General features: G+C 66.5%; 50 protein-coding genes, 5 tRNA genes and 1 pseudogene (2 of these 56 running past the window's edge). 38 read left to right on the forward strand and 18 right to left on the reverse strand.

Annotated elements, in window-relative coordinates; all coding sequences use genetic code 11:
• A protein-coding gene (locus HMPREF0975_RS04190) for a UTP--glucose-1-phosphate uridylyltransferase (protein WP_009232893.1) crosses the window boundary here: on the forward strand, positions 1 to 403 show its 3' portion. The gene continues 974 nt to the left of window position 1, outside the view; 403 of the gene's 1377 nt are visible here — the last part of the coding sequence; its start codon lies off the left edge, out of view; it ends in the stop codon at positions 401 to 403.
• 18 nt (positions 404 to 421) lie between these two features.
• On the opposite strand, the gene HMPREF0975_RS04195 is transcribed toward HMPREF0975_RS04190, so the two are convergent.
• The 3 genes from HMPREF0975_RS04195 to HMPREF0975_RS04205 form a co-directional block, all read right to left on the reverse strand.
• Positions 422 to 1291: a sigma-70 family RNA polymerase sigma factor gene (locus tag HMPREF0975_RS04195; protein WP_232212462.1), complete on the reverse strand. Its 870-nt coding sequence runs from the start codon at positions 1289 to 1291 to the stop codon at positions 422 to 424.
• A 23-nt stretch (positions 1292 to 1314) separates the two neighbouring features.
• Entirely contained in the window at positions 1315 to 2409 is a 1095-nt protein-coding gene (locus HMPREF0975_RS04200; RefSeq protein WP_232212463.1) for an NAD(P)/FAD-dependent oxidoreductase, read from the reverse strand.
• Positions 2410 to 2584: 175 nt separating this feature from the next.
• Positions 2585 to 2657 (reverse strand) — tRNA-Val (locus HMPREF0975_RS04205).
• Positions 2658 to 2807: 150 nt separating this feature from the next.
• On the opposite strand from HMPREF0975_RS04205, the gene HMPREF0975_RS04210 reads away from it, so the two are divergent.
• The 3 genes from HMPREF0975_RS04210 to HMPREF0975_RS04220 all read left to right on the forward strand — a co-directional run bounded on the left by HMPREF0975_RS04210 (position 2808) and on the right by HMPREF0975_RS04220 (position 3064).
• Positions 2808 to 2880: transfer RNA gene (locus HMPREF0975_RS04210), tRNA-Gly, on the forward strand.
• Positions 2881 to 2917: 37 nt separating this feature from the next.
• Positions 2918 to 2988, forward strand: a tRNA-Cys gene (locus HMPREF0975_RS04215).
• Between the two features lies 1 nt (position 2989).
• Positions 2990 to 3064, forward strand: a tRNA-Val gene (locus tag HMPREF0975_RS04220).
• A gap of 54 nt (positions 3065 to 3118) precedes the next feature.
• On the opposite strand, the gene HMPREF0975_RS04225 is transcribed toward HMPREF0975_RS04220, so the two are convergent.
• Positions 3119 to 3973 carry a Cof-type HAD-IIB family hydrolase gene (locus HMPREF0975_RS04225; RefSeq protein ID WP_009232896.1) on the reverse strand — a complete coding sequence of 285 codons (855 nt, stop codon included), beginning with the start codon at positions 3971 to 3973 and terminating at the stop codon, positions 3119 to 3121.
• Positions 3974 to 4081: 108 nt separating this feature from the next.
• Between HMPREF0975_RS04225 and uvrC the strand changes: the two genes are divergently transcribed.
• The 5 genes from uvrC to HMPREF0975_RS04250 all read left to right on the forward strand — a co-directional run bounded on the left by uvrC (position 4082) and on the right by HMPREF0975_RS04250 (position 11053).
• The gene (gene uvrC, locus HMPREF0975_RS04230; protein WP_009232897.1) at positions 4082 to 6238 is read left to right on the forward strand and encodes an excinuclease ABC subunit UvrC; all 2157 of its coding nucleotides are present in this window, start codon (positions 4082 to 4084) and stop codon (positions 6236 to 6238) included.
• A gap of 54 nt (positions 6239 to 6292) precedes the next feature.
• Positions 6293 to 6505: a TOBE domain-containing protein gene (locus tag HMPREF0975_RS04235; protein ID WP_009232898.1), complete on the forward strand. Its 213-nt coding sequence runs from the start codon at positions 6293 to 6295 to the stop codon at positions 6503 to 6505.
• Between the two features lie 122 nt (positions 6506 to 6627).
• Positions 6628 to 7485 (forward strand): PRD domain-containing protein, encoded by an 858-nt coding sequence (locus HMPREF0975_RS04240; RefSeq protein WP_049939434.1) that lies wholly within the window; start codon positions 6628 to 6630, stop codon positions 7483 to 7485.
• 186 nt (positions 7486 to 7671) lie between these two features.
• Positions 7672 to 9525, forward strand: coding sequence for a beta-glucoside-specific PTS transporter subunit IIABC (locus tag HMPREF0975_RS04245; RefSeq protein WP_009232900.1), 1854 nt, complete (start codon positions 7672 to 7674; stop codon positions 9523 to 9525).
• Between the two features lie 79 nt (positions 9526 to 9604).
• The gene (locus tag HMPREF0975_RS04250) at positions 9605 to 11053 is read left to right on the forward strand and encodes a glycoside hydrolase family 1 protein (RefSeq protein WP_009232901.1); all 1449 of its coding nucleotides are present in this window, start codon (positions 9605 to 9607) and stop codon (positions 11051 to 11053) included.
• Between the two features lie 33 nt (positions 11054 to 11086).
• On the opposite strand, the gene purT is transcribed toward HMPREF0975_RS04250, so the two are convergent.
• Positions 11087 to 12346 carry a formate-dependent phosphoribosylglycinamide formyltransferase gene (gene purT, locus HMPREF0975_RS04255; protein WP_009232902.1) on the reverse strand — a complete coding sequence of 420 codons (1260 nt, stop codon included), beginning with the start codon at positions 12344 to 12346 and terminating at the stop codon, positions 11087 to 11089.
• Positions 12347 to 12468: 122 nt separating this feature from the next.
• Here purT and rapZ point away from each other — a divergent pair, with 122 nt between their 5' ends.
• The 13 genes from rapZ (at position 12469) to HMPREF0975_RS04320 (ending at position 25219) form a co-directional block, all read left to right on the forward strand.
• The gene (gene rapZ / locus HMPREF0975_RS04260) at positions 12469 to 13443 is read left to right on the forward strand and encodes an RNase adapter RapZ (protein WP_009232903.1); all 975 of its coding nucleotides are present in this window, start codon (positions 12469 to 12471) and stop codon (positions 13441 to 13443) included.
• Positions 13444 to 13446: 3 nt separating this feature from the next.
• Positions 13447 to 14448 (forward strand): gluconeogenesis factor YvcK family protein, encoded by a 1002-nt coding sequence (locus HMPREF0975_RS04265; RefSeq protein WP_009232904.1) that lies wholly within the window; start codon positions 13447 to 13449, stop codon positions 14446 to 14448.
• A 341-nt stretch (positions 14449 to 14789) separates the two neighbouring features.
• Complete coding sequence (gene whiA / locus HMPREF0975_RS04270; protein WP_009232905.1) at positions 14790 to 15770, forward strand: DNA-binding protein WhiA; 981 nt, start codon at positions 14790 to 14792, stop codon at positions 15768 to 15770.
• Positions 15771 to 16058: 288 nt separating this feature from the next.
• Positions 16059 to 17066, forward strand: a complete 1008-nt coding sequence (gene gap, locus HMPREF0975_RS04275) for a type I glyceraldehyde-3-phosphate dehydrogenase (protein WP_009232907.1) — start codon at positions 16059 to 16061, stop codon at positions 17064 to 17066.
• A gap of 112 nt (positions 17067 to 17178) precedes the next feature.
• A complete protein-coding gene (locus HMPREF0975_RS04280) occupies positions 17179 to 18372 on the forward strand; it encodes a phosphoglycerate kinase (protein WP_009232908.1) in 1194 nt (397 codons plus the stop codon).
• 15 nt (positions 18373 to 18387) lie between these two features.
• Positions 18388 to 19167 (forward strand): triose-phosphate isomerase, encoded by a 780-nt coding sequence (gene tpiA / locus HMPREF0975_RS04285; RefSeq protein WP_009232909.1) that lies wholly within the window; start codon positions 18388 to 18390, stop codon positions 19165 to 19167.
• A 231-nt stretch (positions 19168 to 19398) separates the two neighbouring features.
• Positions 19399 to 19641 carry a preprotein translocase subunit SecG gene (secG, locus tag HMPREF0975_RS04290; protein ID WP_009232910.1) on the forward strand — a complete coding sequence of 81 codons (243 nt, stop codon included), beginning with the start codon at positions 19399 to 19401 and terminating at the stop codon, positions 19639 to 19641.
• A 91-nt stretch (positions 19642 to 19732) separates the two neighbouring features.
• A complete protein-coding gene (gene xerD / locus HMPREF0975_RS04295; RefSeq protein ID WP_009232911.1) occupies positions 19733 to 20656 on the forward strand; it encodes a site-specific tyrosine recombinase XerD in 924 nt (307 codons plus the stop codon).
• Positions 20657 to 20805: 149 nt separating this feature from the next.
• On the forward strand, positions 20806 to 21678 hold the full coding sequence (locus HMPREF0975_RS04300; protein ID WP_009232912.1) for a ParA family protein: 873 nt from the start codon (positions 20806 to 20808) through the stop codon (positions 21676 to 21678).
• Positions 21668 to 22498: a segregation and condensation protein A gene (locus HMPREF0975_RS04305; RefSeq protein ID WP_009232913.1), complete on the forward strand. Its 831-nt coding sequence runs from the start codon at positions 21668 to 21670 to the stop codon at positions 22496 to 22498. Before HMPREF0975_RS04300 ends, HMPREF0975_RS04305 begins: the two co-directional genes overlap by 11 nt.
• On the forward strand, positions 22495 to 23094 hold the full coding sequence (gene scpB / locus HMPREF0975_RS04310) for an SMC-Scp complex subunit ScpB (RefSeq protein ID WP_009232914.1): 600 nt from the start codon (positions 22495 to 22497) through the stop codon (positions 23092 to 23094). Before HMPREF0975_RS04305 ends, scpB begins: the two co-directional genes overlap by 4 nt.
• The gene (locus HMPREF0975_RS04315) at positions 23091 to 24065 is read left to right on the forward strand and encodes a pseudouridine synthase (protein WP_009232915.1); all 975 of its coding nucleotides are present in this window, start codon (positions 23091 to 23093) and stop codon (positions 24063 to 24065) included. The genes scpB and HMPREF0975_RS04315 overlap by 4 nt, the downstream gene beginning before the upstream one ends.
• Positions 24062 to 25219, forward strand: a complete 1158-nt coding sequence (locus tag HMPREF0975_RS04320) for a prephenate dehydrogenase (RefSeq protein WP_009232916.1) — start codon at positions 24062 to 24064, stop codon at positions 25217 to 25219. The genes HMPREF0975_RS04315 and HMPREF0975_RS04320 overlap by 4 nt, the downstream gene beginning before the upstream one ends.
• On the opposite strand, the gene HMPREF0975_RS04325 is transcribed toward HMPREF0975_RS04320, so the two are convergent.
• Positions 25212 to 25733 (reverse strand): polyketide cyclase, encoded by a 522-nt coding sequence (locus HMPREF0975_RS04325; protein WP_009232917.1) that lies wholly within the window; start codon positions 25731 to 25733, stop codon positions 25212 to 25214. The two genes, HMPREF0975_RS04320 and HMPREF0975_RS04325, sit on opposite strands and share 8 nt — an antisense overlap.
• 241 nt (positions 25734 to 25974) lie before the next feature.
• Here HMPREF0975_RS04325 and der point away from each other — a divergent pair.
• Positions 25975 to 28135: pseudogene (der, locus tag HMPREF0975_RS04330) on the forward strand (bifunctional cytidylate kinase/GTPase Der).
• 13 nt (positions 28136 to 28148) lie between these two features.
• Here the strand turns inward: der and HMPREF0975_RS04335 are convergent.
• Positions 28149 to 28670, reverse strand: coding sequence for a VOC family protein (locus HMPREF0975_RS04335; protein ID WP_009232920.1), 522 nt, complete (start codon positions 28668 to 28670; stop codon positions 28149 to 28151).
• Between the two features lie 71 nt (positions 28671 to 28741).
• Here HMPREF0975_RS04335 and HMPREF0975_RS04340 point away from each other — a divergent pair, with 71 nt between their 5' ends.
• Positions 28742 to 29557 (forward strand): helix-turn-helix domain-containing protein, encoded by an 816-nt coding sequence (locus HMPREF0975_RS04340; RefSeq protein WP_009232921.1) that lies wholly within the window; start codon positions 28742 to 28744, stop codon positions 29555 to 29557.
• A 31-nt stretch (positions 29558 to 29588) separates the two neighbouring features.
• Here the strand turns inward: HMPREF0975_RS04340 and HMPREF0975_RS04345 are convergent, their stop codons facing one another.
• Positions 29589 to 29981 carry a hypothetical protein gene (locus HMPREF0975_RS04345; RefSeq protein WP_083840709.1) on the reverse strand — a complete coding sequence of 131 codons (393 nt, stop codon included), beginning with the start codon at positions 29979 to 29981 and terminating at the stop codon, positions 29589 to 29591.
• A gap of 129 nt (positions 29982 to 30110) precedes the next feature.
• Here HMPREF0975_RS04345 and pgi point away from each other — a divergent pair, with 129 nt between their 5' ends.
• From pgi to HMPREF0975_RS04360, 3 genes are read left to right on the forward strand one after another with little or no spacing between them, the layout of a single operon-like run.
• On the forward strand, positions 30111 to 31766 hold the full coding sequence (gene pgi, locus HMPREF0975_RS04350; RefSeq protein WP_009232923.1) for a glucose-6-phosphate isomerase: 1656 nt from the start codon (positions 30111 to 30113) through the stop codon (positions 31764 to 31766).
• 37 nt (positions 31767 to 31803) lie between these two features.
• Positions 31804 to 32319 (forward strand): GNAT family N-acetyltransferase, encoded by a 516-nt coding sequence (locus HMPREF0975_RS04355; RefSeq protein ID WP_049939437.1) that lies wholly within the window; start codon positions 31804 to 31806, stop codon positions 32317 to 32319.
• Positions 32316 to 32615: a rhodanese-like domain-containing protein gene (locus HMPREF0975_RS04360; protein WP_021608933.1), complete on the forward strand. Its 300-nt coding sequence runs from the start codon at positions 32316 to 32318 to the stop codon at positions 32613 to 32615. The genes HMPREF0975_RS04355 and HMPREF0975_RS04360 overlap by 4 nt, the downstream gene beginning before the upstream one ends.
• 79 nt (positions 32616 to 32694) lie before the next feature.
• On the opposite strand, the gene HMPREF0975_RS04365 is transcribed toward HMPREF0975_RS04360, so the two are convergent.
• The 8 genes from HMPREF0975_RS04365 to zwf form a co-directional block, all read right to left on the reverse strand.
• Positions 32695 to 33564, reverse strand: coding sequence for an HAD-IIB family hydrolase (locus HMPREF0975_RS04365; RefSeq protein WP_009232926.1), 870 nt, complete (start codon positions 33562 to 33564; stop codon positions 32695 to 32697).
• A gap of 130 nt (positions 33565 to 33694) precedes the next feature.
• Positions 33695 to 34657: a CAP domain-containing protein gene (locus tag HMPREF0975_RS04370; RefSeq protein WP_009232927.1), complete on the reverse strand. Its 963-nt coding sequence runs from the start codon at positions 34655 to 34657 to the stop codon at positions 33695 to 33697.
• A gap of 498 nt (positions 34658 to 35155) precedes the next feature.
• Positions 35156 to 35232 (reverse strand) — tRNA-Pro (locus HMPREF0975_RS04375).
• A 101-nt stretch (positions 35233 to 35333) separates the two neighbouring features.
• Complete coding sequence (locus HMPREF0975_RS04380; RefSeq protein ID WP_009232928.1) at positions 35334 to 35771, reverse strand: RNA-binding S4 domain-containing protein; 438 nt, start codon at positions 35769 to 35771, stop codon at positions 35334 to 35336.
• A 57-nt stretch (positions 35772 to 35828) separates the two neighbouring features.
• Positions 35829 to 36866, reverse strand: a complete 1038-nt coding sequence (locus HMPREF0975_RS04385) for an HNH endonuclease family protein (RefSeq protein WP_009232929.1) — start codon at positions 36864 to 36866, stop codon at positions 35829 to 35831.
• Between the two features lie 80 nt (positions 36867 to 36946).
• On the reverse strand, positions 36947 to 37741 hold the full coding sequence (pgl, locus tag HMPREF0975_RS04390; RefSeq protein WP_009232930.1) for a 6-phosphogluconolactonase: 795 nt from the start codon (positions 37739 to 37741) through the stop codon (positions 36947 to 36949).
• Positions 37734 to 38702, reverse strand: coding sequence for a glucose-6-phosphate dehydrogenase assembly protein OpcA (locus HMPREF0975_RS04395; RefSeq protein ID WP_009232931.1), 969 nt, complete (start codon positions 38700 to 38702; stop codon positions 37734 to 37736). Before HMPREF0975_RS04395 ends, pgl begins: the two co-directional genes overlap by 8 nt.
• Positions 38699 to 40282, reverse strand: a complete 1584-nt coding sequence (gene zwf, locus HMPREF0975_RS04400) for a glucose-6-phosphate dehydrogenase (RefSeq protein ID WP_009232932.1) — start codon at positions 40280 to 40282, stop codon at positions 38699 to 38701. Before zwf ends, HMPREF0975_RS04395 begins: the two co-directional genes overlap by 4 nt.
• Positions 40283 to 40661: 379 nt before the next feature.
• Between zwf and gndA the strand changes: the two genes are divergently transcribed.
• From gndA to HMPREF0975_RS04435, 7 genes are all read left to right on the forward strand, one after another.
• Entirely contained in the window at positions 40662 to 42137 is a 1476-nt protein-coding gene (gndA, locus tag HMPREF0975_RS04405; RefSeq protein WP_009232933.1) for an NADP-dependent phosphogluconate dehydrogenase, read from the forward strand.
• 48 nt (positions 42138 to 42185) lie between these two features.
• Positions 42186 to 44909, forward strand: coding sequence for an aminopeptidase N (gene pepN, locus HMPREF0975_RS04410; protein WP_009232934.1), 2724 nt, complete (start codon positions 42186 to 42188; stop codon positions 44907 to 44909).
• A gap of 253 nt (positions 44910 to 45162) precedes the next feature.
• Complete coding sequence (locus HMPREF0975_RS04415) at positions 45163 to 45615, forward strand: FHA domain-containing protein (RefSeq protein WP_009232935.1); 453 nt, start codon at positions 45163 to 45165, stop codon at positions 45613 to 45615.
• A complete protein-coding gene (gene ftsR / locus HMPREF0975_RS04420; protein WP_009232936.1) occupies positions 45612 to 46370 on the forward strand; it encodes a transcriptional regulator FtsR in 759 nt (252 codons plus the stop codon). Before HMPREF0975_RS04415 ends, ftsR begins: the two co-directional genes overlap by 4 nt.
• A gap of 131 nt (positions 46371 to 46501) precedes the next feature.
• Complete coding sequence (locus HMPREF0975_RS04425) at positions 46502 to 46975, forward strand: hypothetical protein (RefSeq protein WP_009232937.1); 474 nt, start codon at positions 46502 to 46504, stop codon at positions 46973 to 46975.
• A gap of 318 nt (positions 46976 to 47293) precedes the next feature.
• Positions 47294 to 47821, forward strand: coding sequence for a MerR family transcriptional regulator (locus HMPREF0975_RS04430; protein WP_021605163.1), 528 nt, complete (start codon positions 47294 to 47296; stop codon positions 47819 to 47821).
• A 148-nt stretch (positions 47822 to 47969) separates the two neighbouring features.
• Positions 47970 to 48929: an aldo/keto reductase gene (locus tag HMPREF0975_RS04435; protein ID WP_009232939.1), complete on the forward strand. Its 960-nt coding sequence runs from the start codon at positions 47970 to 47972 to the stop codon at positions 48927 to 48929.
• A gap of 55 nt (positions 48930 to 48984) precedes the next feature.
• Here HMPREF0975_RS04435 and HMPREF0975_RS04440 read toward each other — a convergent pair whose 3' ends face one another.
• Positions 48985 to 50586: an Hsp70 family protein gene (locus HMPREF0975_RS04440; protein WP_009232940.1), complete on the reverse strand. Its 1602-nt coding sequence runs from the start codon at positions 50584 to 50586 to the stop codon at positions 48985 to 48987.
• 306 nt (positions 50587 to 50892) lie between these two features.
• Between HMPREF0975_RS04440 and HMPREF0975_RS04445 the strand changes: the two genes are divergently transcribed.
• The 4 genes from HMPREF0975_RS04445 (at position 50893) to HMPREF0975_RS04460 (ending at position 56292) form a co-directional block, all read left to right on the forward strand.
• Positions 50893 to 52131 carry an inorganic phosphate transporter gene (locus HMPREF0975_RS04445; RefSeq protein WP_009232941.1) on the forward strand — a complete coding sequence of 413 codons (1239 nt, stop codon included), beginning with the start codon at positions 50893 to 50895 and terminating at the stop codon, positions 52129 to 52131.
• On the forward strand, positions 52128 to 52373 hold the full coding sequence (locus HMPREF0975_RS04450) for a hypothetical protein (RefSeq protein ID WP_009232942.1): 246 nt from the start codon (positions 52128 to 52130) through the stop codon (positions 52371 to 52373). Before HMPREF0975_RS04445 ends, HMPREF0975_RS04450 begins: the two co-directional genes overlap by 4 nt.
• A gap of 88 nt (positions 52374 to 52461) precedes the next feature.
• Positions 52462 to 54006, forward strand: a complete 1545-nt coding sequence (locus HMPREF0975_RS04455; RefSeq protein ID WP_009232943.1) for a glycoside hydrolase family 32 protein — start codon at positions 52462 to 52464, stop codon at positions 54004 to 54006.
• 219 nt (positions 54007 to 54225) lie between these two features.
• On the forward strand, positions 54226 to 56292 hold the full coding sequence (locus HMPREF0975_RS04460; protein WP_021605166.1) for a PTS beta-glucoside transporter subunit IIBCA: 2067 nt from the start codon (positions 54226 to 54228) through the stop codon (positions 56290 to 56292).
• Between the two features lie 85 nt (positions 56293 to 56377).
• Here HMPREF0975_RS04460 and HMPREF0975_RS04465 read toward each other — a convergent pair whose 3' ends face one another.
• Positions 56378 to 56777, reverse strand: partial view of a LacI family DNA-binding transcriptional regulator gene (locus HMPREF0975_RS04465; protein WP_009232945.1) — the 3' portion only. Its footprint extends 620 nt past the window's final position; 400 of the gene's 1020 nt are visible here — the last part of the coding sequence; the start codon falls outside the window, past its right edge — the gene reads right to left on this strand; its stop codon occupies positions 56378 to 56380.

Below are 56777 nucleotides of genomic sequence, written 5' to 3' on the forward strand. Positions count from 1 at the left end.
CTCCTCCTCAACGCCGGTCATCCAGCTCGAGACATCCATGGGGGCCGCGGTGGAGGCCTTCGAGGGGGCCACGGCCATCGAGGTGCCCCGTTCCCGGTTCCTGCCGGTCAAAACCACTAACGACCTGCTGCTGGTACGTTCGGACGTCTACGAGGTCGACGACGACGGCCTGCTGCAGATGGTTCCGGAGCGCGCCTGCACCGTGAACCTCGACCCCCGTTTCTACAAGAAGATCCAGGACTTCGAGGCCCGGTTCCCCGATGGCGTCCCCTCGATCAAGGACGCGCAGACGCTGACGGTGGAGGGCGACTGGACCTTCGGTTCCGGCGTCGTCGCCACCGGTGAGGCGCACGTGGAAGCGGGGGGCTCCCCCGGAAGGATTGCCGACGGCGCCCGGATCTGACGACGGATCGTGCCGAGGTCAGCGGGACAGTCTCACTGGCTTGTCGATGCGCATGAGCTTGTCGGGGTTGCGGACGATGAGAACCTGCTGAACACCAGTCTCCGAGGCAACCAGGAAGACCACGAACTCTACGTTCTCGGAACTGCTGACCACGGCTGCGAGCTCCCCGTTGAGCCACGCCGGCGCCATATCGAACTGTGGCGTCTTCGCGGCGATGCCGATAAGGAAGCGAGCTACTGACTCTGCGCCTCGGACGGGACGGCGTGCCGCCGAGGCGCGGCCTCCACCGTCGGACACGAGTACCGCCTCAGGAGCCAGCAGGCGTACGGTGGCTGCCAAGTCTCCTGAGCGAATGGCGCTGGTCAGCTCGGTCCACAGCTCGGGAGAGGGGTTGGCGCGTCGGTGTGTTCGTCCTTCTTGCAGCCGGGTGCGTGCACGGTGCACCAGCTGGCGTACGGCGGTGTCGGATGCATCGATGATGCGACCGGTCTCCGCCGATGACAGGGAGAAGACCTCTACCAGGAGGAATGCTGCGCGTTCGGCGGGGGAGAGGGTCTCCAGTACCATCAGCGTCGCCTCAGAGACCGTCTCCGCCAGGATCAGGTCGTCGGCCAGATCTGCTTCGGTGGCGACCGGCTCGGGAAGCCACGGTCCTAGGTAGGACTCCTTCCGGTTGGTCTCGGAGCGCAGTGCGTTGAGTGCCAGGCGTGTGGCGATACGGCACAGCAGCGCGCGCTCCTGCTGGACCGGTTCCCTGACGCGTTGGCGGCGCAGCCATGTCTCCTGCACGATGTCCTCAGCTTCCGCCGCGCTACCGAGCATGCTGTAGGCGAGGGTAAACAGTACGGCGCGATGTTCCTCGAAATCCTGACCGTACCTGTTGTCCATATCTGCAGGTTGGTCGGAAGCAGTCATTGAGCTGGGCCTCTCACGATGCGGTACGAGCCGGAGCGCTGAGCCTCTTCGATCAACCACTGAGTAGTGCGGTCCATGACCCAGTCCTTGACTCGCCGGGCCGTTCTCCCTGTTAGGACAGGACCGTTGGGAACGTCGTCCGGACTTACGTGCTCGACGAGGCCGCAGTTGCGTCCCAGCGAGACGCAGCGCATGACATAACCGACCCCCGTATTGGACGGCGGTGGGGTCTTCAGTACGTCGGAGATGAGGATATCAGCGGCTACGGCTCCCAGAGACAGGGCTGAGGCGCAGCTGGGGCGCAGGTGCGGGGCCGGGGGCGCAGCGCAATCGCCGATCGCGGTAATCCTGGGATCGGTGGGGGATCGTAGGAACCTGTTGACCACGATGCGCCCGTCGGAAGAGGTCGACACTGGTGGATCGCACGGAACAGTGACCGGTGCAAAACCTGCGGTCCATATGGTGAGCATGCCGGGCTCGGGCTGGCACATATGGTTGTCGGTCACCGTGCAGCCCAGCCGACGCAGTTGGCGAGAGGCCTGCTTGCGGGCTCGCGCACCGAGGTGGGAGCCAACGGTGCCGGAGTCGACGATCTCAACATCGAATCGTTGTTCAGCAAGTTCCGCGGCGGTTTCGATCCCGGTGAGACCACCTCCGACGACGCGAATGCGCGTGTGTGAAGAGCCGACAAGTTCATCTCGAAGCGGCTGCAGATCGGCGATCCCGGAGATCGGCAGGGCTCCAGCAGGTGCCCGGCTGGTGCTGCCGGTCGCCAAGACGACCTGGTCGAAGGGAATGGGGTCGCCGTCGGAAAGATGGACGACACCCCGTTTGCGATCGATGCTCGTCGCGCGGCCGATGACAAGGTCGATGGTTGGGTTGAGCAGCTCGGGCAAGGACCGTACCGGGTCTTCTTCAGTACGAAGAGCCTCATGCAGACGAATACGTTCGACGAGGTGCGCCGAGGCACTGATGAGGCGAACACGTGTGAGGGTGGTGACCATTGGGTGAGAAGCAATCCGGTTGGCTGCCATGATCCCGGCGTACCCGGCCCCGATGATAACGATGGTGGTGCGATGCGTTGGACTCATACCCATCAGACACATCGGCGCATCGAATCGTGACAGTCAAGTAGAGACTGTGACGGTATCCATAGTGAGAGGCTGATTCGGAGCCCGACTCTGCTCGTCTGCTTGCAGAGTGGGGCGATGCGAAAATACCCGCCATTGGGGCGGGTACTGTCAACTTGATGTCAAGATGCTGCGGTGGGCGATACTGGAATCGAACCAGTGACCTCCTCGGTGTGAACGAGGCGCTCTAACCCCTGAGCCAATCGCCCGGTGCGGCGCCAACCATAGCCAGGCCGGCGCCTCCGGAGCAAACGGCTGCCCGGTGAGGTGAATCACCGCGATGCTGTTTGCCTGTCGGTGCGATCGTGATGCTATGGTTTTCCAGCACCGAGCGGTTCGGTCGAACCGTGAGGGATCACGCGGATGTGGCTCAGTTGGTAGAGCATCACCTTGCCAAGGTGAGGGTCGCGGGTTCGAGTCCCGTCATCCGCTCCGAGGAGCCGGGAGCGCCGAGCCCCAGCATTCTCATGGTGGGTTGGCCGAGAGGCTAGGCACCGGCCTGCAAAGCCGTTTACACCGGTTCGAATCCGGTACCCACCTCGGGCGATTGGCGCAGCGGGAGCGCGCTTCCCTGACACGGAAGAGGTCACTGGTTCGATCCCAGTATCGCCCACCACACAACGTTGAAGGCCCGAGCTCACCGGTTCGGGCCTTCAGTGTTGAGTAACCCCTACCCGTTCAGCCCCAGGCGCCTGAACGCCTTGGCCAGGCCGTCGGCCTCGACGTCGTCGGTGACAAGATCCGCCGCATCCTTGACCTCTCTGGACCCGTTGCCCATCGCCACCCCGGTACCGCAGTGCTCCAGCATCTCGATGTCGACGGCCGCGTCGCCAAAGGCAACCGCATCCCGCCGGGCAGCGCCGCGGTGGGCCAGCAGCACATCAACGGCGTGCCGTTTGGACACGCCCGCGCAGCTCACGTCCCCGAAGAGCGGCTCGTGGCCGCTGCCACCCCAGGAGCCGACGACCAGGTCCGGGAACTTGCGGCGGGCCGCCGCCAGATCGGCCTCGGGCGAGTTCAATAGGAAGCTGATCTTGTTGACGTCATCGCGTACCAGCTCGTCAGTGAAGACCATGCCTGGGAAGGCATCGTCGACCTCCATGCTGCTGGCGCCAGTCGTGCCCTTGCCGGTGGCGTAGGCGCGGATCGCAGACCTGGCGGTGTCCCGAAAGATGGAAGAGGCGTACAGGCCCGAGTTCGCTTCCAGATAGGGCTCCAGGCCTCGACGTCTGAGCCACGACACCGCCTGCTCGCACTGAGCGGCCGACAGGTGCTGATGCAGGAGCACCTCGCCGCCATCCTCCACGTAGGCTCCGTTCCCGCCGATCATCCCGTCCAGCCCGATCGCCCACATCGTCTCCGGAATCTCGGCGCGGGACCGCCCTGTGCACACATAGACGCGGTGACCGGCCGTCCTGGCCTCTTTGATCGCCCGAACCGCGGAGTCCGGCAGGACGTTGTCATACGTGACGAGTGTGCCGTCGACGTCGAGGAACACTGTGCGGGGGACGGTTACGGCGTTCATCGAATCCTCCTCCATGAGACAGCCAGCCGCGAGCGCATCGGTCGACTCGATCGGCACGGCGCCGGGGCGTGTCGTGGGCGAGAACGGTCGGCGTCTACCCTAGCGGGCATGGCCGACCCCTCGACGTACCGTCCCGCCCCGGGCGAGATCCCCACGTCCCCGGGCGTCTACCGGTTCCTGGACGGTCAGGGGCGTGTCGTCTACGTCGGCAAGGCCAAGAACCTGCGCCAGCGCCTGTCCAGCTACTTCCAGGACCTCGCCGCCCTGCACCCGCGCACCCAGAAGATGGTGACCACCGCCTGCGCCGTGGAGTGGACCGTTGTGTCCACCGAGGTGGAGTCCCTGGCCCTGGAGTACTCCTGGATCAAGGAGTTCAACCCCCGTTTCAACGTCATGTACAAGGACGACAAGTCCTACCCCTACCTGGCGGTGACGATGGGGGAGACCTACCCCCGGGTCCAGGTGGTCCGCGGGGCCCGCAAGCCCGGCACCCGCTACTTCGGGCCCTTCGTCCAGGCCTGGTCCATCCGCGAGACCGTCGACCAGCTGCTGCGCGTCTTCCCGGTGCGTTCCTGCTCGACCGGAGTCTTCCGCCGCGCCCAGGCCTCGGGACGCCCCTGCTTGCTGGGCTACATCGACAAGTGCTCGGCCCCTTGCGTGGGCCGTATCGGCCCGGAGGATCATCGGGCACTGGCCGAGGACTTCTGCGCCTTCATGGCTGGGCGCACTGGTCCCTACCTGCGTCAGGTCGAGGCGGAGATGAAGGCGGCCGCCGCCGCCCTCGACTTCGAGAAGGCCGCACGCCTGCGCGACGACGCCGCCGCGCTGTGCAAGGTCATCGAGGGCAACGCCGTCGTCCTGCCTGACGCCACCGATGCCGACGTCTTCGGCCTGGTCCGCGACGAGCTCGAGGCCGCCGTCCAGGTCTTCCACGTGCGAGGTGGTCGGGTGCGCGGTCAACGCGGTTGGGTCGTGGACCTCATTGACGACGCAGGGGACGCCGAGCTCATCGAGCGTCTTCTCGAGCAGGTCTACGCCTCCCTCCTCGATCCGGCCGACGACGGGGCCGTCCACCAGGGTGGAGCCCCCACCTCCTCGGGCACCACCACATCCGCCGGGGTAGGGGATCGCGCTCCCTCCAGCCCCCAGCCCCGCAGCGGACCGAGTGGCTCCAGCGGCGCCTCTTCCAGACGCAACGGTGAGTCAGCGGCCACCAGTGTCGACGACGTCGCCCACACGGCCACCACCGCGGTGCCCCGGGAGATCCTCGTGCCCGAGATGCCCACCAACGCCGCCACCGTGCGCGCCTGGCTGGCCGGGCTGCGGGGCGGGAAGGTCGATCTGCGCGTTCCCCAGCGCGGCGACAAGGCCGCCCTCATGGACACGGTGCGCAAGAACGCCGAGGAGGCCCTGCGCCTGCACAAGACCCGCCGTGCCGGCGACCTGACACAGCGCACCCTCGCCCTCGACGAGCTCGCCGAGGCCCTCGATCTGCCCGAGGCGCCCTTGCGCGTCGAGTGCTACGACATCTCCCACACCCAGGGCACCTACCAGGTTGGCTCCATGGTCGTTTTCGAGGACGGTGCGCCGCGCAAGTCCGACTACCGCCGCTTCACCGTGCGCGGCCAGGACGGCAGCGGCGCCACCGACGACACCGCAGCCATGCACGAGGTCCTCACTCGGCGGTTCAAACGGCTCATCGCCGAACAGGGGGAGGGCGAGGCCGCTGCTCGGGCGGCAGAGGAGGTCGAGGACGCCGAGGGAGTCGTCGTCGCCTCCGGGCCCATCGACCCCGAGACCGGGCGGGCCCGGCGTTTCTCCTACGCTCCCGGACTCGTCGTCGTCGACGGCGGCCTGCCGCAGGTCAACGCCGCCCGTGCCGTCCTCGATGAGCTCGGCATCGATGTGCCGCTCATCGGACTGGCCAAGCGCCTCGAGGAGGTGTGGGTACCGGGGGAGGAGTTCCCCGTCGTCCTGCCGCGCACCTCCCCAGCCCTCTACCTGCTCCAGCACCTGCGCGACGAATCCCATCGCTTCGCCATCACCCACCACCGCAAGAAGCGCTCGGCCGGAATGACCCGCTCGATCCTGGACGGGATCCCCGGTCTGGGACCAGCCCGTCAGGCGGCCCTCCTACGACAATTCGGCTCCGTCAAACGCATCCGGCAAGCCGATGTGGACGACATCATCCGCGTCAAGGGCATCGGGCCGGCTCTGGCAGGTAGCATCTTGGCCCACCTCAACAGTCCAAATAATGAACAGTAGTGTGATTTCACAACATGCTGGACTGAGTCGTCGTCAACCCGAAAGGAAACCTATATGAGGATTTCTGCACGCAACCAGCTGCCCGGCACGGTCGTCTCCATTGAGAAGGGCGCCGTCAACGGCGTCGTCAAGATCGAGATTGCTCCCGGCGTCATCATCACCTCCTCCATCACCAACGCGGCCATCGAGGAGCTCGAGCTGGCCGAGGGCAGGAAGGCGGTCGCCGTCGTCAAGGCCTCCTCCGTCATGGTGGGCCTCCAGGACTGAGCAGGAACGAGCCGGTCTCACCGGCCCCGGGACTACCCCCGGGGCAAGTTCTCCCATCTCGTGCCTGTGGCCGTTCGCCCCTCGCCATCCGAGGGGCGAGTGGTGCATGGCACAATCGGTTCGTGGAGATACTGCGGGTGCTCAACAACAACGTCGTGCTGGCGCGCGACGAGATCGGGCGCGAGGCGATCCTGACCGGACGCGGTCTCGGCTTCCAGCGCAAGCGCGGCCAGGACGTCGACCCCTCTCTCATCTCCCGCCGCTACATCCCGGCCGACAACGCCCAGTCGGTGGCAGAGGTTATCGCCGGAATCCCGCTGGAGCGCCTGGCGCTCGCCGAACGCGTTTTCCGCAAGGCGGCCCGCGATCTGGGAACAGATATTCCCTCCTCGACCATCATCGCCGTCGTCGACCACATCAACCAGGCCATGGAGCGCGTCCGCCAAGGGCTGACCATGGACTACCCTCTGCGTGCCGAAGTCGCCCACCTGCATCCCGAGGAGCTGCGGCTGGCCGAGGCCATGGTCGAGGAGATCAACGCGGCGCAGGACATCCAGCTGCCGGATGGCGAAGCCCTCGCTCTGACCCTTCATCTCTTCACCGCGGCCATCGGGGCCCCCTCTGCCAGGGCCGCCGGCGAGCAATCGCGTCTCATCGGCCAGGTCATGACCCTGTTGGAGAAGACCTTCGGCGACGCCTTCGACCCGGACTCCGTCAACGCAGCCCGCTTCGCGGTCCACCTGCGCTACTTCCTGGTGCGCGCACGTACTACGGTGCAGATCGAGGACGGCACTGCCTCCCTGGTGGCCCAGGCGCTGCGCACCTCGGATCCGGATGCCTATCGGGTGGCGTTGCGCATCCGCGACCTGCTGGAGATCCGGCTGGGCGCCGCCGTCACCGAGGACGAGACCGCCTACCTCGCTCTGCACGTGGCCCGGCTCGCCTCGGCCCTCCCTCAAGTCAGATCTCGTGACGCATAACATAGAAGGGTGGCTTGTTCGAAGTCCTGATGATTCATATCATTTTTCGTAACGAATTCCGGTGAAGGAATCGCAGGATTGTGACCCGTCCGGGGCAAGACCTGAGGCATGTCAGCGTTAATGCGCTGCCATTGTCTCGGGTCTTTTTTGTTCCCCGGAAGTGGTCGCCCGCTCAGGAGGACATCAATGGCGAAAGTCGACTACGCGGCGCTGGCGCCGCAGCTGCTGAATGATATCGGAGGCGAGGAGAACATCTCCTCCATGACCCACTGCGCAACCCGCATGCGATTCGTCCTCAAGGACGAGTCCAAGGCCTCGAACGAGGCTGTGACAAAGCTCGATGGCGTCGTCACCGTGGTGCGGGCCGGCGGCCAGTACCAGGTGGTCATCGGCAACGACGTCCCCCTGCTCTACGAGGAACTCATCAGGCTCACCGACCTGACCGACGGCGACAATGCGCCAGTGGACGGCGGCGGCAACCTGTTCGACCGATTCATCAAGATGGTCTCAGCCCTGATCAACCCTGTGGTGTGGACGCTCGCGGGATCGGGCCTGATCAAGGCCTTCCTCACCCTGACAACCACGCTGGGGTGGCTGAAGGAGGAATCCACCACCCACACGATCCTCAACGCCGCAGGTGACTCGGCCCTGTACTTCCTGCCGGTTCTGCTGGCCATCACCTCGGCGCGCTATTTCAAGGCCAATGAGATGACTGCCGTCGCCCTAGCAGGGGCACTGGTGTATCCCGAGATCGTCGCGCTCAACGACGCCGGTAGCCCGGTGACTTTCTTCGGTATTCCGGTGGTCATGGCGTCCTATACGTCCTCTCTCGTCCCGATCATCGTGGCCGTGTGGTTCCAGTCCCATCTCCAGCGCTGGCTGTCCAAGCTCCTGCCCTCGGCCATCCGCAATTTCTCAGTGCCGCTGCTCGTGCTGCTCGTCATGGTCCCCCTGACCCTCATTACGGTCGGTCCGGTGACGACCACGGCGTCGAACGCCATTGCCTCGCTCATGAACATGCTGTTCGAGCATGTGCCCTGGGTGGCGGGAGCCGTCATGGGCGCCTGCTGGCAGGTCTTCGTCATGTTCGGTGTGCACTGGGGACTGGTACCGGTCATGATCGCCCAGTACAGCGACCCGGGTTTCTCCCTCATGGCGGGACCGATCTTCCCCGCCGTGTTGGCCCAGGCCGCCGCGACCTTGGGCGTCATGATCCGCACGCGCAGCAAGAAGATGCGGGAGCTGGCCGGACCGGCTGCGCTCTCAGGGTTCCTTGCGGGCATCACCGAGCCCGGTATCTACGGCGTCAACCTGCCTCTTAAACGGCCCTTCATCTACGGCTGCATCGGCGGTGCCGTGGGCGGCGTCATCGTCGCCGCCGGAAGCGGCGCCACGACATCCTTCGTCTTCCCCTCCCTCATCGGCATTCCCGCTCTGATCAATCACGGGAACCTCGCACTGGTCGTCATCGGAATGGGAGTCGCCGTCGTGGTCTCCCTGGCCCTCACCCTCATCCTCGGGTTCAAGGAGGCCGCTGAGGAGGAGACGGGCTCCGTCGGCGCGTCTGAGGACATCGACATCGATCCCACCACCGCACTCACCTCACCGGTGAACGGAACCGCCATGCCGCTGGAGAACATCTCCGATCCGGTCTTCTCCTCCGGGGCCCTCGGCAACGGCGTCGGCGTCGTTCCCGCCGACGGCCACGTCGTGGCCCCGGCATCGGGCACCATCGTCACCGCCATGGACTCCGGCCACGCTTATGGCATCAAGACCGACGACGGCGTCGAGATCCTCATCCACGTCGGCCTGGACACCGTCAATCTCAAGGGCGAGGGATTCACCCCCAAGGTGAGTGCGGGTCGGCGGGTCGCACGCGGCGAGCCCCTGGTAGACGTGGATCTCAAGACCGTTCGCGACGCCGGCTACGACCCCACCACCATCCTTGTCGTCACCAATACCGCTTCACTGGGCGCCGTCGTGCCGATCGTTGACGGCGATGTCACCACGGATGCCACCGTGGTCGAGATCGATCACTGACGCTCGCCGACGCTCGCTGCCGATCACTGACTCTAGAGCCCGCATCGTATGACCAAGTAGAGAAAACACAGGAGAGAACATGACTGCAACAACCACATCCCACAGCATTCTGCGCTTCCCCGAGGGCTTCCTGTGGGGAGGTGCCACTGCCGCCAACCAGATCGAGGGGGCCTACGCCGAGGATGGCAAGGGCCTGTCTGTCCAAGACGTCATGCCGCGGGGCATCATGGCCCCGCCCACCGACGTCCCCACCCCGGACAACCTCAAGCTCGAGGCGATCGACTTCTACCACCGCTACGCCGAGGACATCGCCCTGTTCGCGGAAATGGGATTCAAGGTCTTCCGCTTCTCCATCGCCTGGAGCCGTATCTTCCCACTCGGCGACGAGACCGAGCCCAACGAGGAGGGCCTGGCCTTCTACGACCGGGTTCTCGACGAGCTCGAGAAGCACGGGATCGAGCCGCTGGTCACCATCAGCCACTATGAGACCCCGCTGCACCTGGCGCGCACCTACGACGGCTGGACCGACCGCCGCCTCATCGGCTTCTTCGAGCGCTACGCCCGCACCCTGTTCGAGCGCTACGGCAAACGGGTCAAGTATTGGCTGACCTTCAACGAAATCAACTCGGTTCTCCACGAGCCCTTCCTGTCCGGCGGCATCGCCACCCCCAAGGAGAGGCTCAACGAGCGGGACCTCTATCAGGCCATCCACCACGAGCTCGTCGCCTCCGCAGTCGCAACCAGGATCGCCCACGAGATCAACCCCGACATCCAGGTCGGCTGCATGATCCTGGCCGTGCCCGCCTACCCGCTCACCCCCGATCCCCGTGACGTCTGGGCGGCCAAGCAGGCCGAGCGCGCCAACTACGCCTTCGGGGATCTCCACGTGCGCGGCGAGTACCCCGGCTACCTGCTGCGCACCCTGCGGGACAAGGGCATCGAGTTGGAGGTCACCGAGGAGGACCGTGTGCTGCTGCGTGAGCACACCGTCGACTTCGTCTCCTTTTCCTACTACATGTCCGTGTGCGAGACCGTCACCCAGTCGGCCGAGGCCGGCCAGGGCAATCTCATGGGCGGCGTCCCCAACCCCACCCTTGAGGCCTCCGAGTGGGGATGGCAGATCGACCCGGCGGGCCTGCGCACTATCCTCAACGACTACTGGGACCGCTGGGGCAAGCCCCTGTTCATCGTCGAGAACGGTCTGGGGGCCAAGGACATCCTTGTCGACGGCCCCAACGGCCCCACGGTCGAGGACGACTACCGCATCGCCTACATGAACGACCACCTGGTCCAGGTCGCCGAGGCCATCACCGACGGAGTCCAGGTCCTGGGCTACACCTCCTGGGGATGTATCGACCTGGTCTCGGCCTCGACCGCCCAGATGTCCAAGCGCTACGGCTTCATCTACGTGGACCGCGACGACGACGGAAACGGCAGTCAGGCCCGCTACCGCAAGAAGTCCTTCGACTGGTACCGCGACGTCATCGCCTCCAACGGGACCTCGCTCGTGCCTCCGGCGCAGGAATGACGTCTGGTGCTCCGGTGCCCCGGGCGGTCCGACTCAGGCACTGGGACGGATCGCCCGGGCCGCTGCCCGCGCCCGGTCGCTGGCGACCAGGACGTCGTCGGCGCAGGCCACGACGACGCCCAGGCGCCGCCCGGGGTGGGCCTCGGGCTTGCCGAACAGCCGCAGGTCCACACCGTCGTGCATGAGCGCTTCGTCAATGCCCGCAAAGCTCACGCCCTCACCGGGCGCGGACTCGCCGATCGCCTTGATGGTCACCGACGCGCCGGGGGAGCGTAGCGAGGTATCCACTGGCAGGCCCAGCAGGGCGCGGGCGTGCAGCTCGAACTCGCTCAGGCGCTGGCTCGCCAGCGTCACCAGGCCGGTGTCGTGGGGGCGTGGGGAGACTTCGGAGAAGAGGACCTCCTCCCCGCAGATGAACAACTCGATGCCGAACAGACCCCAGCCGCCCAGTGCGGTGGTGACGGATCGGGCCACCTGCTGGGCCTGCTCCAGGGCCCCCCGATTCAGGAACTGCGGCTGCCATGACTCCACGTAGTCGCCGTCGACCTGACGGTGTCCGATCGGCTCGCAGAAGCTCGTCACCGTCTCCCCGGTACGCGGGTGGCGCCACCGCACCGTGAGCAGGGTGATCTCAGCCTCGAAACGGACGAATCCCTCGACGATGACCCGGCCTCGGTCCACACGCCCGTCGGCGGCCGCATATCGCCATGCCGCCTCCAGATCCTCCGGACCGCGTACCACCGATTGGCCGTGGCCGGACGACGACATGACGGGCTTGACCACGCACGGAAAGCCCACCTTCTGGGCGCCCGCAGCCAGTTCCTCCGGGCTGGAGGCGAAGGCATAGGGGCTGGTCGGCAGACCCAGCTCCTCGGCCGCCAGACGGCGGATTCCCTCACGGTTCATCGTCAGCTGCGCCGCACGGGCTGTGGGCACCACCCGTACCTCACCGGCCTGCTCCAGGGCAACGAGCGCATCAGTGGCCAGCGCTTCGATCTCGGGGACTACGATGGCTGCGCCGCTGGAGCGGATGGCTGCGGTCAGCGCTTCGGGATCGCTCATGTCTACCGTCAGCGCGTTGTGCGCCACCTGCTGGGCCGGAGCCCCGTCGTAGCGGTCGATGGCCGTGACCTCGACGCCCAGGCGGCTCAGTGCGATCGCCACCTCCTTGCCGATCTCACCGGCTCCCAGCAGCGCCACCTTCGTCGCACTGCTAGTCCAGGGCGTGCCCAGGACCGGAACGTCGGGACCGGGCACGGGTACCTGCTGGAACCTACTGGGGGAGGAGCTCATGGGGCCTCCTGGCCTCTGGGCGCCGTGAACCGGCGATGAATGAGTACGGACAACGGTAAAACGCTACCGGTAATCCGGCGTCGGCGGCGGGCGGACCCACCTGGACATGCGATGCTTGAGCCATGCATGACGAGCGCCGCCCCCAGCCCTCCTCCGGCAAGCGCAAGCGGCTCCAGGACACGGTTCCCATCGAGATTCCGGCCCTCGATGAGGCGACCCCTCCGGTTCCGCCCGCCGAGCGGCCCGAGATGATTATTGTCACGGGAATGTCCGGAGCCGGGCGCTCGCGCGCCGCCAACGCCCTGGAGGACCTCGACTGGTACGTGGTGGACAATCTGCCGCCCCAGCTCCTGCCCTCGCTGTCCGGCATGATGACGACGGTCGGCGCAGGTGTTCACCGGCTGGCCGCGGTGGTCGACGTGCGCAGCCGCGAGTTCTTCTCCCACTTCATGGACTACCTGCGCAAGATCCGAGATAACGGCACCGACGTGCGACTCATCTTCCTAGACGCCTCCGACGCCGTCCTGGTTCGGCGCTTCGAGTCCTCCCGGCGGCCCCACCCCCTGCAGGGCAACGGTTCCGTCCTCGACGGTATCGAGCACGAGCGCACTCTCCTCGGGGGCTTGCGGGGTGTCGCCGACATCGTCATCGACACCTCCAACTACTCCGTCCACGACCTGGCCCGCCGGGTGCGCGAGCTCGTGGCCCACGAGTCGGATCTGGCGCTGCGCATCAATGTCATGTCCTTCGGATTCAAGTACGGCATCCCGCTGGACGCGGACCACGTCCTGGACGTGCGATTCATCCCCAATCCCTACTGGGTCTCAGAGCTGCGCCACCTCACCGGCCGTGATGCGCCGGTGGCCGACTACGTTTTCGCCCAGAAGGGCGCGGCCGCCTTCGTCGACGGATACGCGGACCTGCTCATCCCTGCGCTTCCGCAGTATGTTGACGAGCTCAAGCCTCACGTTACCCTGGCAGTGGGCTGCACCGGAGGCAAGCACCGCTCCGTGGCCTCGGCGGAGAGGCTCGGGGGCAGGCTGCGCAGAGCGGGCTTTGAAGTTGTCGTCCAGCACCGCGACCTTGGACGGGAGTAGACAGTGGGAACGACCATCGACGTGGCGGGCTGGCCCCGTCGCGGTGAGGAGGGGCCCGCCGTCGTCGCCCTGGGAGGAGGCCACGGTCTGTCAGCCACGCTCCGGGCTCTGAAACACATCAGCCACCGGCTCACCGCCGTCGTGACCGTCGCCGACGACGGAGGCTCCTCGGGGCGTCTGCGCCGGGAGTTCGACTGCCTGCCACCGGGGGACCTCCGGATGGCGCTGGCATCCTTGTGCGATGACTCCGAGTGGGGCCTGACCTGGCGCGATGTGCTCCAGCACCGTTTCGAGGGGCAGGGCGAGCTCGACAACCACGCTCTGGGTAACCTTCTCATCCTGGCCCTGTGGCAGCTGCTCGGGGACGACGTCGCCGGGCTCGACTGGGTGGGACGCCTGCTGACGATTCACGGGCGGGTTGTGCCCATGTCCTCCTCGCCTCTGGTCATCGAGGCGGATATCGTCTCGGGGACGACCAGCCGTAGAGTCAGCGGACAGGTGGCGGTGGCCTCGGCCCGCGGACGCCTGGAGAACGTGGGGATCGTTCCCGAGGACGCCGACGCCCATCCTGAGGCGCTTCGCGCCATCGACGAGGCGGACTGGGTGGTACTGGGGCCGGGCTCGTGGTACACCTCCGTGCTTCCGCATCTCATTCTCCCCTCCATGCATCGGGCGCTGGTACGCACCTCCGCCCGCAAGGTCGTGGTCCTCAACCTCTCAGCCCAGCTGGGCGAGACCGATGGCATGACCAGTGCCGACCACTTGCGGGTCCTGAGCCAGTACGCGCCCGATCTGCGTCTGGACGTGGTACTGGCCGATCCCTCGACCGTCGAGGACGTCGCCGATCTCGAATCGGTGGCCTCGGCGATGGGGGCCACCGTCGTTCTGCGGCAAGTACGCACGGGCGAGACCCTGTGCCACCACGACCCGCTGCGACTGGCGGCCGCCTTCAGAGACGCTTTCGAAGGGGCTCTGGGGGACGTCGAGGACAACACGCGGACATGACGGAGTCAGCCGTGCGGCCGGGGTACTGCGCCGACCAGTCGATAAGGACCACAACGAATCGTGACAATGGACTCACCGAGGAATCTTGCCGCTCGTCATCGTTCATAATTCTCCGCGGCCCCGCTCAGCCGGCCGCAGGGTGCCACTGCTAAGAATTTTCCTAGATGCGCCTCCTGGTGCTGCACCACATTGCTGTTCGGTCTCACCTGCTCGGGTGGTCGCCCGGTCCGTGTCCTTTCCAGCGACACACCGACGACACCTGAATGAGGTCCGCAGTATCGACGGCTCTGTCCGTTTCCCATCCGCACCGACCACGACCCCAGATCACGAGGAGCCCGACCATGTCGCTGACGGTCACCGTCAAGGATGAGCTCGCGCTCGTCGCCACCGAGAACGCCGCCCAACGACGGGCGGAGATCTCCGCGATGCTGCGCTTCGCCGGAGGGCTGCACATCGTCTCCGGGCGCATTGTGGTGGAGGCCGAGCTCGATCACGGAGGAGCCGTGCGCCGACTGCACCAGCACCTCAAGGAGCTCTACGGGATGGAACCCGAGGTCATGGTGGTCCAGGGCGGCTCTCTGCACCGGGGATCGCGCTACGTGCTGCGCGTGACCCAGCGGGGCAAGGACCTCGCCCGACTCTCCGGCCTGGTCGACGACCGTGGCCGACCGGTGCGCGGCATGCCGGTCGCCGTCGTCCAGGGCGGGCGGAACGCTGCCGCAGCTGCTTGGCGGGGGGCCTTCCTCGCCCGCGGTTCCCTGACAGAGCCGGGTCGGTCCTCCTCCCTGGAGGTCACCTGCCCCGGCTCCGAGGCCGCGCTGGCCCTGGTGGGAGCCGCGCGGCGCTTCGACATCTCCGCCAAGGCCCGTGAGGTGCGCGGTGCCGACCGCGTCGTCGTGCGCGACGGCGAGGCCATCGGCGTCCTCCTGGAGCGGATGGGGGCGCCCGAGGCCTTCAAGGTCTGGGCCGAGCGCCGCTCCCGACGCGAGTCGCGGGGCACGGCCAACCGCCTGGCCAACTTCGACGACGCGAACCTGCGTCGCTCGGCCCGAGCCGCCGTGGCCTCCGGCGCCCGGGTCGAGCGCGCCTTCGAGATCCTGGGAGATGACGTTCCCGCCCACCTGTTTCAGGCGGGCCGCCTGCGTATCGCCCACAAGCAGGCCTCCCTGGAGGAGCTCGGTCAGCTTTCCGATCCCCAGCTGACCAAGGACGCCGTCGCCGGACGCATCCGCCGGCTCCTGGCCATGGCGGACAAGCAGGCCCACGAGCTGGGGATCCCCGACACCGAGTCGGTTCTCACCCAGGAGATGCTCGAGCCCTGAATCCTGCTGGGACCTCGGTCCTGGCTCAGGGGGCGAACGATGGTCATAGACCTCGAGGAGACCGGCTCCATTGCCATCGTGTTCGCCCGTGGCGTGGTCGGCGGCTCCCAGCGGCTGCCCAGTGTGGCTAAACTCGGTCGTGCCGGAGCTGACACAACAGTGACGAGGTCGACCGAGGGCAACCGAGGACAACATCGGATCTGGGCAGAGACGTTCCGGGGCACACGCTGTGTGTGAGAAGAGCCCAGCAACCGTGCGCCGAATACCGGCGCACTAGGAGGACACAAAGTGACCACCCGCGTTGGTATTAACGGCTTCGGCCGGATCGGCCGCAACTTCTTCCGCGCCGCCCTCGAGCAGGGCGCCGACATCGAGGTTGTCGCCGTCAACGACCTGACGGACAACAAGACCCTGGCCCACCTGCTCAAGTACGACTCAATCCTCGGTCGGTTCGACGGTGAGGTCTCCTACGACGAGGATGGCATCACCGTCAACGGCAAGCACATCAAGGTGCTCGCTCAGCGCAACCCCGCCGACCTTCCCTGGGGCGACCTGGGTGTTGAGGTCGTTGTGGAGTCCACCGGCTTCTTCACCGACGGCGAGAAGGCCAAGGCCCACCTCGACGGTGGCGCTAAGAAGGTCGTCATCTCCGCTCCTGCCAAGAACGTCGACGGCACCTTCGTCATGGGTGTCAACGAGGGCGACTACGACAACGCCACGATGAACATCGTGTCCAACGCCTCGTGCACCACCAACTGCCTCGCCCCCCTGGCCAAGGTCCTCCACGAGAACTTCGGCATCGAGCGCGGCATCATGACCACCATCCACTCCTACACGGGTGACCAGCGCGTCCTCGACGCTCCGCACAGCGACCTGCGCCGTGCCCGCGCCGCTGCGCTGAACATGATCCCGACCAAGACCGGTGCCGCCCAGGCCGTTGCCCTCGTCCTGCCCGCCCTCAAGGGCAAGTTCGACGGCCTCGCCGTGCGCGTCCCCACCCCGACCGGCTCGCTGACCGACCTGACCTTCATCGCCGAGAAGGAGGTCTCCGTCGACGCCGTCAAGGCCGCCGTCAAGGCCGCCGCCGAGGGTGAGCTCAAGGGCGTTCTCGAGTACACCGAGGACCCGATCGTCTCCACCGACATCGTGGGCAACCCGCACACCTCGATCTTCGACGCCACCGAGACCAAGGTCATCGGCAACCTCGTCAAGGTCCTCTCCTGGTACGACAACGAGTGGGGCTACTCCAACGCCCTGGTCCGCCTGACCGCCCTGGTCGGCTCCAAGCTCGCCTGAGACCAGACCGAGAGCATGACTCTCTAGGAGACGGCGCCCGCGCCACGCTCTGCGTGCGCGGGCGCCGTCCGTCAGATCCCACACCATCACCCCACAACCGATGAGAGGCTTTATGAAGACCATCGACTCCCTGGGCAACCTCAAGGGCAAGCGAGTCCTGGTTCGCTCCGACTTCAACGTGCCGCTGGACGCCGACAAGAACATCACGGACGACGGCCGCATCCAGGCCGCTCTGCCCACGCTGCGCACCCTGCTCGATGCTGGCGCCAAGGTGATCATCACCGCCCACCTGGGTCGTCCCAAGGGGCAGGTCAACCCCGACTACTCCCTGGCGCCCGTCGCCAAGCGCCTCGCCGAGGTCACCGGCGCCAAGGTGACCCTCGCCGAGGACACCGTCGGCGAATCCGCCAAGGCCGCTGTCGCCGCCGTCGGCGACGGCGAGATCGTCCTGCTGGAGAACGTGCGCTTCAATGCCGCCGAGACATCCAAGGACGACGCGGAGCGCGAGGCCTTCGCCGCCGAGCTCGCCGCCCTGGCCGACGTCTTCGTCTCCGACGGTTTCGGCGTGGTGCACCGCAAGCAGGCCTCCGTCTACGACGTCGCCAAGCTTCTGCCCTCGGCCGCCGGCCTGCTGGTCCTCAAGGAGATCGAGTCCCTGGGACGCGCCGTCAACGACCCCGAACGCCCCTACACCGTCGTGCTCGGCGGCTCCAAGGTCTCCGACAAGCTCGGCGTCATCTCCAACCTGCTGGGCAAGGCCGACCGTCTCCTCATCGGTGGCGGCATGGCCTACACCTTCCTGGCCGCTCAGGGCTACGAGGTGGGCACCTCCCTGCTGGAGAAGGACCAGATCGACACCGTCAAGGGTTACCTGGAGACCGCCAAAGCCAATGGCGTCGAGCTCCTTCTGCCCATCGACACCGTCGTTGCCCCCACCTTCGCCCCGGACGCCCCGGCCACCGTCGTGCCGTCCAATGAGCTGCCCGCCGACCAGATGGGCCTGGACATCGGCCCCGAGACACGGAGGCTCTTCGCCGACGCCATCGCCACCTCCAAGACGGTGGTGTGGAACGGCCCCATGGGCGTCTTCGAGTTCCCGGCCTTCGCCGAGGGCACCAAGGCCGTGGCCAAGGCGATCTCCGAGTCCGCTGCCTTCTCCGTCATCGGCGGTGGCGACTCCGCCGCGGCCGTGCGCACGCTCGGCTTCGACGAGGCCACGTTCTCCCACATCTCCACCGGTGGTGGCGCCTCCCTCGAACTCCTCGAGGGCAAGACCCTGCCCGGTATCGCAGTGCTCGAAAACTGAAGGAAGGCAACGTAGATGAGCAACCGCACCCCGCTCATGGCGGGCAACTGGAAGATGAACCTCGACCACCTCGAGGCCAACCACCTCGTCCAGGGCCTGGCCATGGAGCTCAAGGACCACGACCACGACTACGCCAAGTGCGAGGTTCTCGTGATTCCGCCGTTCACGGACATCCGCACCGTGCAGACCGTCGTCGAGGCCGACTCCCTGAGCATCAAGTACGGCGCCCAGGACGTTTCCACCCACGACAACGGCGCCTACACCGGTGAGATCTCCACCGAGATGCTCACCAAGCTCGGCTGCAGCTACGTGGTCATGGGCCACTCCGAGCGCCGCGAGTACCACGGCGAGTCCGACGCCCTCGTGGGCGCCAAGGCCCGCAAGGTGCTCGACGCCGGCATGACCCCCATCCTGTGCTGCGGCGAGGCCCTCGAGATCCGCAAGGCGGGCACCCACGTCGAGTTCGTCCTGGCCCAGATCCGCGCCGCCCTGGAGGGATGGAGCGGCGAGGACGTCGCCAAGATCGTCATCGCCTACGAGCCCATCTGGGCGATCGGCACCGGCGAGACCGCCACCGCCGAGGACGCCCAGGAGGTGTGCGGGGCGATCCGCGAGGCCCTGCGCGCCGACTACGGCGACGCCACCGCGGACGCCACCCGCGTCCTCTACGGCGGCTCGGCCAAGCCCGGCAACATCAAGGAGCTCATGGCCCAGCCCGACGTCGATGGCGCCCTGGTGGGCGGAGCCTCCCTCAAGGCCGACTCTTTCGCCGCCATGGCGGGCTTCTACGCCTGAGCGGCCCGAGCCGCGAGATCGGGAGTCGTGACCCCGATTCCTCTAGAGCCTCGGCGGTCGTAGCCCGGGTCCCGGAGACCTCACACCACGAGGTGTCCGGGACCCGGTGCGTTGCAGGTAGACTGCCGAGCGGACAGGTGGGGTGCAGACCCCGACGAGGTCCGCTCCGGGCCTCGACCGGAGCGTGAGTCCCCCGCAGCAAGACGAAACCAACGAAGAAGGGAACGCGGCGTGAACGTGGTGCGTATCGTCCTTCAGGTGCTGCTCGTGCTCTCGAGCTTCTTCCTCATCATGTCGATCCTCCTGCACAAGGGCAAGGGAGGCGGTCTGTCGGACATGTTCGGCGGCGGCATCTCCTCCTCGGCGGGATCCTCCGGCGTGGCCGAGCGCAACCTCGACCGTATTACGGTGGCGGTGGCCATCACCTGGACGATCACGATCGTCGGGCTCGGCCTGGTCGCCAAGCTCAGCTGAGCACCGGCTGGTTGCAACGAGCGCCTCGAAGACGACGGCTCCGGCCTCCGACACCGCTCACGATCCGCGTGGCGACGCCCTGGACCGGGAGTTGCGCGGCTATCTTGCCCACTTGCGTGTTGAGCGTGGGCTGAGTCCCCACACCCTCAGCGCCTACGAACGCGATCTCGGCCGCTATCTGCGCTATCTGAGAAACGGCGGTATCACAGCCCCTCAGGAAGTGAGCCGCAACGATGTGGCCGGCTTCCTCGAGGCGCTGCGCACCGGAGCCGACGGTGCCCGCCCTCTGGCCTCGTCGTCGGCCTCCAGAACCGTCACCGCCGTACGCGGCTGGCACAAGTTCCTCCTGGCCGAGGGGGCCACCTCGCAGGACCCCTCGGCCACAGTGCGCCCGCCCCAGCCCGGGCGGAGACTTCCCAAGGCTCTGAGTATCGAGGAGGTCCGCCGCCTCCTGGAGGCCTCCGGGATCGACGACTCCCCGGTGAACCTGCGCGATCGGGCGCTACTGGAGGTGCTCTATGCCACCGGTGCCCGCATCTCCGAAGCGGTCGGGCTCGTCGTCGACGACCTCGACGCCGCCTCCCGGCTGCTGCGACTCTTCGGTAAGGGGCGCAAGGAGCGCGTCGTCCCCATGGGGGCCTACGCCTGGGAGGCGCTGGACGCCTACCTGGTAAGAGGCAGGCCGATCCTGGCGGAGAAGGGCAGGGGAGCGCCGCAGGTCTTCCTCAATACCCTGGGCCGCCCCTTGAGCCGGCAGAGCGCCTGGGCGGTTCTGCAGCAGGCCGCTGAACGCGCCGGCCTGACCGGTACGGATTCCTCTGACGAGCGCCGCATCTCGCCCCATACCCTGCGACACTCCTTCGCCACGCATCTTCTGGCCGGAGGAGCCGATGTACGCGTTGTCCAGGAGATGCTGGGACACGCCTCCGTGACCACCACCCAGATCTACACGAAGGTCACCGTCGACCATCTGCGGGAGGTCTATGTCACCAGCCATCCGCGAGCGCTGGCCTGATCGCCCTGCCGGCGCCCCGGCGGCCGGCGGCCGTCTAGCGATGAGGGAATCCTGAACAAGGACCGGGACTATCCTGAAAGACGGATGCTCTCTGGCGTGTCCCGTCTGAACTGGGCGAGGGTGGGCGGCTTTCGACTAGGCTGGGAAGCGTGAATGACTCCATCCAGCCAGGCCTGATCGACAACCCCGGCACAGAAGAAAGCGAGGAGAAGGACTTCCCCATCCCCGCGCCGCTGGAGTCGCACGGACCCGCTCGGGTCATCTCCATGTGCAACCAGAAGGGCGGCGTCGGCAAGACCACCACGACGATCAACCTCGGTGCGGCGCTGGCCGAGCTCGGGCGCAAAGTCCTCATCGTCGACTTCGACCCTCAGGGAGCCGCCTCGGCGGGGTTGGGCATCAACGCCCACGAGCTGGACTCCACCATCTACGACCTGCTCGTCGCCAGCCGCCCGGACATCCGCACCGTCATCCACGAGACCACCGCACCGGGGCTGGACATCGTCCCGGCTAATATCGATCTGTCCGCCGCTGAGGTCCAGCTTGTCAACGAGGTGGCCCGAGAACAGGCTCTCAAACGAGTGCTGCGCCCTGTCCTGGACGACTACGACGTCATCCTCGTGGACTGCCAGCCCTCACTGGGACTGCTCACCATCAACGCCCTGACCGCCTCCCATGGCGTCATCATCCCCTTGGAGACCGAGTTCTTTGCGCTGCGAGGGGTGGCCCTTCTGGTCGAGACCGTCGAGCGGGTCAAGGATCGCCTCAACGCCTCACTGGAGATCGACGGCATCCTGGCCACCATGGTGGACTCCCGCACCCTGCACTCGCGCGAGGTGATTGAGCGCCTGGAGCAGGCCTTCGGCGAGCAGCTCTTCGACACGCGCATTCGACGCACGATCAAGTTTCCCGATGCCTCCGTGGCCAACGAGCCGATCACCAGCTACGCGCCCTCGCACCCCGGAGCAGAGGCCTACCGCAGGCTCGCCCGAGAGGTCATCGCCCGCGGCGATGTCGCCTGAGCCAACGGCTCAGGAGTCTCAAGGGCCACCTCGCCTGCCCGGTTTCAGCGTCGCCCTGCCTCAGTTCGAAGGTCCCTTCGACCTGCTCCTGAGCCTCATCGCCCGCAAGCGCCTCGACGTCACCGAGCTGGCGCTGGCGGAGGTGACCGATGACTTCATCGCCCACATGCGTTCCGATTGGGACCTGGGGCGCGCATCGGAGTTCATTGTGGTGGCTTCGACGCTCCTGGCCCTCAAGGCCCACCGACTCCTGCCCCACGATGAGGACGAAGAGGAACCCGACCTCGAGCTCCTCGAGGCACGAGACCTGCTCTTCGCCCGGCTCCTGCAGTACCGGGCCTTCAAAGAGGCCGCAGCCGCCTTCCGCCATCGGGCGGATACCTCAGCGCGCAGCCATCCCCGGATCGTCGCGCTGGAACCGCACTTCGCAGCCCTTCTGCCCAAGCTCGTGGCCACTATTACTCCCGAGGAGCTCACTCACCTGGCTCTCGTGGCCTTCACCCGGCCCACGGATCCGGGCGTCCAGACCGTTCACCTTCACGAGCGGGTCCCGGTCGGAGAACAGCTGAGCCTCATCGTGCTGAGACTGCGCCGCCACGGGACCCTCACCTTCGCTCAGCTCATCGAGGATGCCGAGCGCACAGCCGTCGTCGTCGCCCGATTCCTGGCGCTGCTCATCCTGCACCGGCAGGGCAGCGCAGAGCTGGACCAGATCGAGGCCATGGGCGAGATCACCGTGAGCTGGTGCGCCGGCCAGGACGATATGAGCGGCATGATGACCTCCGATGACCTAACCGAGCTCGAGGAGGAATTCGCATGAGCGACGTCGTCGAACCTCGGCTGCGCAGCGCCGCCGAGGCGATCCTCATCGTCGCCGACGAGCCGGTGACCACCGCTGCGATCGCCCAGGCCCTCGGCCTTGAGGACAGGCTGGCCGAGGAGCTGCTCGAGGACCTCGCCGCCGAGTACCGGGGAGAGAGGCCCGGCAGCCGATCCCACGGCTTCCTCCTGCGTCGGGCGGCCGGCGGTTGGCGCTTCGCCTCCGTGCCCGAGCACGCCGACCTCGTCGAACAATTCATCATCGGCGGAGCCACCGCGCGCCTGAGCCAGGCCGCGCTGGAGACCCTCGCCGTCGTCGCCTACCGGCAGCCGGTCACCCGCGGACGCGTCGCGGCGATCCGCGGTGTCAACGTCGACGGCGTGATGCGTACCCTGCACGCCCGCGGCCTCATCGAAGAGGCCGGGGCCGAGACCTCCGGTGCGATCCTGTACCGGACCACGGGAGAGTTCCTGGAGTACTTGGGAATCGACTCCCTGGACGAGCTACCACCCCTGGCCCCCTATCTGCCCCGCGTCGAGGCATTGGGGGAGATCGTCGAACAGGCTGATGAGTTGGCCGGTAGGAGGACCCCATGACCCCGAAGAAGCGCCACAGCGAGACCGATTCGGTACCCGAGAGCGACTTCGGCGGCCAGGAGTTCTACGACGAGGACGACCTCGAGGAACTGGACGAGAACGCCGACGCCGCCGATCTGGCCGCCTTCGATGCCGAGGCCATCGACGAGGACGAGGAGTCCCGCCTGTTGGCGATGCGTGAGCGCGCCTCCAAAGGCGGGCAGGACGACCCGCACGTCGCCTCCGGGCAGCGGCTGCAGAAAGTTCTCGCCCACGCGGGAGTCGCCTCACGCCGGGCCTGCGAGCAGCTCATCGCCGACGGTCGCGTCAGCGTCGACGGCATCACCGTCACCGAACCGGGCGTCAGGGTGGATCCACTGACCCAGGAGATCCGCGTCGACGGCGGCCGGATCCTCACCAACCCCGAGCTCATTACCCTCATGCTCCACAAACCGGCCGGAGTCGTCACCACCATGGAGGACCCAGGAGGGCGTCCCACCGTGGCCCAGTACGGACGCGATTACCTGGCCCAGCACCCCGAGCTGCCCGACTCGCTGCGTTTGGTGCACGTCGGTCGCCTCGACACCGAGACCGAGGGGCTGGTCCTGCTGTCCAATGACGGCGAGCTCTCCCACCGGCTCATGCACCCCAGTTTCGAGATCTCCAAGACCTACGTCGCCATCGTCGAGGGGCAGGTCGAGCCGTGGGTGCCGCGCAAGCTGCGGCGCGGCATCGAGCTCGAGGACGGCGAGGCCCGTGCAGACCGGGTCACCGTCAAGGATTCCGGACCTCGCGGCTCCATCGTTCAGATCACCCTCCACTCGGGCAAGAACCGCATCGTGCGGCGCATGTTGGATTCCGTCGGCCACCCGGTCACGCGCCTGGCGCGCACGCGACTGGGGCCGCTGAGGCTGGGCAACCTGCGCCCCGGTGAGATCCGGCCCCTCAGCGGTGAGGAGATCACGGCACTCCAGCAGGAGGTCGGGCTGTGAGTGCGGTTGAGCCCCGGGCATCGATGTCCACGCGCGGGCCGGTCCTCATCATCGGTACCGGGCTCCTGGGAACATCCCTGGCCCTGGCGCTGCGTGCGGCGGGCGTCGAGGTCCAGCTCTCCGACACCTCGCCCACGTCCCTGGCCCTGGCCCGCGACATGGGGGCGGGAGTGCCTCATGACGAGGACAGCCCGGAGCCGCAGATCGTCGTCGTGGCCATTCCACCCGACGTGACCGCCGACGTCGTCGTCGCACAGCTGGCGGCCCATCCCCATGCCGTGGTCACCGACGTCGCCTCGGTCAAGGAACGGGTTGTCGCCGAGGTCCGAGCCCGTGCGGGCGCGGAGGCGCGCCGATACGTTGGCTCCCACCCGATGGCCGGCCGCGAGCGCTCCGGTGCCGCGGCTGCCGACTCCGACCTCTTCGCCGGACGTCCCTGGGTGGTTGTCGGACAGGACTCGGCGTCCGAGGCCGAGCTGGTCATCAGGAACCTGGCGGTGGACGTGGGCGCCACCCCAGTGCGCATGGGCGCCGTGGAGCACGACGCCGCCGTCGCCGCCGTCTCCCACATGCCCCAGCTCATCGCCTCCCTCGTGGCTGCGCGCTTGGAGGCGCTGGGGGAGAGCGCTCTGGCGCTGTCGGGCCAGGGGCTTCGCGACGTTACCCGGATCGCGGCCTCGGATCCGCGACTGTGGTCTGCCATCATCGTGGGCAATGCCGGGCCCGTGGCCGATCTGCTGCGCCAGATCAGTGCCGACCTGGGCGCGCTGATCAAGGGCATCGAGGCGGCTGCCTGCGAGCCGGACAGCTCCGAGCACACGGCCCCCGGCGCGGCGCACACGATTGCTCCCGGGGCCGTCGGCGCTGTCACCGACGTCATGGCCAGGGGAAACACAGGTCGCGCCCGCATCCCCGGCAAGCACGGCGGGGCGCCGCGCCGTTATGCCGAGGTCCAGGTCCTCGTGCCCGACGCCGCCGGTGAGCTCGGTCGGCTCTTCTCCGATATCGGCGCCGCCGGTGTCAATATCGAGGACTTCTCCTTGGAGCACTCGGCCGGCCAGAGTGCCGGGATTGCGCTCATCTCCGTCCTACCGGCGGCCGTCCAGCGGCTGGAGGAGGCGCTGGACGCCCAGGGATGGCGCGTCGTCAGTTAGAACGACGAGCGGCGGTGATTAGGCCGTCAAGCCATGCCTGGTGCCCGTTGAGCATGGGGTTCGGGACTTGAGAAGCGAGAGCTGCGGCAGGCTGGCCGTGCTGAACCTCTTGCGTAAGAACGCGGACGCGCCGTCCGGGCAAATCCTCGACAAGCCATGCGTGCAACACGTCGAGCTTCTCCTGTGGGGGACCATCCTGTTTTGCTGTCCAGGACAGTCGGCCCGGTGTGTCCTTGTCAGGGGCCTGAAACTCTGTGACGTGAGCTGCCAGAGGAGGGAATCCAAAGGTGCTGAAAGAGAAATTGAGGCCTTCCTGCAGAACGGGGCCTCCGCCATCAGGGAAGGTTATGTCGGCTACGTTGTCGTAGTATCCTTCCCATTCGGAGATGTCAATCAGGTAGTGCCAGACCTGTGCAGCGGAAAGGTCTGCGACAATGACCTCATTGGAGACGAAGTTGTCAGCGTTACCCGGCGTGTAACGGGGAGGCCAGGTGATGGCGTTCTGTTTAGTCATGGTTCCCGATCTTCCTTCTTCCAGTTCGTTCGGGCAGCGCTGAGAGTGAGTACGTACAAATACATGCCTCCTTCCGCCCTACTGAGTCCGAGGCGGATCACAAGTCTCTTGACACCTACAGTGTGAATAGTCACCTAGTCACCTGTGTCAGTACTCATGGGGGCTGATCCGCGGTATCGCACCGGAGTATGGGACGCTTGGCCCAGTTCATGACCGGAATCGGACCCTGCTGGAGGACACCATGGGAATCGTCGTCGCGATCGACGGGCCGAGCGGATCGGGCAAGTCCACCGTCTCGCGGCGCGTGGCAGCCACGCTCGGCCTGGCCTACCTCGACACCGGCGCCATGTACCGGGCGGCCGCCTGGTGGTGCGAGCACAAGGGGGTTGACCTGGACGACGGGGCCGCCGTCGCCGACGCCGTTGCTGCGATGCCGTTGCACATGGGGCTGGATCCCGAGCACCCCACCTTCACCGTCGACGGAACTGACGTGTCGGCCGCGATCCGCGACCCGCACATCGCCTCGGTCGTCTCCAAGGTCGCCACCAACCTCGATGTGCGCGCTGAGTTGGCGCGCCGTCAGCGCGACATCATCCGATTCGAGGCGACCGGGCACACCGGCTCTTTCTCCGGGGGAGCAGGCATCGTGGCCGAGGGACGCGACATCACCACCGTCATCGCCCCCGATGCCGACGTCCGCCTGCTCGTGACCGCCTCAGAGGAGGCCCGCCTGATGCGGCGCGCCGGGGACCTGGAGGCCGCCGGCAAGCAGGTGGACGCCGACGCCCTGCGCGACCAGGTGGTGCGTCGCGACCGCGACGACTCCACGGTCTCCCAGTTCCTCACCGCGCCCGAGGGCGTCACCCTGGTGGACACCTCGGAGATGACCCTGGAGCAGTCCGTCGAGCAGGTCCTGGACCTCATCGAAGAGGCCGCCGACTCCGCTGCTCGGCGCGACGCGGAGGAGGATCTGAGGGCACAGGCCATGCGTGAGGGCCTGAGCGACTATGAGCTCGATGAGGAGGACCTCGCTCTTCTGGAGGCGGACGGTGAGCTTCCAACCGGTGACCGCACCGAGCCCGGGCTGCCGGTCCTGGCCGTCGTCGGTCGGCCCAACGTGGGCAAGTCGACTCTGGTCAACCGGGTTCTGGGCCGCCGCGAGGCCGTCGTCCAGGACACCCCCGGTGTCACCCGCGACCGGGTCTCCTACCCGGCCGAGTGGGCCGGGCGCCGCTTTACCATCGTCGACACCGGCGGCTGGGAGGTGGACGTGGCCGGTCTCGACGCCGCCGTGGCCACGCAGGCAGAAGTTGCCGTCGAGATGGCCGACGCCGTCCTGCTCGTCGTCGATGCCCAGGTCGGGATCACCGAGACCGATGCGCGCGTGGTGCGGATGCTGCGCCGTAGCGGCAAGCCCGTGGTTCTGGCCGCCAACAAGGTCGACTCCCCGGCGCAGGAGGGGGACGCCGCCGCCCTGTGGAACCTGGGTCTGGGCGAGCCCTTCCCGGTCTCGGCCCTGCACGGCCGGGGCAGCGGCGAGGTCCTCGACGCCGTCATGGAGGTTCTTCCGGAGGTCTCCGCCGTTGCCGCCGCAGCCCCTGAGGGCGGCCTGCATCGCGTTGCCCTTGTGGGACGGCCCAATGTCGGCAAGTCCTCGCTGCTGAACTCCATCGCAGGCAGGGAGCGCGTCGTCGTCAATGAGACCGCCGGTACTACCCGGGACCCGGTCGACGAGATCATCGAGCTTGACGGGCGCCAATGGGTCTTCGTCGACACCGCCGGGATCCGCCGGCGCGTCAAGCAGTCACGGGGCGCCGACTACTACGCGGTCCTGCGCACGCAGGGTGCCATCGACAAGGCCGAGGTCGCCGTCGTCCTTCTGGACGCCTCCGAGCCGATCAGCGAGCAGGATGTGCGCGTCGTCCAGCAGGTCGTCGACGCAGGCCGCGCCCTGGTCCTGGTCAACAACAAATGGGACCTGGTGGACGAGGAGCGTCAGAAGATGCTCCTGTGGGAGGTCGAGCACGACCTGGCCCATGTCTCCTGGGCCCCCCCATATCAACCTGGCCGCCCGGACGGGATGGCACACCAACCGGCTCGTGCGTGCCCTCGACGCCGCCCTGGAGGGCTGGACCACGCGTGTGCCCACGGGCCGGCTCAACGGATTCCTGGGCCAGCTGCAGTCCGCGACCCCGCACCCGGTGCGCGGTGGTAAGCAGCCCCGCATCCTCTTCGCCACCCAGGTTCAGGTGGCCCCGCCCAGGATCGTCATCTTCACCACCGGCTTCCTCGACGCCGGCTACCGGCGCTTCATCGAGCGCCGCCTGCGCGAGGAGTTCGGCTTCACCGGCACCCCCATCCAGATCGGGGTGCGCGTGCGCGAGAAGCGCCAGCGGCGCTGAGCCTTGAACGGGCTCAGTTGCCAGCCGCGGCCTGCTCCTTCTCTTTTTTGGCCCATGTGGCGACACGCGCCGCGCTCTCCTCCTCGGACAGGTCCTCGACCCGGGTCATGACCGCCCACCGCACGCCGAAGGGGTCGCGGATGGAGGCGAACCTGTCCCCGGACACGAAGGTGTCAAGCGGTTCCAGCAAGGTCGCGCCGGCGGCAGTAGCCTGCTCAACGACGGCGTCGACGTCCGGGCAGTACAGGCCGATCGAGTAGCAGACCGGCTCGTCCGACGGGGTCGCGACCAGATCGGACAAGGCGGACGGTTCACCGATCTGGACCCTGCCGTGACCGAAGTCGAGCTCCGCGTGGACGACCGCCCCCTCCATCTCAACACTGTCCACGATGCGCGCCCCGAAGACGTCACGATAGAACTGAAGTGCCCGGTCGGCGCCGTCAATGGCCAGAAACGGTGTGATGCTGGTGAATCCGTGCGGAGTCCCGTTAGTCGTGTACTGACCGGTTGCTCCGGATACATTGCGTGTACTCATGTCAACGACTGTAAGAACGATGAAATGCCTTCGCTTGAAGATCTGCGACAGTTCCGGAAAGGTGAGGAACCGTGCCCGAGACGACCGCTGATCAACGGGGGATCCTCTACCCCTCCAGGCTTCCGACTTTTCACCGCGAGCCTGTGTCCGAGGCACTGGCCGACCGCGTCCGCTGGATCTGGATTCCGCGCTGGAACCTGCCTGCAGGACAACGGGACCGGCAGGAGGTTCTCCCGTTCCCCGCTTGTAACCTCGTGGTTGAACCGGACAGCATCACTCTGCACGGCCCGACGACGAGCATCTCCTATCGCGAGCTGGAAGGCCGGGGGTGGGCGGTCGGCGCCCTCCTACGTCCCGCTGGGGCTGGCGCCCTGTGCTCCCCGTCCCTGATTCGGAATTCCCATCGAACGCTCGAGGACCCTGATCTGAAGACCACCGTCGCCGGCGCTATGACGGATACGAACACGACGAGGGGTGAACAGCGTGCCGCCAACGCCCTGGCAGCCTGGGTGGCGCAACATACCGGGCCGCCACAAGCGATGGCGCTTATGGCCAACCGGATGGAGGACGTCGTCGCCTCCGACAGAAGCATCCTGCGCGTCGATCAGCTGGCGAGACGCCTCGATCTTTCCATCCGAAGTCTGCAACGCCTCTGTAAGAAGTACATCGGCCTGCCCCCACTCGCAGTGATCAGACGCTACCGGCTCCAAGAAGCGGCACAGCGGCTCCGGGAGGATCCTTCTGTCACCGTTGCGCAGGTCGCCGCCGAGCTCGACTACGCGGACCACGCCCACCTGACTGCCGACTTCCGACAAGTCCTGGGCTTCTCACCGAGCCTGTACCGACAGCAGACCATCAGCGATCGTCAGGCTCTCAGTGACCGGTAGTGGGCTCGAGCCTCTGGGGTGAGCCGCTCGATCAATAGATCAGGGAGCGGAAGCTCCACCATGCCGTCAGGGTGCTCAGAGTCATCAGCACGCTCAGCGCCAGCAGTGCGCAGGAGACCTGCACCCAGCGCGTCGTGCGGTGCCGTCGCATCTGGACCAGCACCCACACATCGGCTGCAGCCAGCAGGAGGGTCATGACTCCCAGCAACAGGATGGCCGGGTTCTTGTCCACAACCTCGCGGGTCTGACCGAAGCAGCTCACGTCTTCCGGGGGACACGCGGGGAGCTCGTAGGTGTTCTGCCAGCTGGTCGTTGCGATGACGCCTATTGCCAGTGACACAAGCACGACAACCGTTCCGAGGCAGGTGAGTGTCAGAGGCAGCCACCCGCCTGTTCTCTGGAGGCCGGCTGAAGAAGGTTCCATCGCCTCATCGTACGGGGCAGCCTTGAGGATCCCGCGCCGGCGCGTCAAAAGCCAGCAGGACGCCGCGAGCGTGAGAACGTTTGGCGCCGGAGGAGTGGCGCGCGGCTGCAACACCCATAGACTGTAGCCATGCTGAATCCGGTTGACCCCACCACCACGCCCGCCTGGAAGCGCCTCACTGAGCTCCACGACTCCATGACTCCGGACCTGCGCGCCTGGTTCGCCGACGATCCCGAGCGCGCCGAGCGCTTCTCCTACGAGCTGGGGGACCTCTACGTCGACCTGTCCAAGAACCTGCTGACCGACGACGTCCGCGACGCCCTGGCCGAGCTCGCCACCCAGGTGGACGTCCCGGGCCGCCGCGATGCCATGTACGCCGGCGAGCACATCAACATCACCGAGGACCGCGCCGTCCTCCACACGGCCCTGCGCCGCCCCGTAACCGATTCCCTGACCGTGGACGGGCAGGACGTCGTCGCCGACGTCCACGAGGTCCTGGAGAAGATCTACGCCTTCGCCCGCCGTGTTCGCTCGGGGGAGTGGATGGGCATCACCGGCAAGCCCATCAAGACAGTGGTCAACATCGGCATCGGTGGCTCCGACCTGGGGCCGGTCATGGTCTATGAGGCTCTCAAGCCCTACGTGCAAAAGGGCCTTCAGTGCCGCTTCATCTCCAACATCGACCCCACCGACTGCGCGGAGAAGGTCGCAGATCTCGACCCCGAGACGACCCTGTTCATCATCGCCTCTAAGACTTTCACCACTCTAGAGACCCTCACCAACGCCCGCATGGCCCGCGACTGGTTCCTGGCCGCCCTGAAGGGCAAGAGCATCGAGACCGACGGCGCCATCGCCAAGCACTTCGTAGCCGTGTCCACCGCTCTGGACAAGGTCGCCGAGTTCGGCATCGACCCGGCCAACGCCTTCGGCTTCTGGAACTGGGTGGGTGGACGCTACTCGGTGGACTCCGCCGTCGGCACGGTTCTGGCCGTGGCCATCGGCCCGGAGAACTTCGCCGACTTCCTCTCCGGCTTCCACACCGTCGACGAGCATTTCGCCACCAAGGCCCCGGCTGAGAACGTTCCTATGCTCATGGGCCTGCTCAACGTCTGGTACGTCAACTTCTTCAAGGCCGGCTCCCACGCCGTCCTGCCCTACGCCCAGTACCTGCACCGTTTCGCCGCCTACCTCCAGCAGCTCACCATGGAGTCCAACGGCAAGTCCGTGCGCTGGGACGGCAGCCCCGTGACCACCGAGACCGGCGAGGTCTTCTGGGGCGAGCCGGGCACCAACGGCCAGCACGCCTTCTACCAGCTCATCCACCAGGGCACCCAGCTCATCCCCGCGGACTTCATCGCGGTGGCCAACCCCGCTCACCCCACCAAGGACGGGGGAGTGGACGTCCACGAGCTGTTCCTGTCCAACTACCTGGCTCAGACCGCCGCTCTCGCCTTCGGCAAGACCGCCGAAGAGGTACGTGCGGAGGGAACTCCTGAGGAGATCGTCCCGGCCCGCGTCTTCACCGGCAACAAGCCGACCACCTCGATCCTCGCCCCGGCACTGACTCCCGCGGTCGTCGGCCAGCTCATCGCCCTCTACGAGCACATCACCTTCACCCAGGGCATCGTGTGGGGCATCGACTCCTTCGATCAGTGGGGTGTCGAGCTCGGCAAGAAGCTGGCCCTAGAGATCGCCCCCGCCGTCCAGGGAGACGAGGCATCTCTCAAGAACCAGGACGCCTCCACCCAGAGGCTCATCAACCGCTATCGCGGCCTACGTCGGTAGCCCGATGCGGAACGAGAACGACGGCGACTCAGTCCCGATGGACCCGCACGAAGACGCTCAGCACATCCACGTGCGTGTGGCAGGTGCGGCGGATGCATCATGTGCCGGCCGCCTGCTGTTCGACTTCAACACTGAGTTCGACACCCCGACGCCCTCGGCGCAGGACTTCACCTCCAGGTTCCAGACGATGCTGGAACGTCAGGACGTCCTGGTGCTGGTGGCCGAGGATAGCAGCACTGACGACCTACGGGCAGTGGGCTTGGCCTACCTGACCTTGTGTCCCACACCTTATGGCGACGGGCCGATCGCTGAGCTCGAGGAACTCTATGTGCAGCCGGAACTGCGCAACCATGGCGTCGGCTCCCGGTTGCTCCTGGAGGCGCTGGAACAGGTGAGACAACGGTGCGCGCTCGAGATGCGCATCGGCGTCGATGAGGCCGATCGTGAGGCACGACGGTTCTATGAGCGGCACGGCTTCCGGAACACGGAGCCCGGCGAGACCAGCCGAATGCTCTGTTATGTCAGCGATCCACTACCCTTGAGGAGGACATGATGAAAGAGGTCAGCGCCGACGAGCTGCGTGGCCGGCTCGAGACGGAGAAGGACCTGGTGGTCCTTGACGTGCGAGAGCCGGACGAGGTGGCGCAAGCAGCTATTTCCGGATCGGTCAACATGCCGCTAGGGCAGGTAGTCGATCGGATGAGCGAGCTCGACCCGGCCAGGCCCACCGCAGTCATCTGTGCCGCCGGCGTGCGCTCCGCCAAGGCGATCGAGGCGCTGACTACGGCTGGCTACGCCGGCGAGCTGGTCAATGTCACCGGTGGCATGAAGGCCTGGCTGAGCCAGTAGCCCCGACAGTCAACGCGCTGAGAAGCACCCCTGGGACGGTCCCGGACTCGCGGATTCGAGACCGTCCCAGGTCCCAGCTTCAGTTCCGAGGGCGTGAGCGCCGAAGCAACTCCTCAACCGTGCGCAGCACGCCGTCCTCGGTGTTGGCCGGTGCCGTGAAGGCGGCCGCTGCGTGGATGCCGGGGTGAGCGTTGCGCATGGCGAAGCCCAGGTCCGCGTGCTCGTAGAGGTCCAGATCGTTGAGGTAGTCACCGAAGACAGCCGTCTGCTCGGGAAGGATCCCCAACCTGGCCTGAAGCGCCGCCAGTGCGCGTCCCTTCGAGGCCTGCGGGGACGTCATATCCACCCAGTGCAGACCGGACACAGCGGTTTGAACATTCGGAACCGCCGCGGTCAGCGCCTGCGAGCTTCCGTTCTCAACGTCGTCGAAGTCGAAGACGGCGACCTTGAGCACCTCATCCAGGGGGACGGTCATGAGGTCGTCAACGACCTCCAGCGCTTCATAGTACAGCCGGGCCTGAGCCAGGAAGGCGGGGTCGGATCGTTCGATGTAGGCGCAGCGTTTGCACGCCACCACTGCGCCGACGTCGTAGCCGGCACTCGCCAGCTCCCGAGTTGTGACGACGGCGGTAGCGGCGTCCTCGGCGCTGATGGTATCGGAGTGAATCTCCTCGTTCCCGTGGACGGCGAGGGCCCCGCTCTCCGCGATGATCGGTGAGTCATCAACGGTATGACCCAGAACTGCACGGAGGTTGGCTAGTTGCCGGCCCGAAGCGGGGGTGAAGACGATGCTGTCCTCACGCATCTGGGCAACGACCTGGGACAAGCCGGCAGGAACGCGCCCGTTGCCATCGATGAGGGTACCGTCCATGTCTGTGACGACGAGGCGGAGATCGATCTCGGCGGGCAGCGGTGCAAGGAACTCTGGTTCAAGGGGAAGACGTTTCACATATCTATCCTCTCAAGGCCGGCATCTCGATGCGGACAATGACGGGCGCCCGTTCTCCAACATAATTCGGTGGAGAGCGGGCGTCCGTCAGAGGAACGGCTCCTGGTGTACCTGGAGCCTCAAGTTAGTGTCAGCTGGCCTGGCGGCGACGCATGACGAGGAAGGCGCCGGAGCCCAGCAGACCAGCGGCGATGACCGCGACGGCGATGCTTGGACCGGTGGTGGCCAGCGCGGGCTTCGTCGGAGTGGTGGAGGAGCCCGGAGCGGCGACCGTAGGCGTCGAGGACGGCTTGGCCGGGGTTGCGGTGGTCGTCGTGGTGGCCGGAGCCGATGGTGTCGGCGTGGCCTTAGGGGGAGTCGCCGTTGCCGGAGGAGCCGTCGGAGTGGAGGGAGCTGTCGGAGTGGAAGGAGTCGTCGAAGTGGGAGGAGTCGTCCTGGTAGACGGCGTGGACGGTGTGGTCTCCGGGGTCGGTGTCGGTGAAGGAGTGGTGGTGGCCGTCGGCGGGGCGGTGGTCGGCGGCGGGGTGGTGTCTCCGGTGGGCGTGAACGGGATGTTGCCGCTGTAGCCGGCGAAGTTCTGGGTTGCGTACCAGTTGCCGCTGTTGGGGTTCTGGGCGATTCCGATTCCGATGATGTTCGCATTCGGATCGGTCATGTTCTTGTAGTGGCCTGGAGATTCGAGCCACTGCTGGAAGAGCTGAGCACCAATGTCACCTCCGTCTCCGCGCATGGCCACGTTCTCCGAGACGGTGGTGTAGTTCTTATCAGTCTTGTACCCGGGGTACGAATTGTAGAACTCGGGGCGGTGTGCCATGGTCTCGGTCTCGGCCTGGTGCTCGGACCAGTCCTGGGCGACGGCGTCGAACTCCTGGTAGCGGGTGACGGGCTGGAGATTCAGGTTGCGGCGGAGCTCGTTGACCTTGTTCAGGATGGTGTTGGCGTACTGAGCCCCCTCCGGGGACACCTGGACGGGAACCGCTGCAGCAGCGGCTGGTGCGCCCTGAGGAGCGGCCGGAGCGGCCAGTGCGGTTGAAGAGGCCGTCAGCGGCACGACGGCGAGCGCAGCTGCGGCGATGACGCGCTTGATGTTCATGTGTCGTTCTCTCTGATCGGGGGTGGATGGGGAGAGCATCAGGGATGGATGTGGGAGTACACAGTCGGCTCTGCAGCAACTGGCTATGAACCGGCGGGCAGGATGCTGTGAATCATCCTTGATGTCGGAGTTCACTCAACCACAGATGCCGGGCCTATGCATGTAATTTGATTGTGACATTTCTGACCGAGCTTGTCGGGTGGCCGGACTGGGGGATCGACTGTCGGCGTACTGCTTATGTCGCAAGGTTTCAGCGGAAAGTCGATGTCACTAGGATCGGATTGAAGGGAATCGCATCTCCTCGCCGTTTACTCGGATGTAACCATCGGCAGCTGCTCCGCCTGGGTCGGGAGAGGAGAATAGGCTTCATGGCTGTTACAGAAGATGCGAATGAGGCGAATGTTGATTGGAATCGAAGTATAAGAATGCAGCTATAGCCTCGCCAACGCGTAATCGCCAACGAAAAAATCCGCACTGATAACAGTGCGGATTATGATCTGGTCGGGCTGGCGGGATTTGAACCCACGACCCCTTGACCCCCAGTCAAGTGCGCTACCAAACTGCGCCACAGCCCGTCGACTCGCGGCATCCAACCGCTTGCAACGAGTAGAACCTTAACCTATGAAGCGGCTCCTTCAGAAATCTGGCAGTGGTGAAGCCGCTCACCCCACCCGGGTCAGTGGCGGTCATCCTGATGACGGCCGCCTCCCATGAGAGCGTCGAGTTGACGCCTCTCCTTCTTCGTGGGCCGACCAGCGCCCCGGTCCCGGATGACAGCGGCAGGCGCATCCAAGGGAGACGGACGCGGGGGAGAGGAATCGATGTACGCGGTGCGGGCAATCGGGGCACCCACCCGCTTGGTGAGGATCCGAGTAACTGTGAGAAGCCGGTCGAAGCCGTCGACGCGGTAGCGGACCTCGTCTCCTACCGAGACGTGCTGGGCTGGCTTGGCAGTCTCACCGTTAATGCGCACGTGCCCCGCCTTGCAGGCACTCGTCGCGGCCGAGCGGGACTTGATCTGCCGCACGCTCCACAGCCAGACGTCGATACGAGCCGATGCCGGTCCGCTCGGGTCACTGCTGCTACGGGATGCGGGCTGAGAACGAGCTGCCATGGGGTCATCCTAGGAGGTCGGGTTCAGCCTGCTTCAACGATGTGTCCCGGGCCCGCTTCAAGTGCGCCGTGTTCTGCGCCGGCGGGAGAGCCCCCGAGCTATGAGTCCCCACCCCAGAGCGAGGGCGCCGAGCGCCGTCAGCGCCGAGTAGGCCGGAGAGCGCCATATGGTGGAGCCCATCTCCTTGACGGTGCGCGTCGCCCGCTCCGGCAGGGCCCCGGCTCCGTTGCCACCGGCCAGGCAGTCGGTCAGAGTTGAGCGCAGGGCCTGCTCGTCCGCCTGGGGCAGGCCGAGACCGTAGGCGCCGGCTACTGAGACGAACCGACGTGCGTAGGTGCAGCGGTAGGAGTCGTTGACCGGCCACCACCCTCCGGAGCCGGTGGGATTCCAGCTGCCGGTATCGGTGGATCCGACGGGGCAGGTCGCTGGACCGCAGGCCCCTTTGGCCTGATTGGCCTCGCCGTCGACCGCGATGAGATTCAACGGGTCGTTGGCGGCCAGCAGCCTGGTGCGCTCGTCCCACTGCCAGGCGCCGTGGGCGTAGAGGTAGTTGAGAGGCACCACGTGGTCGATCTGGACGGCGGCGGAGGTGTCCTGACCACGCTTGAAGGCGATCTTCTTCCCGGTGTAGGGGTCCTGGAGGGTGCCGGCCCAGACAGTGGCGTCCGGACACACTCCCGCGCCCCGGCCATGCCCCTCCTCGCGATTCTGCACGCCGTCGGCCCGGGAGAAGTCGGCGTCAGTCAGATCCCGAGCCAGGATCTCATTGCGGGTATCGCAGCCGTCACCGTCGACGTCCGTCCATGCCTCGCCGAACCATCCGGTGCGGGAGCCTCCCTCGCCCCAGGACCGCGAGGCAGGGACGTCGTCGGGCAACTCCGACAGCTCCTCGAGAGAAGCTTTGGGGGACAGGATATAGTCGCCGCGCTGGTCCCATGGCGCCTGATGGAGGGCGGCTAGTTCAGCGGCCGCGGAATCCTCGGTCGCTTCCCGGGAGACGCCATCGGCGTGGACGGGCGGCATGGCCACGGTGCCCCATAGGCCGAGTGCGCCGATGACGCCGAGGCGTGTCAGGAACCGGCCGGGGAAGATCATGGGCCAACGGTAGCCGTTCGCACCGACATGTAAGAAGCATCCGAGCCCTGTGGTCCACAGGCGCCGCGAGGCTACGGACGTCAGACGGCGCTGCGGCCCGCGGAAGCCGACTCATCCAGGTACCAGGTGGTCTCCCGGCCACGGCAGCACGAGGCGGGAGCCCTGACGACGTCAGGAGCTCCCAGGCCCCGGCGCGCCGCTTCCGCCTTCCCTTCGCCGCCGGCCACAACCATGATGCGGCCGGCGCGCTGCAGGGTCTCGAAGGTCAGTGAATAGCGTTGGGCGGGAGGCTTGGGGGAGCTTCGTACAGCCACGGCAGGAGCTCCTACCGCGAGTGCGGCAGGGTGCCCCGGGAAGAGCGAGCAGACGTGGGCGTCGGGTCCCAGTCCCACGTGGACGACGTCGAAGCCACCACTGGCCAGCCCCGCCGCCTCCAGTTCGTGGACCATGCGGGCCGTGGCCTCGTCCAGCCCGCTGACGTTCTGCGGAGCGGCCAGCCGGTGCACCTGAGACTCCGGAACGCCGGCGGCGATGAGCGGTGAGGCCAGCAGATCGTTGCGCTCTGGGTCGCCCGCGGGTACGAAGCGCTCGTCTCCGAACCACAGGTGAATGGCATGGCGCAGCTGCTCGGGCTGGGCAACTATGAGCGGGGCCAGCGAGTCGGCCAGCGCCACACCACCGGAGCCTCCCGTCAGCGCCAGGTGGGCCACCCCCCGGTTCGCAACCGCCTCGGCCAGGATCCGTACGGTGTCCTCGCAGGCCTGTTGAGCCGCATCGTTCAGGGTCGGTGCGACGACGACGGTCGGTGCCGGAGCCGCAGCCGCGGCCATCTGGATCTCGGTGAGCGCCTGGCCGTCGGCGGTGTTGTCATTCATTCGCGGGCTCCTCCAGCAGCGTGGCCAGGACCTCCTGATAGACGAGGTCCGGGGTGAGGCGGCGCAGCTCCTCGTTGAGGGTACTGATGGGCTCACGGCGGGCCATGGTCACCACCTGGGGCTCGGGGGATCCGGGACGGGTGATGGTGACGCGCTCCAGATCGTGGCGGGCGATAACGATATCGCCGTCGTCAGTCCTGGCGGTAATGGATGAGATGCCCTTGAAGTCCTCCTCATCGATCCGTTCCACAGGGACGTCCAGGCGCAGTCGCAGCCAGGCGATCATGAGGGAGAGCGAGGAGTTCCGAGGCTCACCGGCCACGATCACCTCTCGCAGCCCGCCCGAGCGCAGAATCGGGTCCAGGGTGGAGGCCACCATGGCGCGCCACAGGGTGATTCTGGTCCAGGCCAGGTCGATGTCTCCGCGCACACTGACCGGGGCCAGCCGACGCAGCGCCCTGGCGGGGAAGTCCTGAGTGGGGGTGTTGGTGATCCGAGTGGAGCCCAGGCGGCCCAGCGGGTCCTGTGAGGGGACCTCGGGGACGGTCGTCGGCCACCACACGACCACCGGGGCCTCGGGCAGAAGGAAGGGAACGACCAATGTGTCGGTGTGCAGTGCGGCCTCGTCCCAAGGGCGCAGGACCAGCGTTTCACCGGCACCGGCGTCGTGGCCCACGCGGATTTCGGCGTCCAGGTGCCCTCCGACTTGAGCGGAGACGTGCCCGTCGCGGCTGCGCGGAGTCGCGTGATCGGTGCCCTTCTCAGGCGGTTTGACCACGGCGATGACCCGACACGGGTGATCTCGGCTTGCTCCGTGGGCAGCGCACAGAGCCTCCTCCAGCCCCGTCTCGTCCGTCGAGATCACGAGTGTCAGTACCCGAGAGGATCCGGAGGTGCCTTCGTGCTCCACGAGCCGGGAGACGATCCGGGAGGTGGTCGTTGCGGTCAGCGTGGTGATCATGAGCGCCTCCAGATGCGGCCGTCTCGGGCGAGGAGTTCGTGGGCGCTGGCCGGCCCCCAGGAGCCGGGGCGGTAGCCCTCGGGACTTCCTGCGGCGGTCCAGTGCTCGATGACAGGATCCAGGATGCGCCAGGACAGGTCGACCTCGCGCTGGTGGGGGAAGAGCGGGGCGTCGCCCAGGAGCGCATCGAGGATGAGGCGCTCGTAGGCCTCCGGCGACTCCTCGTTGAAGGTGGCGCCGTAGCCGAACTCCATGGAGACGTCGCGCAGCTCCATCTGGGTGCCTGGCACCTTGGAGGCCAGTCGTAGCGTGATGCCCTCATCGGGTTGGATCCGCAGCACGATCGTATTTGCCCCCACGGCGGTGGCGGCTGCCGACTCGAAGGGCAGGAACGGGGGCTGCTTGAAGACGACTGCCACCTCGGTTACCCGGCGGGTGAGGCGCTTGCCAGTGCGCAGGTAGAACGGCACCCCCGCCCAGCGACGGTTGGCGATCTCCAGGCGCACTGCGGCGAAGGTCTCAGTCCGGGAGTCGGCGGCGACGCCGTCCTCCTCCAGGTAGCCCCTCACAGGCAGTCCGCCTTGGAAACCGGCGTCGTAGCGACCACGGGCCGTGGTGAGGTTCAGGTCCAGGACCCCGTCGCGCTCCAGACGCACGCAGTTGAGGACCTTTTCCTTCTCCAGACGCACTGAGGCGGCGTCCATGCTGGTGGGCTCCTCCATCGCGGTCAGCGCCAGGAGCTGGAGCAGGTGGTTCTGGATGACGTCGCGCGCGGAGCCGATGGTGTCGTAGTAGCCGGCCCGGGTGCCGATGCCGATGTCCTCAGCCATGGTGATCTGAACATGGTCCACGTAGCGTTGGTTCCACAGCGGCTCGAACATCGTATTGGCGAACCGCAGCGCCAGGATGTTCTGCACCGTCTCCTTGCCCAGGTAGTGGTCGACCCGGAAGACGTCGTCGGGGCGCACGATCCGGCCTACGAGGGCGTCGAGCTCACGGGCACTGGCGCGGTCGTGCCCGAATGGCTTCTCAATGACCACGCGCCGCCAGGCGTCGGCCGACTCCTCCACGAGCCCGGAGCGGGCGATCCGCTCGGTCACGGCCGGGAACCAGCCCGGGGGGATCGACAGGTAGAACGCGCGGTTTCCGCGGGTACCACGGGTGGCGTCCAGGTCGTCTACGACGCGGGTGAGCTGCTCATAGGCGGCATCGTCCTCGAAGGAGTCGAACTCCACGAAACGCATCCCGGCCGCCAGCTGCTCCCAGATCGCGGGGCGCCACGGGGTACGGGCGCCGTCGCGGACGGCCGTCTCCACGTAGTTGCGCAGGTCGTCGGCGGACCAGGAGCGCCGGCCGACGCCCACCAGCGAGAAGCTGGGGGAGAGCAGGCCGCGGTTGGCCAAGTCGTAGATCGCGGGTAGGAGCTTGTGACGCGCGAGGTCGCCAGTGATGCCGAACATCACCAGCACGCAGGGGTCGGCGATGCGCGGCAGACGAAGATCGCGGGCGTCGAGGAGCGGGTTGGCTGCTCGCGCGGGCCGCGACAGCGGTAATGGAGTCGCAGGGTCGGAGCTGGACACGTCAGCCTTTCTGAGAGACGACGAACAGTGGAAGTGGAATTAGATGGGTGCCCGCAGGTTGCGGTGGTCGGATCCGGGCTGCCGCAGGACTCCGAGAGCGCCTTGCGGACCGGCTGCCACTGTAACGCGGCCACTGGCGACTCACCTGGGAGGGACAGGCCCGGCGTGAGGCGTTGCACCGTGTCGGGACAGGGCGTGAACCACGGACGATCCTCGTCCCCGGGAACGGGACGCGGTAGGGTCGCAGTGTTCGTGGGCGCCTTCGAGCGCCCGCCGGCGACCGACTCACATCGCCATCGCCTCGGAATCGTTCCCGCCCGGTTCCACCTCTTGAACTCGCAGGACTCACGACCGTCCTGCCGCATAGGAAAGGACCTCCATGAGCAGCTTCACCCCCGCACCGGCCACAGCCGATCTCGGTGTCTTCGGGCTGGGGGTGATGGGGGCGAACCTTGCCCGCAACCTGGCTCGTCACGGTCACGCGGTTGCGGTCTTCAACCGCACTCTCGCCCGCACCGAGAGACTCATCGATCGCTACGGCTCCGAGGGCGACTTCGTGCCTGCGGCCGACCTGAAGGATTTCGTCAACTCCCTGCGTACCCCTCGCGTGGCCATCATCATGGTTCAGGCTGGAGCGGCCACTGAGGAGGTCATCGAGGAGCTCGCCGCTCTCATGGAGCCCGGCGACATCATTGTCGACGCCGGCAACACGCTCTACACCGACACCCGGCGTCGTGAGGAGTCCCTGCGTAAGCGCGGACTGCACTTCGTGGGCATGGGCGTCTCCGGAGGCGAGGAGGGGGCGCTCAACGGCCCCTCCATCATGCCCGGCGGTACCGTCGACTCCTACAAGCGTCTGGGGCCGATGCTGGAGTCCATCTCCGCCCATGTCGACGGCGTCCCCTGCTGCACCCATGTGGGGCCCGACGGCGCCGGCCACTTCGTCAAGATGGTTCACAACGGCATCGAGTACGCCGACATGCAGCTCATTGCCGAGGCCTACGACCTGCTGCGCCACGTCGGTGGCTTCTCCGTCCCCGAGATTGCTGAAGTCTTCCGCTCCTGGAAGGACTCCGAGCTCGACTCCTACCTCATCGACATCACCACCGAGGTCCTCTCCCACACCGACGCCACGACGTCAGGGCCCTTCATCGACGTCGTCGTGGACGCGGCCGGCCAGAAGGGCACCGGGGTATGGACCACCCAGACGGCTCTTGAGCTGGGGGTGGCCGTGCCCGCCATCGCCGAGGCCACCTTCGCCCGTGCCGTCTCCTCGGCCGGCGCGGCACGAGCCGCTGTCCAGGCCACAGACATCGCCCCGGGAACCTCAGCCCCGACTTTGGCTGACCCCGAGGAGCGGCGCGCCTTCGTGGACGCCGTCAGGCAGGCCCTCTACGGATCCAAGATCGCCGCTTACGCCCAGGGCTTCGATGAGATCGCCACCGCCTCGAGCCGGTTCGGCTGGAACATCGACCTGGGGGCGATGGCCCGCATCTGGCGGGGAGGCTGCATTATCCGGGCCCGATTCCTGGACGACATCACCCGCGCCTACGACGAGAACCCCAACCTCGCCAGCCTGCTGACAGCGCCGGTCTTCGCCTCTTCCCTCTCCCGGGTGCTACCCGCCTGGCGCCAGGTCGTGGCGACCTCCGCCACCACCGGCGTCCCGGCCCCGGCCTTCGCCTCTTCCCTGGCCTATGTCGACCAGCTGCGCTCGCCGCGCCTGCCTGCAGCCCTCATCCAGGGGCAGCGCGATTTCTTCGGCTCGCACACCTACCACCGCACCGACGACGTCGAGGGCATCTACCACACGCTGTGGGCCACTCCCGAGCGCGCCGAGGAGAAGTGGAGCTGAGCTCCGCCTCAGCCATCATCCGCCCCATCTTCTGCGAGATTCCCGCATATGACGACGACCGTTCCGGCTCGCTCGGACAGCCTCACGAACCTGCGTCACGAGGAAGCCTCTTGGCGGGCTTCGGTGTGCCAGGTGGCCTCCAGCCACGTGGCAATCGATGTCACTACTGCCATCGATCCCAGTGAGGTCGTCTTCACGGTCCACTGCCGAATGCAGCTGCACATCAGGCGGCAGGCCGAAGGACTGTGGGTGGACTTCGTGGGGCAGGCGGTCGATTCGCTCAGCGTCGACGGACAGCCGGCCGCGGTGACCTGGGACGGAGCCCGCCTCGCCCTGCCCGTCCTGGGCCCGGGCGAGCATGTGCTGGAGATCGAGGCGCGCGGCCTCTACTCCAACTCGGGTCAGGGACTGCACCGCTTCCACGACCCGGTTGATGGCGCGACCTACCTCTACACCCATTTCGAGCCCTCCGACGCACGTCGGGCATGGCCGGTCATGGAGCAGCCGGACCTCAAGACCCGTTTCTCGCTGGAGGTCGCCCATCCGCGCGGCTGGACGGTCATGTCCAACACGCGTCCGGTGACAGGCGGCTCGGGTGCGCACGCGCCGGCTGACTCGGCCGACACCGACAGCGGTGAGGTCGGTGGCGACGTCCAGGTGACATCCTTCGCCGTCTCCAAGCCTCTGCCCAGCTACCTCACCGCGCTGGCCGCCGGCCCCTGGCACCGGGTGACCGGGCGGTGGAGCTCCCCGGGCCGCGAGGGGCTCACCGTCCCGTTGTCGTGGTCCTGCCGGGCCAGCCTGGCCGACCATCTCGACGCCGCCGAGCTCCTCGACGTCACGCGGGCGGGCCTGGACTTCTACGATCGGGTCTACAGCTATGGATTTCCCTGGGACTCCTACGACAGCGTACTCGTTCCGGAGTACAACCTCGGTGCCATGGAGAATCCCGGCTGCGTCACCTTCAACGAGGACCTCTTCCTTTTCCGCGGGCCGGTCACCCGCTCCCAAAGGGCGGGGCGCGCAAACACGATCCTCCACGAGATGTGCCACATGTGGTTCGGCGACCTTGTCACTCCCACCTGGTGGGAGGACACCTGGCTCAAGGAGTCCTTCGCCGACCACCAGGGGACCTGGGCCGCGGGAGAGGCCGCCGGCTTCACCGAGGCGTGGGTGAGCTTCGCTTCTACCCGTAAGGCCTGGGCGTACCTGGAGGACTCCCGGCCGACCACCACCCACCCCATCGTTGCGCAGGTAGACGACGTCGAGGCCGCCCGTCAGGCCTTCGACGGCATCACGTACGCCAAGGGCGCCTCCGTCCTCAAGCAGCTTGTCGCCCATGTGGGCCAGGACGCCTTCCTGGAGGCAGCCGGGCGTCTCTTCGAGCGCAGCGCCTACGGCAACGCCGCCTTGGACGACTTCCTTGACGTGCTCTCGCAGGTATCAGGCCGCGACATGCAGGATTGGGCCCGGGCCTGGCTGCACACCGCGGGTCCCTCCATCCTCACCAACGAGTTGGTCGTTGACGGTGGGCGGATCGCCTCACTGACTCTTCGCCAGGAGGGCACCGACCCGACCACTGGGGAGCCGGTGCTGCGTCCGCACACGCTCGTCGTCGGCCTGTACTCCTTGGGCGAGGACGGCGCGCTGGTGCGCACCCACCGTCTGCCGGTGACCATAGAAACCGAGCAGATTGAGGTCCCAGAGGCGGTGGGGTTGCTCGCACCCGACGTCGTCCTGGTCAACGACGAGGACCTTACCTACGCCGTCGTGCGGCCGGACAATGACTCCCTGTCCTGTCTGGCCGCCTCGCTCGGGTCCGTCCGTGACCCCATGGCTCGGGCCCTGGCCTGGTCGATGCTGCACAACCTTCTGCGGGACGCATTCATCGGCTCACCGCTGTTCGTAGAGGCCGTCCTGGCGCACGCCGACGACGATACCGAACCGGGCACCCTGGCCACGCTGCTGAGCCAGGCACTGCTAGCAGCCAGCCGGTACAGCGGCCCTGGGACACGTCGGGCGCTACTGGACAGACTCCTTGCAGACGACCCGACGGAGCTCCCGGAGGACTCGGAGACCTCGATGACGCGCGGCGGCTGGGGCAGACTGCGTGCCGCTGTGCCGGGCTCGGACTCCCAGCTCATCCGTGCTCGCGCCTGGCTGGAGGCCGCGGGGCAGGCGGGCCTACTCGGTGAGGACGTCGCATCGCAGGTCGTCGCCCGCATTCGAGGGCTGCTCAACGGCGACCTTCCCGGACTGGAGCTTGACGCTGATCTGAGGTGGCGGGCACTGACCGCTCTGGCGAGGCTGGACGCCGTCAGCTTCGATGAGCTTGACGCACAGCGGGAGGCGGACCCGACGGCCGGCGGTCTGACCCGCCACCTGAAGGCCACCAGCTCGCGGCCCCGAGAAGAGCTCAAGACGGAGGTCTTCAACCGTCTTCTGAGTGACACAACCTTGAGCAACGACCATGTTGACGCCCTGATCGCGGGTTTCGCCGTCGACGCTCACCGCCGGTTGACGGTCGCGTTCACCTCTCGCTACCTCCAGGAGCTTCAAGGGGTGTGGGCCGATCGAGATCAGGAGATCGCCACCCGGCTGGTCCTGGGGCTGTTCCCCGCCTGCGGGGATGAGGGCGATGCTCAGGCGGTTGACGACTGGCTCTCTTCCCACCCCGAGGCGCCGCTCGCCCTGCGTCGGCTCCTCCTCAAGAGCCTTGACGACCTGCGCCGCGCTCTCGCCGCCCGTCATGTCCGCTCAGCGTCTGCCTGATCGACAAGGCCCCTCCCATCGATAGGACCTTTGTCCTAACCTGAGCAACATCAGGGGGCGCCGTTACCCTTCTGAGACCCTCATGCGGTGCTCCCGATCACCTCGCGGCGTCGGCCGGGGCGGCCGGCGGGTAGGCTTCTTACTATTCGGAGCAAGTCATGTCGCGATGCTAACTCGACGTCGGTGCAACGAACGGTATGGTGGTGCCTGAGGCGGCGCACCGGGCGCCGCAACGAACTGAGGGGCAGGAATGATGTCGAGCAGTCCGATCGAGCAGGATCCCTCCTCCACCCAGACCTTCGGGGTTGCCGATGTTGCCGACTCGGTCTCCTCTCCGATGGTGGGGCTGAGTCAGCAGGACGCCGCCGCGATCGCTGCTCTACCGTCGGGAACAGCGCTTCTTCTCGTCCATCACGGGCCGACCACAGGGGCGCGGTTCCTTCTGGATGCCGAGGAGACAACCGTCGGGCGCCACCCGCGTGCCGACATCTTCTTGGACGACGTCACCGTCTCCAGGAAGCACGCGGTCTTCTCCTCCCTGCCCGACGGCGGCTACGGGGTCCGAGACTCCGGCTCTCTCAACGGTACTTACGTCAACCGCACGCGTGTGGAGCAGGTGGCTCTCCGCTCCGGTGACGAGGTCCAGATCGGTAAGTACCGGATGACCTACCACCCCGGCCCCCAAGGCGGAGCCGCGTCTCGGTGAGCTCCGCAACCGCACGAAACGAGAAGCGGCCCTCCTCCTCACCCGACGCTTCCGAGCTCCCGGACGGCGGGACCTGGCCCCGCGGTATCTCCCGCGAGCCGGTGATGAAGATCGGGCAGGTGGTGGATCTCCTCAAGGTGGAGTTTCCGGCCCTGTCGATCTCAAAGGTTCGCTACCTCGAGGGGGAGGGGCTCATCAGTCCCCACCGCGTTGGTAACGGTTACAGGCGCTATTCCCAGGCGGATCTGGAGCGTTTGCGCTACGCCTTGGCGGTGCAGCGGGACGAGTACCTTCCATTGCATGTCATTCGGGAGCGTCTGGCGCGCCTGGACACCGATGCCGATGCCCCCGCCCCCCAGCCCATTGCCCGCGTGGTTGCTCGTGACGGCAAGATTGTTGACGATGGGCCCATGGACCTGGAAGCACTCCTGGCCCACTCCGGTGCCAGCGAGTCTCAGATCGAGGAGCTTGTTTCCATTGGTCTCGTCAGCCCCGATGTCCGGGGGCGCTACAGTCAGCAGAACCTGAGAACCGTGCGCCTGGCCCTGGAGATCACCCGCAAGGGCGTGCCTCTGCGCAACCTGCGTGCGGTACGGGCGTCGGCCGAGCGTGAGGCGGACACGATCGACCAGGCGGTGGCTCCGCGCCGGTCTCGGTCCCGTAGCGCCGGTGAGGAGACGGCTCGCGAATTGGCTGAGCTCGTCGCGGACCTGCACACGATTCTGCTGCGCCGTGCCGTCGACTCACTGGGTTGACGACATGCTCGCGCGAGCGCCTGGTGAGAGCGTTCGAACGGCGCCGCGAGTCGACGAAAGTCAGCACTTGTAGCGTGCGCGTTCCCGGGACAGGACCGAGCGGCTCCCCTTAGGGTTGGGGCGTGCCATTGATGCAGTTGGTGGGCGTCAGGTCCACCAATCCTGATGACGGCCTGGTCGCTGTCCTCGTGGAGGATGGTGGGCCGGCGATGCTGGCGATTCCGGTGACTGCCCATGAAGGACTGGTTCTGCAGGCTCACGGTTCGTATCGCTCGCCATCTTGGCCCAGGCTCCTCGATGACGTCGTTGAAGCCCTGGGCGGGCGTATCGGGCGCACCGAGCTCGACGTCGACGACGACGCGCGCCTTGTCGCCAGGCTGGTCGTCGAGGCGCCCGCATGTGCGGACAAGGTCATGGCGGTTCCCTGCACTCCGGGTGAGGGGCTTCTTCTAAGTGGCTACCACCGGTTCCCGGTACATGCCAGCAGTTCTCTGACGCGGCTCAGGGCCGTCGATCTCAGCGATGATTACGGAGCCGAGCAGTTCGAGCAATGGCGGCGAATACTGTTGCGGACCAACGACCTCACCGACGACACGCGGGACTGATGTGACTCATGTGACTTGAGTTGTGATCTGCGGCACTTCCGATTGTCGGTGCGTCACTGGTGGAACGGCTCCATTTCGGGCGAATGCTCTGTGTTCCGAGCAAGATGCTTGTCCTCACCTGAAGATTCATGCCTGACGGCACATCGAGATAGGGCGTGCCCTTCGTTGAGCATCGCCCCAACTGGTCCTATCGTGGAGTCGTGGCCGCACGAGGCGAGCCGCCGCGTCACTTGCAGGCGCGTCTCATTCCGGTGACAGGAGCAGCTCGTGAGCATGAATGAAGCCAGTGCGGTAGCGAGGCCTCAGCGTACTCAGGGCATGCTGTTCGGAGATCCGCTCCCGCAGCTCGACGCCGATTCGGGCTACCGGGGTCCAGTCGCCTGCCGTGCAGCTGGCATCACCTATCGTCAGCTCGACTACTGGGCTCGTACAGGCCTGGTCGAGCCGTCGATCCGCAGCGCCAGGGGATCGGGTTCCCAGCGCCTCTACTCCTTCCGCGACATCCTTGTTCTCAAAGTCGTCAAGCGGCTTCTGGACACCGGAGTGTCCCTGCAGCAGATTCGCACGGCTGTCAGCGCCCTGCATTCGCGCGGCGTGGAGGACCTGGCCTCCATCACCCTGATGAGCGATGGCGCCTCGGTTTATGAGTGCACCTCCGCCGATGAGGTCGTCGACCTCGTTGCCGGCGGCCAGGGCGTGTTCGGCATCGCGGTGGGCAGGGTGTGGCATGAGGTCGAGGGCGCACTGGCGGACCTGCCCGTCGACCATGCTCAGGCGCTCGGGACGCCGCTCGTCGAGGACGAGCTGGCCAAGCGCCGGGCGGCAAAACGGCAGCAGGCCATCTGACCCTCAAGGGGAAACGTTCCTGAGCGCGTTGTTCGCCGAGGCTGGAACCGTGGGTAGGGTTCCAGCCTCGAACGTATCCTGACCCTGTTGGCCTTGCTATGACAGGACAAAATGTCATCAAGGCGCCGTTGAGAGATCAGGAGAGAACATGACTGGAACATCGACACGCGCGCTCGCCGACCTCCAGATCAGTCCCATCGGGCTGGGAGGCAATGTCTTCGGCTGGACGGCGGACGAAGCCGCCTCCTTCGACGTTCTCGACGCCTACCTGGACGCAGGCGGGAACCTCGTCGACACCGCCGACGGATACTCGTACTGGGCGCCGGGCAACTCCGGAGGGGAGTCGGAGACCGTCATCGGGAACTGGCTATCCTCACGCCCCGTGCGTGATCGCATCGTCCTGGCCACGAAGGTGTCCACCAAACCCGACCGGCCCGGACTGAGCGCCGACAACGTCCGCCTGGCGCTGGAGGAGTCACTGTCGCGTCTGCGCACCGACACCATCGACATCTACTACGCCCATTTCGATGACGAGTCCACCCCGCTTGAGGAGACTGTCTCCGCCTTCGAAAAGGCCCGACGCGCCGGCAGGATCAAACACGTGGGACTGTCCAACTATGCGCCCGAGCGCATCCGGCAGTGGTTCGCCATTGCCGATTCCCAGGGCTGCGCCAGGCCCATCGTCTTGCAGCCCCATTACAACCTCCTCCATCGCGACGATGTCGAAGGCCCGGGCGGCAGGGGACAGACTGCTGCCGAGCTCGGCATGGGGATGATGCCCTATTTCGCTCTGGCCGCGGGCTTCCTCACGGGAAAGTACCGTCGGGGCGAAGTGGCCCACGGAGATCGCGCTGACATGGTCGCCGACTACCAGCGGCCGGAGTGCTACGACGTCGTCGACGCCGTCGTCCAGATCGCTGAAGCCCACCGGGTGGAGCCCGCCGCAGTGGCGCTGGCCTGGCTGCGCGACCGGCCCGGCGTCACCGCCCCGCTGGCCTCGGCGCGCAGCCTGAGGCAACTGGCTCCGATTGTGGACGCCCTGACCCTTGAGCTCAGTGATGAGGAGATCCGGACTCTGACCCGGGTCTCCGATGCTGCGCGCCCCTGATCGCGTGTGCCGTCGTGCGCACTGATCGACTCGGGCCTGCGAAGACCTACTCGACCTACTCGGTGCGCCGTCCCAGGACGTAGCGACGGCTGTACCCGTCGGTGAGGTCGGTGATGGTAACTCGCACCAGACCGGCCTCATCGATGCGGTAGTGCTCCTGGATCCGAGGACCCTGGTCACGCCGTTCCACGGAGTAGGTGCGCAGCTCCTGATCGTCCATGTCCCGCAACGATGCGTCGAAGGGGAAGACGATGTCCTGGTAGGGGGCGATCTCACCTCGGGGCTCGCCGGCCTCATCGACGTCGGCACATTCAACGAATCGGTACCAGCCGATGTTGTGGGCCGCATCATACTCGCGGGTCAGGACCGTTCCCTCACGGCCGTCGGGGGAGGCTTGGACGGACTCCGGGTTGAGAATCGCATCGAAGGTGAGTCGGTGACCGGCGTCGGCCTCACGGAAGACCCCGAAACCGCGCGAGAGACGATCGGTGAGGTCGTAATCGCTGGTGCGGTCGGCAGCGATTGCCAGACCGATGGCCGTGGAGGCTCCCGGGTAGGGGGAGCGATGGACTCGACGCCCGAAGCGCTCGCGCACGAGTCGGGGGACCAGCGGAAAACCGGACGCGCCGCCCACCAGATAGACGCCGGCGATGTCTGTCAGGTCAGGGCTGCCGTCGTCGAGTCTGCCGACCAGCGGAGCCATCGTGGCCAGCGAGCGCTCGATGAGCGGAGTGCTGGCCCGATACAGATCCGCCACGGGCAGGACGATGTCCTGGCCCCGCAGGACGACGAGCACCCGGCGGCTCTGAGGGGTCAGGTGCTCCTTAGCGTCCCGGCACTGATCCAGCAGGTCGTCGAGCTCGGTGTGGGACAGATCCTGCTCCGCGATCCCGGCCTTGTTCAGCACCATCGTGGCCATAAGCAGGTCGATGTCGTCACCGCCCAGGTCGCCCAGCCCGTGAGAGGCCAGAACCTCGTGCGAGGTGCCGATGACGTCGACCAGGGAGGTATCGAACGTGCCCCCTCCCAGGTCGTAGACCAGGACCCGGGTGCGCTTGGCGGAGACGGTTGTCGCCTTGCGATGCGTGTACTCGAAACCTGCGGCGCTGGGCTCGTTGAGCATGGCGGCGACGCAGAAGCCAGCCCCTTGGAAGGCCTCCAGGGTCAGCAGGCGCTGGGCCCCATAGGCGTGGGCAGGTACCGCGACGACTGCGCGGGCCCGGTTGATGTCCACATCCTGCTTCGACAGCTCTGTTCGCAGGTGGCGCAAGTAGCTGGTGAGAACCTCCAAGGCGGAGAAGGTCTGCTCGCCCAATGTCACCGGGGTGGAGGCGGTCAGCGTGGGGGATGCCAGAACGCGTTTGAGGCTACGCAGCAAAGGGGCGCCCTGATGGGCGGCCTGCCTGGCGGCGAAACCGTGGACGAGCTCACCATCGCGCAGCGCGGTCAACGAAGGCATGAAGTCGTGCTCGTCACCGTTATCGTCGGCGAAGCTGAGAACCGGATAGTTTCCCCGATCAGCACGTACAACGACGGTGCGGGTCGTTCCCAGGTCGATCCCCAGATCGATGTCCGTCATCGACTCCGTGTCGGAGCTCGTTCCGGGGAGGGTTCCGCTGTGGATGCTGTCCAGGCTGTTAGTGGTATCCGCTGCCATGTGGCGACCCTATCGTGACGGGCCCCTCTTTTCGGGCAATCCCAGCGCGTCGTGAGTCCTTTGTGGGACGTGACAATCGGCTCAGGGCCGTTGTTCCCAGGTTGGGACGAAAGACCGTGTCGCTGGCTCCTGAGTATCGCGTATGCAGGAGACGTCAGGTGTTGATGCCGAGCCTTCGCGCGATCGGTTAGGCAGCGGGGCGGTCGGCGGGTAACAATACTGGTGGGTTGCGCTCAAGCGCCCCGGGCCCCGCGCCCGCCCGGAAGGGCGGCGGGAAGGGTCACTCAATCTCCCATCGGGAACGGTATGAGCACCATTCTCTTCCTCGTGATCGTTGTCGTCGTCACTGCTCTTGTCTTCGACTTCACCAATGGTTTCCACGACTCGTCCAATGCCATGGCGACGTCGGTGGCGACCGGCGCTTTCACACCGAGGCGAGCGGTTCTGGTCGCCGCGGTGCTCAACGTGATCGGCGCCTGTCTGTCGACAGAGGTCTCCAAGACGATCTCTCACGGAATGTTCGATGACGCTGTGGTCCAGGCGGCGCCGGCTATGATCTTCGCGGGTTTGGCCGGCGCCATCTTGTGGAACCTGGCGACCTGGCTCTTCGGGCTGCCCTCATCGTCGTCGCATGCGCTGTTTGGGGGGCTCATCGGAGCGGTGGTTGTGGCTGCCGGCGTCCAGGGCGTCCACTGGGGAACAGTGATCTCCAAGATCATCCTGCCGGCCGTTATCGCACCGGTCGTGGCCGGGCTGGCCTCGGCGCTGGCGACGGCGCTCGCCTATCGCATCGCTCATCCGACCAACCCGTACTCGCAGAGGCTCTTCCGCAGCAGCCAGCGAGTGACCGCCTCACTGGTGGCCCTGTCCCACGGCACGTCCGACGGACAGAAGACCATGGGGGTCATCACCCTTGCACTTGTGGCCGGCGGCTACCAGCAGGCCGGCACCGGACCGCATTGGTGGGTCATCGCTGCGGCGGGACTTGCCATTGGTCTGGGAACCTACTCCGGCGGATGGCGCATCATGCGGACCATGGGACGAGGACTGGTGCACGTCGAGGCCCCGCAGGGCTTCGCCTCCGAGACCGCCTCAACGGTAGCGATCCTGGCCTCGTCCCATCTGGGCTTCGCCCTGTCCACCACCCACATCTGCACCGGCTCCATCCTGGGCTCGGGAATCGGCCGGGGTACCAAAGTGTCCTGGGGGACCGCCGGAAAGATGGCAATCGCCTGGTTGGTGACGCTCCCGTGCTCGGGTTTGGTGGGTGCTGCCACCTCCTACGTCGCAGTCAAGGGAGGGGTGCCGGGCACCATCGCCGTCATCTGCCTGCTCATTCTTGGGGCTCTCGCGATCATTCGCCAGGCAGGCCACCACCGAGTGGACTTCTCCAACGTCAATGACGCCTCCGAGGTCGTCGTCGGCAAACGGGACCCGGAGATGGGACGCCAACCGCGCACGCTTGAGGAGGTGCGCTCCGAGATCGTCAATGGCACAACAGACCAGGAGAGCGCGCAGCCGATGAGGACAGGATCCATGGCATGACTGGTATGACGATCGACTGGGGCTCGTTAGGGTTGGTGACCGTAGTCACAGTGTTGGGCACCGCCTTCATCCTCGTTATCTGCTCGCTGGCCGCCCGCATGATGGCCACGGTGCACGCTAAGCACGAGGTCGGCCAGGTCGAGGGCATACGCCTGGCCCAGGTCTTGGCGGCCGTCTTCATCGCCATCGCCGCCATGATCGCCCTGTTCGGGCTGTGGCTCATCATCCCGTACTTCCACTGACCTCAAAACTGACCGCCCGCCGGCCTTCCATCGGTCGCCCACTGGGCGCACACCCGGCACGGGGGAGTGGTCCTGCTAACATCCGAGCGTGACTGAGGACCTCAAGGGCCTGGCCCTGGACGCTATTGCTACTTCCGCCGCGGCCGACGACCCCGATTATCCGCGCTTCCACGTCGTTCCACCCGTGGGACGGCTCAACGACCCCAACGGCCTCCTGGTCGATGGAGCCACCTATCACGCCTTCTTCCAGTTCAGCCCGTTCCATCCCCACCGCAAGCTGGTCTACTGGGGCCACTCCTCCTCGACAGATCTGCTGCACTGGAACCACCACGGGCCCACCATCGTCCCCGACTCCTCTTACGACCTGTCCGGCGCCTACTCCGGCAACGCGATCGTCCTGGAGGGCCGCGAGCTCGAAGGAGCCCCCGTCCAGGCCCCCTATCAGCTCTTCTACACCGGCAACCTCAAGGATCCGGTCACCGACGAGCGCACCGCCAGCCAGTGCCTGGTCACCAGCAGTGATCTGAGAAATTTCACCAAGTGGCCCGGCAACCCCCTCATCCCCGCCAACGCCGAGGGTTACACCGCCCACTACCGCGACCCGCAGGTTTTCCGGGACCCCGATCGGCCGGGGGAGTACCGGATGCTCATCGGCGTCCAGCGGGTCAACGAGACCGGTGCTGCGGTCCTGTACCGCTCCCGGGACCTGGTCTCCTGGGAATTCGAGGGCGAGCTTACCTTTCCCGGCGCGGGCGGCGCCTTCAGCTCCTTCGGCTACATGTGGGAGTGCCCTGGTCTGGTGCGGGTGACGGACGAGGACACCGGCGAGGAGTGGGACGTTCTCATCTGGTGCCCCCAGGGCATCACCCCGCAGCGGGAAGGATTCGAGAACATCTTCCCCTGCGTTTACACGGTGGGGCACCTTAAGGGGACCGAGCTTCGGGACACCGACGGCACCTTTCACGAGGTTGACCGCGGCTTTGAGTTCTACGCTCCCCAGGTCTTCGCGCGCAGGCCCTCCGAGCCCGGGCCGTTGCTGCTGACCGCCTGGGCCGGCAACGCTTCCGAGGATGACCAGCCCTCGATCCAGTCCGGCCAGTGGGTTCACGCCCTGAGTCTGCCCCGGGCATTGAGCCTGAAGACCGGCCGACTCATTCAACGTCCCGCCACCGACCTGCCTCACGACGCCGGACAACCGGCTCTGGTGGGGACGCCTCTTGACTCCGGTCAGTACGAGCCGGCTGAGCTGCACGGGCACCGCAGCTGGCAGCTGCGTCTGGAGGCGGAGCCGGACCGAACCTCAGGAGCGTGGGGAGTGCGGATCGGGACCGATCGGTCTCACGTGGACATCATCCTGGACGGGGGAGCGCTCCGGGTGGATCGCTCGACCTCCCGATACACCCAGCACGGCGCCGTGCGTACGGTGACGCTTCCCGAAGGGTGTGCTTCGGTACTGGAGATCGTTCATGACCGTTCACTGACCGAGGTCTTCGTCGGCGACGGGGCCCTGGCCTTCACGATGCGCAGCTTCGTCGATCCCGACAGCTCGGGAGCGCGACTTCTGGCGGGGGGAGTCCTCACGCTGAAATCCGGCCGCGTCAGGACTTTCACACCGGTCCCCGAAGCCCTCTGAGACTCGCACCATGACGCGGAGAAACGACGGTTCAGCAGCTCGGATTCGGGGAATAGACCGGGGCTACCTCTCCGGTTGCAGAGTGCTGTGACTCACTGTACTGTGACCAACGATTGACATAGGTGTGGCCGCCGGGAGTCAGCGACGTTCCCGACCAGCGGGTTTCCCAGCCCTCCCAGCTGTTGCGGTCCCATCACGAGAAAGGAACCCCGGGTGGCAATGGATCACGCCCGCGTGGCGAAGGACGTCCTGACGTACGTCGGCGGCGCCGACAACATCAACGCAGCAGCGCACTGCGCGACGCGTCTACGTCTTGTCCTCAACGACATGGACAAGGTCGACCAGAAAGCTCTCGATAAGGACCCGGACCTCAAAGGCACCTTCATCGCGGGCGGCATGTTCCAAATCATCGTCGGACCGGGAGACGTCGACCTCGTCTTCTCCGAGATGATCCACACCGGAGGGGTCAAGGAGGTCTCCAAGGACGAGGCCAAGGAGCAGGCCGCCAAGAGCGGTAACCCACTCTCCCGTTTCATCAAGGCGATCGCCGACATCTTCGTGCCTCTGCTCCCGGCCCTGGTGGCCGGTGGTCTCATGATGGCGATCCACAACGTCCTCACAGCAGACTTCTTCACTTCGCCCGCCTTCGTCGCCTCGGACAACCCCACTGGCGCTTACGGGTTGGTCGACAGGTTCTCGTGGCTCGCCGACTACGACGACGTCATCAACCTCGTCTCCTCGGCGGCTTTCGCCTTCCTGCCCGTGCTTGTCGGCTTCTCCGCGGTCAAGCGCTTCGGTGGCAACGTCTACCTGGGCGCGGCCATGGGGGCTGCCATGGTCTCCACCCAGCTGACCAGCGCCTACGAGATCGAGACGGCTCGGCAGGCCGGCACCATTGAGGTGTGGCACCTTTTCGGCCTGACTGTGGACAAGATCGGCTACCAGGCCATGGTCATTCCCGTCCTGTGCGTCTCATGGCTGCTGGCGTACATCGAGAAATGGCTCCACAAGCGCCTGTCCGGGACTGCTGACTTCCTGCTGACCCCGCTCATCACGCTGCTGGTGACCGGCTTCCTCACCTTCGTCGTCGTCGGCCCTCTGGCGCGTGAGCTCTCCGATGGAATCACTAACGGCCTGAGCTGGCTGTACACGACTGCAGGCCCCCTGGGCGGCTTCCTCTTCGGCCTGGTCTACTCGCCGATCGTCGTCACCGGCCTGCACCAGTCCTTCCCGGCGGTGGAGCTGCCTCTTATCGCGCAGATGAGCAGCGGCGGCCCCGGATCCTTCATCTTCCCGATCGCCTCCATGGCCAACATTGCCCAGGGCGCTGTGACCCTGGCGGTCTTCTTCCTGACCAAGGACTCCAAGATGAAAGGGCTGGCCGGTGCCGGTGGTGTCTCTGCGATCGTCGGCATCACCGAGCCCGCGATCTTCGGTGTCAACCTGCGTCTGCGCTGGCCCTTCTTTATCGGGATGGGCGTTGCCTCCGTCGGGGGCGCTGCTGTTGCTCTGCTCGACATCCACAACCAGGCTCTGGGCGCCGCCGGATTCGTCGGCTTCGTCTCGATCGTCCCCGACGACATCCTCAAGTACCTCATTCTCGAGGTGATCGTCTTCATCGCCGCTTTCGCCGCTGCCTTCGCTTACGGCACCACCCGCGGCAAGGCCTCGCTGGCCGGGGACGACATCGACGCCGACGAGGCGGCCCTGGAGGCCGAGGCCATGGCCGAGCACGCCGAGACCGTCGAGCTGCCCGCCGAGGCCGCCGAGGACTTCACCGTCACCGCCCCGATCCAGGGGCGCGCGGTGCCGCTGTCCGAAGTGGAGGATCCGACCTTCGCCTCCGGCATGCTCGGCCCGGGCATGGCCATCGCACCCGCCGAGGGACCGGTTGTCTCGCCGGTCGACGGCGAGGTCCTTGTGGCCTTCCCGACCGGGCACGCCTATGGTCTGCGTGCGGCCAGCGGAGTCGAGCTGCTCATCCACGTCGGAATGGACACCGTCCAGCTCGATGGCAAGCACTTCAGTCCCAAGGTCAAGGCCGGCGACAAGGTCCTGCGCGGCATGCCGCTGGTGGATGTTGACTGGGCCGCCGTTGGGGCCGCCGGTTACCAGACCGTCACTCCGATCGTCGTTTCCAACGCCCAGGGCTATGAGGGCATCGAAAAGCGCGCTGCGGGAACGATTCACCGGGGTGACGCCCTCTTCGATGTCATGCGCAAGACCGAAGAGTCCGGCGACGACGAGGAAGGTGCCCAGGCCGACACCGCGGAGGCCAAGGCCTGAGCCGCTGAGACTTCGCCGTGACAGGAACTCGGTGAGGCCCCGACCGACAAAGTCGGGGCCTCACCGGTATGTCACTAGCCATTCACTAGGCGGTGCGACCGATGAGCAGCTTGACTTCCATGGGGGAGGGGGCCCGAAGGTGCTTTCGGGACACGCTAGAGCGGTCATCGCCCGAGGGGATGGACTCGATTCGGTTCAGGAGCAGGTCGACGGCAGCTCGGGCCAGCTTCGCGATGGGTTGCTGGATAGTGGTCAGCGACGGCAGGGCGTGCTGCATGGCGATCGTGCCGTCGAAACCGACGACCTTGAAGTCATCAGGAATCCTCAGGCCGCGCTCTGCGGCCCACTCCACCACTTGAGCGGCAGCGAGATCATCGGTGGCGAAGACTGCGTCAACGTCATCGACGACGAGTTCGAGCCGTTCGCGGATGAGAGCAGGGCGTTCAGCGTTGGGGGTGTTAAAATCGACGGTGAGAACCACCGGT

Origin of the sequence: Actinomyces sp. oral taxon 849 str. F0330 (assembly GCF_000239715.1) — a bacterium.
In the GTDB taxonomy this organism is placed as follows: domain Bacteria; phylum Actinomycetota; class Actinomycetes; order Actinomycetales; family Actinomycetaceae; genus Actinomyces; species Actinomyces johnsonii.

What these genes read in the sequence shown, in the direction of transcription:
- HMPREF0975_RS04370 (WP_009232927.1), bottom strand. Translation starts at nt 34,657, where the DNA reads ATGAACATCAAGCGCGTCATCGCCGCAGCTGCGCTCGCCGTCGTGCCG.
- purT (WP_009232902.1), bottom strand. Translation starts at nt 12,346, where the DNA reads ATGAGCTCCTCCCCCAGTAGGTTCCAGCAGGTACCCGTGCCCGGTCCC.
- uvrC (WP_009232897.1), top strand. Translation starts at nt 4,082, where the DNA reads ATGGCCGACCCCTCGACGTACCGTCCCGCCCCGGGCGAGATCCCCACG.
- HMPREF0975_RS04315 (WP_009232915.1), top strand. Translation starts at nt 23,091, where the DNA reads ATGACCCCGAAGAAGCGCCACAGCGAGACCGATTCGGTACCCGAGAGC.
- tpiA (WP_009232909.1), top strand. Translation starts at nt 18,388, where the DNA reads ATGAGCAACCGCACCCCGCTCATGGCGGGCAACTGGAAGATGAACCTC.
- HMPREF0975_RS04440 (WP_009232940.1), bottom strand. Translation starts at nt 50,586, where the DNA reads ATGGCAGCGGATACCACTAACAGCCTGGACAGCATCCACAGCGGAACC.
- HMPREF0975_RS04380 (WP_009232928.1), bottom strand. Translation starts at nt 35,771, where the DNA reads ATGGCAGCTCGTTCTCAGCCCGCATCCCGTAGCAGCAGTGACCCGAGC.
- HMPREF0975_RS04415 (WP_009232935.1), top strand. Translation starts at nt 45,163, where the DNA reads ATGTCGAGCAGTCCGATCGAGCAGGATCCCTCCTCCACCCAGACCTTC.
- HMPREF0975_RS04280 (WP_009232908.1), top strand. Translation starts at nt 17,179, where the DNA reads ATGAAGACCATCGACTCCCTGGGCAACCTCAAGGGCAAGCGAGTCCTG.
- pgi (WP_009232923.1), top strand. Translation starts at nt 30,111, where the DNA reads ATGCTGAATCCGGTTGACCCCACCACCACGCCCGCCTGGAAGCGCCTC.
- HMPREF0975_RS04430 (WP_021605163.1), top strand. Translation starts at nt 47,294, where the DNA reads ATGCTGTTCGGAGATCCGCTCCCGCAGCTCGACGCCGATTCGGGCTAC.
- HMPREF0975_RS04345 (WP_083840709.1), bottom strand. Translation starts at nt 29,981, where the DNA reads ATGGAACCTTCTTCAGCCGGCCTCCAGAGAACAGGCGGGTGGCTGCCT.
- pgl (WP_009232930.1), bottom strand. Translation starts at nt 37,741, where the DNA reads ATGAATGACAACACCGCCGACGGCCAGGCGCTCACCGAGATCCAGATG.
- HMPREF0975_RS04235 (WP_009232898.1), top strand. Translation starts at nt 6,293, where the DNA reads ATGAGGATTTCTGCACGCAACCAGCTGCCCGGCACGGTCGTCTCCATT.
- whiA (WP_009232905.1), top strand. Translation starts at nt 14,790, where the DNA reads ATGTCGCTGACGGTCACCGTCAAGGATGAGCTCGCGCTCGTCGCCACC.
- HMPREF0975_RS04335 (WP_009232920.1), bottom strand. Translation starts at nt 28,670, where the DNA reads ATGAGTACACGCAATGTATCCGGAGCAACCGGTCAGTACACGACTAAC.
- HMPREF0975_RS04245 (WP_009232900.1), top strand. Translation starts at nt 7,672, where the DNA reads ATGGCGAAAGTCGACTACGCGGCGCTGGCGCCGCAGCTGCTGAATGAT.
- HMPREF0975_RS04360 (WP_021608933.1), top strand. Translation starts at nt 32,316, where the DNA reads ATGATGAAAGAGGTCAGCGCCGACGAGCTGCGTGGCCGGCTCGAGACG.
- scpB (WP_009232914.1), top strand. Translation starts at nt 22,495, where the DNA reads ATGAGCGACGTCGTCGAACCTCGGCTGCGCAGCGCCGCCGAGGCGATC.
- HMPREF0975_RS04425 (WP_009232937.1), top strand. Translation starts at nt 46,502, where the DNA reads ATGCAGTTGGTGGGCGTCAGGTCCACCAATCCTGATGACGGCCTGGTC.
- HMPREF0975_RS04355 (WP_049939437.1), top strand. Translation starts at nt 31,804, where the DNA reads ATGGACCCGCACGAAGACGCTCAGCACATCCACGTGCGTGTGGCAGGT.
- HMPREF0975_RS04385 (WP_009232929.1), bottom strand. Translation starts at nt 36,866, where the DNA reads ATGATCTTCCCCGGCCGGTTCCTGACACGCCTCGGCGTCATCGGCGCA.
- HMPREF0975_RS04450 (WP_009232942.1), top strand. Translation starts at nt 52,128, where the DNA reads ATGACTGGTATGACGATCGACTGGGGCTCGTTAGGGTTGGTGACCGTA.
- gndA (WP_009232933.1), top strand. Translation starts at nt 40,662, where the DNA reads ATGAGCAGCTTCACCCCCGCACCGGCCACAGCCGATCTCGGTGTCTTC.
- HMPREF0975_RS04395 (WP_009232931.1), bottom strand. Translation starts at nt 38,702, where the DNA reads ATGATCACCACGCTGACCGCAACGACCACCTCCCGGATCGTCTCCCGG.
- HMPREF0975_RS04460 (WP_021605166.1), top strand. Translation starts at nt 54,226, where the DNA reads ATGGATCACGCCCGCGTGGCGAAGGACGTCCTGACGTACGTCGGCGGC.
- rapZ (WP_009232903.1), top strand. Translation starts at nt 12,469, where the DNA reads ATGCATGACGAGCGCCGCCCCCAGCCCTCCTCCGGCAAGCGCAAGCGG.
- HMPREF0975_RS04250 (WP_009232901.1), top strand. Translation starts at nt 9,605, where the DNA reads ATGACTGCAACAACCACATCCCACAGCATTCTGCGCTTCCCCGAGGGC.
- HMPREF0975_RS04200 (WP_232212463.1), bottom strand. Translation starts at nt 2,409, where the DNA reads ATGAGTCCAACGCATCGCACCACCATCGTTATCATCGGGGCCGGGTAC.
- HMPREF0975_RS04225 (WP_009232896.1), bottom strand. Translation starts at nt 3,973, where the DNA reads ATGAACGCCGTAACCGTCCCCCGCACAGTGTTCCTCGACGTCGACGGC.
- pepN (WP_009232934.1), top strand. Translation starts at nt 42,186, where the DNA reads ATGACGACGACCGTTCCGGCTCGCTCGGACAGCCTCACGAACCTGCGT.
- HMPREF0975_RS04195 (WP_232212462.1), bottom strand. Translation starts at nt 1,291, where the DNA reads ATGGACAACAGGTACGGTCAGGATTTCGAGGAACATCGCGCCGTACTG.
- HMPREF0975_RS04445 (WP_009232941.1), top strand. Translation starts at nt 50,893, where the DNA reads ATGAGCACCATTCTCTTCCTCGTGATCGTTGTCGTCGTCACTGCTCTT.
- HMPREF0975_RS04325 (WP_009232917.1), bottom strand. Translation starts at nt 25,733, where the DNA reads ATGACTAAACAGAACGCCATCACCTGGCCTCCCCGTTACACGCCGGGT.
- HMPREF0975_RS04305 (WP_009232913.1), top strand. Translation starts at nt 21,668, where the DNA reads ATGTCGCCTGAGCCAACGGCTCAGGAGTCTCAAGGGCCACCTCGCCTG.
- HMPREF0975_RS04435 (WP_009232939.1), top strand. Translation starts at nt 47,970, where the DNA reads ATGACTGGAACATCGACACGCGCGCTCGCCGACCTCCAGATCAGTCCC.